The sequence below is a fragment of the Kocuria rhizophila genome (assembly GCF_003667225.1).
In the GTDB taxonomy this organism is placed as follows: domain Bacteria; phylum Actinomycetota; class Actinomycetes; order Actinomycetales; family Micrococcaceae; genus Kocuria; species Kocuria rhizophila.
Genome location: NZ_RCOM01000004.1, coordinates 1 through 57,247, shown reverse-complemented (window position 1 = coordinate 57,247; position 57,247 = coordinate 1). Strand labels below are relative to the sequence as shown.

General features: G+C 71.6%; 50 protein-coding genes and 1 tRNA gene (1 of these 51 cut by a window edge). 32 read left to right on the top strand and 19 right to left on the bottom strand.

The genetic code is table 11. The features are described from left to right. From D9R02_RS01615 to tsaD, 6 genes are all read left to right on the top strand, one after another. Positions 1–1,944, top strand: partial view of a bifunctional alanine racemase/tRNA (adenosine(37)-N6)-threonylcarbamoyltransferase complex ATPase subunit type 1 TsaE gene (locus tag D9R02_RS01615; protein ID WP_019309611.1) — the 3' portion only. Its footprint begins 9 nt before the window's first position; only the last 1,944 of its 1,953 coding nucleotides appear in the window; its start codon lies beyond the left edge, outside the window; it ends in the stop codon at positions 1,942–1,944. A 252-nt stretch (positions 1,945–2,196) separates the two neighbouring features. Further along, positions 2,197–2,913 carry a purine-nucleoside phosphorylase gene (deoD, locus tag D9R02_RS01610; protein WP_019309610.1) on the top strand — a complete coding sequence of 239 codons (717 nt, stop codon included), beginning with the start codon at positions 2,197–2,199 and terminating at the stop codon, positions 2,911–2,913. Between the two features lie 5 nt (positions 2,914–2,918). Beyond that, positions 2,919–4,427 (top strand): MFS transporter, encoded by a 1,509-nt coding sequence (locus D9R02_RS01605; RefSeq protein ID WP_121241252.1) that lies wholly within the window; start codon positions 2,919–2,921, stop codon positions 4,425–4,427. Positions 4,428–4,519: 92 nt separating this feature from the next. Continuing rightward, positions 4,520–5,203, top strand: a complete 684-nt coding sequence (tsaB, locus tag D9R02_RS01600; protein WP_029603151.1) for a tRNA (adenosine(37)-N6)-threonylcarbamoyltransferase complex dimerization subunit type 1 TsaB — start codon at positions 4,520–4,522, stop codon at positions 5,201–5,203. Continuing rightward, entirely contained in the window at positions 5,200–5,871 is a 672-nt protein-coding gene (gene rimI / locus D9R02_RS01595) for a ribosomal protein S18-alanine N-acetyltransferase (protein ID WP_019309607.1), read from the top strand. The genes tsaB and rimI overlap by 4 nt, the downstream gene beginning before the upstream one ends. Further along, positions 5,858–6,940: a tRNA (adenosine(37)-N6)-threonylcarbamoyltransferase complex transferase subunit TsaD gene (tsaD, locus tag D9R02_RS01590; RefSeq protein WP_059280923.1), complete on the top strand. Its 1,083-nt coding sequence runs from the start codon at positions 5,858–5,860 to the stop codon at positions 6,938–6,940. Before rimI ends, tsaD begins: the two co-directional genes overlap by 14 nt. 52 nt (positions 6,941–6,992) lie before the next feature. Here tsaD and D9R02_RS01585 read toward each other — a convergent pair whose 3' ends face one another. Both D9R02_RS01585 and D9R02_RS01580 read right to left on the bottom strand, forming a co-directional pair. After that, a complete protein-coding gene (locus tag D9R02_RS01585; RefSeq protein WP_121566200.1) occupies positions 6,993–8,138 on the bottom strand; it encodes a glutamate--cysteine ligase in 1,146 nt (381 codons plus the stop codon). A gap of 84 nt (positions 8,139–8,222) precedes the next feature. Next, positions 8,223–9,503, bottom strand: a complete 1,281-nt coding sequence (locus tag D9R02_RS01580) for a class I SAM-dependent methyltransferase (protein WP_070636800.1) — start codon at positions 9,501–9,503, stop codon at positions 8,223–8,225. Between the two features lie 314 nt (positions 9,504–9,817). Between D9R02_RS01580 and groES the strand changes: the two genes are divergently transcribed. The 10 genes from groES (at position 9,818) to D9R02_RS01530 (ending at position 24,321) form a co-directional block, all read left to right on the top strand. Beyond that, positions 9,818–10,114, top strand: a complete 297-nt coding sequence (gene groES, locus D9R02_RS01575; protein WP_012397747.1) for a co-chaperone GroES — start codon at positions 9,818–9,820, stop codon at positions 10,112–10,114. Positions 10,115–10,220: 106 nt separating this feature from the next. Next, positions 10,221–11,807 carry a chaperonin GroEL gene (gene groL / locus D9R02_RS01570; protein ID WP_019309603.1) on the top strand — a complete coding sequence of 529 codons (1,587 nt, stop codon included), beginning with the start codon at positions 10,221–10,223 and terminating at the stop codon, positions 11,805–11,807. Positions 11,808–12,101: 294 nt separating this feature from the next. Beyond that, on the top strand, positions 12,102–14,099 hold the full coding sequence (locus D9R02_RS01565) for an acyltransferase family protein (protein ID WP_019309602.1): 1,998 nt from the start codon (positions 12,102–12,104) through the stop codon (positions 14,097–14,099). Positions 14,100–14,254: 155 nt separating this feature from the next. Next, complete coding sequence (guaB, locus tag D9R02_RS01560) at positions 14,255–15,751, top strand: IMP dehydrogenase (protein ID WP_035885106.1); 1,497 nt, start codon at positions 14,255–14,257, stop codon at positions 15,749–15,751. A gap of 48 nt (positions 15,752–15,799) precedes the next feature. Further along, a complete protein-coding gene (locus tag D9R02_RS01555) occupies positions 15,800–16,921 on the top strand; it encodes a GuaB3 family IMP dehydrogenase-related protein (RefSeq protein WP_121241182.1) in 1,122 nt (373 codons plus the stop codon). A 52-nt stretch (positions 16,922–16,973) separates the two neighbouring features. Then, entirely contained in the window at positions 16,974–17,954 is a 981-nt protein-coding gene (locus tag D9R02_RS01550; RefSeq protein ID WP_019309599.1) for an SURF1 family protein, read from the top strand. Continuing rightward, on the top strand, positions 17,947–18,540 hold the full coding sequence (locus D9R02_RS01545) for a DUF3817 domain-containing protein (protein WP_019309598.1): 594 nt from the start codon (positions 17,947–17,949) through the stop codon (positions 18,538–18,540). The genes D9R02_RS01550 and D9R02_RS01545 overlap by 8 nt, the downstream gene beginning before the upstream one ends. A 42-nt stretch (positions 18,541–18,582) precedes the next feature. Then, on the top strand, positions 18,583–20,181 hold the full coding sequence (guaA, locus tag D9R02_RS01540) for a glutamine-hydrolyzing GMP synthase (protein ID WP_029603150.1): 1,599 nt from the start codon (positions 18,583–18,585) through the stop codon (positions 20,179–20,181). A 95-nt stretch (positions 20,182–20,276) separates the two neighbouring features. Further along, positions 20,277–24,119, top strand: a complete 3,843-nt coding sequence (locus D9R02_RS01535; RefSeq protein ID WP_019309596.1) for an ATP-binding protein — start codon at positions 20,277–20,279, stop codon at positions 24,117–24,119. A 37-nt stretch (positions 24,120–24,156) separates the two neighbouring features. Then, positions 24,157–24,321: a hypothetical protein gene (locus tag D9R02_RS01530; RefSeq protein WP_237708713.1), complete on the top strand. Its 165-nt coding sequence runs from the start codon at positions 24,157–24,159 to the stop codon at positions 24,319–24,321. Between the two features lie 90 nt (positions 24,322–24,411). On the opposite strand, the gene cpaB is transcribed toward D9R02_RS01530, so the two are convergent. The 3 genes from cpaB to D9R02_RS01515 form a co-directional block, all read right to left on the bottom strand. Beyond that, a complete protein-coding gene (gene cpaB, locus D9R02_RS01525) occupies positions 24,412–25,086 on the bottom strand; it encodes a Flp pilus assembly protein CpaB (RefSeq protein ID WP_019309594.1) in 675 nt (224 codons plus the stop codon). A 141-nt stretch (positions 25,087–25,227) separates the two neighbouring features. Further along, complete coding sequence (locus D9R02_RS01520) at positions 25,228–25,614, bottom strand: FmdB family zinc ribbon protein (protein WP_019309593.1); 387 nt, start codon at positions 25,612–25,614, stop codon at positions 25,228–25,230. A gap of 105 nt (positions 25,615–25,719) precedes the next feature. Continuing rightward, positions 25,720–26,337 carry a 5-formyltetrahydrofolate cyclo-ligase gene (locus D9R02_RS01515; RefSeq protein WP_019309592.1) on the bottom strand — a complete coding sequence of 206 codons (618 nt, stop codon included), beginning with the start codon at positions 26,335–26,337 and terminating at the stop codon, positions 25,720–25,722. Positions 26,338–26,447: 110 nt separating this feature from the next. On the opposite strand from D9R02_RS01515, the gene galU reads away from it, so the two are divergent. The 4 genes from galU (at position 26,448) to D9R02_RS01495 (ending at position 31,173) form a co-directional block, all read left to right on the top strand. Then, entirely contained in the window at positions 26,448–27,356 is a 909-nt protein-coding gene (gene galU, locus D9R02_RS01510; RefSeq protein ID WP_019309591.1) for a UTP--glucose-1-phosphate uridylyltransferase GalU, read from the top strand. A 13-nt stretch (positions 27,357–27,369) separates the two neighbouring features. After that, entirely contained in the window at positions 27,370–28,014 is a 645-nt protein-coding gene (locus tag D9R02_RS01505; protein ID WP_019309590.1) for a GNAT family N-acetyltransferase, read from the top strand. A gap of 276 nt (positions 28,015–28,290) precedes the next feature. Beyond that, positions 28,291–29,163 (top strand): hypothetical protein, encoded by an 873-nt coding sequence (locus tag D9R02_RS01500; RefSeq protein WP_259463885.1) that lies wholly within the window; start codon positions 28,291–28,293, stop codon positions 29,161–29,163. 84 nt (positions 29,164–29,247) lie between these two features. After that, positions 29,248–31,173: a CYTH and CHAD domain-containing protein gene (locus D9R02_RS01495; protein WP_019309588.1), complete on the top strand. Its 1,926-nt coding sequence runs from the start codon at positions 29,248–29,250 to the stop codon at positions 31,171–31,173. 111 nt (positions 31,174–31,284) lie between these two features. Here the strand turns inward: D9R02_RS01495 and D9R02_RS01490 are convergent, their stop codons facing one another. Further along, entirely contained in the window at positions 31,285–33,102 is a 1,818-nt protein-coding gene (locus D9R02_RS01490; protein WP_121566199.1) for an MDR family MFS transporter, read from the bottom strand. Beyond that, positions 33,099–33,719 carry a TetR/AcrR family transcriptional regulator gene (locus tag D9R02_RS01485; protein ID WP_019309586.1) on the bottom strand — a complete coding sequence of 207 codons (621 nt, stop codon included), beginning with the start codon at positions 33,717–33,719 and terminating at the stop codon, positions 33,099–33,101. The genes D9R02_RS01490 and D9R02_RS01485 overlap by 4 nt, the downstream gene beginning before the upstream one ends. Before the next feature lie 267 nt (positions 33,720–33,986). Here D9R02_RS01485 and D9R02_RS01480 point away from each other — a divergent pair, with 267 nt between their 5' ends. The 6 genes from D9R02_RS01480 to D9R02_RS01455 all read left to right on the top strand — a co-directional run bounded on the left by D9R02_RS01480 (position 33,987) and on the right by D9R02_RS01455 (position 40,355). Then, positions 33,987–34,898: a glycosyltransferase family protein gene (locus tag D9R02_RS01480; RefSeq protein WP_237708711.1), complete on the top strand. Its 912-nt coding sequence runs from the start codon at positions 33,987–33,989 to the stop codon at positions 34,896–34,898. Beyond that, on the top strand, positions 34,895–36,133 hold the full coding sequence (locus D9R02_RS01475) for a glycosyltransferase family 2 protein (protein WP_121241180.1): 1,239 nt from the start codon (positions 34,895–34,897) through the stop codon (positions 36,131–36,133). Before D9R02_RS01480 ends, D9R02_RS01475 begins: the two co-directional genes overlap by 4 nt. Further along, on the top strand, positions 36,126–37,076 hold the full coding sequence (locus D9R02_RS01470; RefSeq protein WP_019309583.1) for a WcbI family polysaccharide biosynthesis putative acetyltransferase: 951 nt from the start codon (positions 36,126–36,128) through the stop codon (positions 37,074–37,076). The genes D9R02_RS01475 and D9R02_RS01470 overlap by 8 nt, the downstream gene beginning before the upstream one ends. Then, positions 37,073–37,786 carry a DUF3253 domain-containing protein gene (locus tag D9R02_RS01465; RefSeq protein ID WP_180956155.1) on the top strand — a complete coding sequence of 238 codons (714 nt, stop codon included), beginning with the start codon at positions 37,073–37,075 and terminating at the stop codon, positions 37,784–37,786. Before D9R02_RS01470 ends, D9R02_RS01465 begins: the two co-directional genes overlap by 4 nt. Positions 37,787–37,816: 30 nt before the next feature. Next, entirely contained in the window at positions 37,817–39,001 is a 1,185-nt protein-coding gene (locus D9R02_RS01460; protein ID WP_019309581.1) for a M20 metallopeptidase family protein, read from the top strand. A gap of 169 nt (positions 39,002–39,170) precedes the next feature. Next, positions 39,171–40,355, top strand: a complete 1,185-nt coding sequence (locus tag D9R02_RS01455; protein WP_121566198.1) for a M20 metallopeptidase family protein — start codon at positions 39,171–39,173, stop codon at positions 40,353–40,355. Positions 40,356–40,389: 34 nt separating this feature from the next. Here D9R02_RS01455 and D9R02_RS01450 read toward each other — a convergent pair whose 3' ends face one another. From D9R02_RS01450 to D9R02_RS01435, 4 genes are all read right to left on the bottom strand, one after another. Continuing rightward, positions 40,390–41,319, bottom strand: coding sequence for a cation diffusion facilitator family transporter (locus D9R02_RS01450; RefSeq protein ID WP_019309579.1), 930 nt, complete (start codon positions 41,317–41,319; stop codon positions 40,390–40,392). Then, entirely contained in the window at positions 41,319–41,798 is a 480-nt protein-coding gene (locus D9R02_RS01445) for an ArsR/SmtB family transcription factor (protein ID WP_019309578.1), read from the bottom strand. Before D9R02_RS01445 ends, D9R02_RS01450 begins: the two co-directional genes overlap by 1 nt. Positions 41,799–41,994: 196 nt before the next feature. After that, entirely contained in the window at positions 41,995–42,636 is a 642-nt protein-coding gene (locus tag D9R02_RS01440) for a pyroglutamyl-peptidase I (protein WP_019309577.1), read from the bottom strand. Between the two features lie 170 nt (positions 42,637–42,806). Continuing rightward, positions 42,807–42,879: transfer RNA gene (locus D9R02_RS01435), tRNA-Ala, on the bottom strand. Between the two features lie 109 nt (positions 42,880–42,988). On the opposite strand from D9R02_RS01435, the gene D9R02_RS01430 reads away from it, so the two are divergent. Next, positions 42,989–44,005: a LysR substrate-binding domain-containing protein gene (locus D9R02_RS01430; RefSeq protein ID WP_121566197.1), complete on the top strand. Its 1,017-nt coding sequence runs from the start codon at positions 42,989–42,991 to the stop codon at positions 44,003–44,005. A 108-nt stretch (positions 44,006–44,113) separates the two neighbouring features. On the opposite strand, the gene D9R02_RS01425 is transcribed toward D9R02_RS01430, so the two are convergent. Both D9R02_RS01425 and corA read right to left on the bottom strand, forming a co-directional pair. Further along, positions 44,114–45,190 carry a mechanosensitive ion channel family protein gene (locus tag D9R02_RS01425; RefSeq protein WP_121566196.1) on the bottom strand — a complete coding sequence of 359 codons (1,077 nt, stop codon included), beginning with the start codon at positions 45,188–45,190 and terminating at the stop codon, positions 44,114–44,116. Between the two features lie 128 nt (positions 45,191–45,318). Next, the gene (gene corA / locus D9R02_RS01420; RefSeq protein ID WP_047978169.1) at positions 45,319–46,350 is read right to left on the bottom strand and encodes a magnesium/cobalt transporter CorA; all 1,032 of its coding nucleotides are present in this window, start codon (positions 46,348–46,350) and stop codon (positions 45,319–45,321) included. 37 nt (positions 46,351–46,387) lie between these two features. Here corA and D9R02_RS01415 point away from each other — a divergent pair, with 37 nt between their 5' ends. From D9R02_RS01415 to D9R02_RS01405, 3 genes are all read left to right on the top strand, one after another. Beyond that, positions 46,388–46,906, top strand: coding sequence for an NUDIX hydrolase (locus D9R02_RS01415; RefSeq protein WP_121566195.1), 519 nt, complete (start codon positions 46,388–46,390; stop codon positions 46,904–46,906). Beyond that, positions 46,903–47,955, top strand: coding sequence for a glycine betaine ABC transporter substrate-binding protein (locus D9R02_RS01410; protein ID WP_121566194.1), 1,053 nt, complete (start codon positions 46,903–46,905; stop codon positions 47,953–47,955). Before D9R02_RS01415 ends, D9R02_RS01410 begins: the two co-directional genes overlap by 4 nt. A 109-nt stretch (positions 47,956–48,064) precedes the next feature. Beyond that, entirely contained in the window at positions 48,065–49,282 is a 1,218-nt protein-coding gene (locus tag D9R02_RS01405) for a pyridoxal phosphate-dependent aminotransferase (protein ID WP_019309571.1), read from the top strand. 13 nt (positions 49,283–49,295) lie between these two features. Here the strand turns inward: D9R02_RS01405 and D9R02_RS01400 are convergent, their stop codons facing one another. Both D9R02_RS01400 and xseA read right to left on the bottom strand, forming a co-directional pair. Then, positions 49,296–49,586: an exodeoxyribonuclease VII small subunit gene (locus D9R02_RS01400; RefSeq protein WP_019309570.1), complete on the bottom strand. Its 291-nt coding sequence runs from the start codon at positions 49,584–49,586 to the stop codon at positions 49,296–49,298. Positions 49,587–49,688: 102 nt separating this feature from the next. Next, on the bottom strand, positions 49,689–51,008 hold the full coding sequence (gene xseA, locus D9R02_RS01395; protein ID WP_019309569.1) for an exodeoxyribonuclease VII large subunit: 1,320 nt from the start codon (positions 51,006–51,008) through the stop codon (positions 49,689–49,691). A gap of 58 nt (positions 51,009–51,066) precedes the next feature. Between xseA and D9R02_RS01390 the strand changes: the two genes are divergently transcribed. Next, the gene (locus tag D9R02_RS01390) at positions 51,067–51,993 is read left to right on the top strand and encodes a hypothetical protein (protein ID WP_059280946.1); all 927 of its coding nucleotides are present in this window, start codon (positions 51,067–51,069) and stop codon (positions 51,991–51,993) included. After that, a complete protein-coding gene (locus tag D9R02_RS01385; RefSeq protein WP_019309567.1) occupies positions 51,977–53,056 on the top strand; it encodes a 4-hydroxy-3-methylbut-2-enyl diphosphate reductase in 1,080 nt (359 codons plus the stop codon). The genes D9R02_RS01390 and D9R02_RS01385 overlap by 17 nt, the downstream gene beginning before the upstream one ends. Before the next feature lie 189 nt (positions 53,057–53,245). Here D9R02_RS01385 and D9R02_RS01380 read toward each other — a convergent pair whose 3' ends face one another. The 4 genes from D9R02_RS01380 to D9R02_RS01365 form a co-directional block, all read right to left on the bottom strand. Further along, positions 53,246–54,448: a DNA recombination protein RmuC gene (locus D9R02_RS01380; RefSeq protein ID WP_235586588.1), complete on the bottom strand. Its 1,203-nt coding sequence runs from the start codon at positions 54,446–54,448 to the stop codon at positions 53,246–53,248. 70 nt (positions 54,449–54,518) lie between these two features. Continuing rightward, complete coding sequence (locus D9R02_RS01375; RefSeq protein ID WP_059280949.1) at positions 54,519–55,130, bottom strand: response regulator transcription factor; 612 nt, start codon at positions 55,128–55,130, stop codon at positions 54,519–54,521. Beyond that, a complete protein-coding gene (locus D9R02_RS01370; RefSeq protein ID WP_059280950.1) occupies positions 55,127–56,467 on the bottom strand; it encodes a sensor histidine kinase in 1,341 nt (446 codons plus the stop codon). Before D9R02_RS01370 ends, D9R02_RS01375 begins: the two co-directional genes overlap by 4 nt. Next, the coding region (locus tag D9R02_RS01365) for an ABC transporter permease (RefSeq protein ID WP_310793797.1) at positions 56,464–57,247 on the bottom strand (784 nt) is incomplete at its 5' end. The genes D9R02_RS01370 and D9R02_RS01365, both read right to left, overlap by 4 nt.

Below are 57,247 nucleotides of genomic sequence, written 5' to 3'. Positions count from 1 at the left end.
GAGCAGAACCGGCCGGCAGACGGACCCAGCGAGCGCAGCGCGGTGGTGGACCTCGCCGCGGTGGAGCACAACGTGGGGCGGCTGCTCGAGCTCGCCCGGGGCCGCACCCTGATCGCCGTGGTCAAGGCGGACGCGTACGGCCACGGTGCACCCCGGGTGGCGCGGGCGGCGCTCGCGGCCGGGGCCCACATGCTCGGCACGGCCCACGTGGCGGAAGCACTGGCCCTGCGCGCGGAGGGCATCACGGCTCCCGTGCTGGCGTGGCTGCACACTGCGGCCACGGACTTCCCTGCCGCGGTGCGCCAGGACGTGCGCCTGGGTCTCAGCGGCGGGGAGCTGGACCTCGTGCTGGACGCTGCCCGGGCGGTCGGCAGGCCCGCCGTGGTCCACCTCAAGTTCGACTCCGGGCTGGGGCGCAACGGGGCCACCCCCGCGCAGTGGCCTGAGCTGCTGGAACGGGTGCGCCAGGCCGAGGGCCAGGGCCTGCTCACGGTGGAGGGCATCTTCACGCACCTCGCCGTCGCGGACGAGCCAGCACGCCCGGAGACGGCCCAGCAGCTGGCCGCGTTCCAGGACGCGGTGCGTGCCGCCCGCGACGCGGGTCTGAACCCCACGATGGTCCATGCCGCCAACACCCCGGGGCTGCTGTCCGCGGCGGACCTCCCGGACCCGGACGCCATGCTGCTCGACGCCGTGCGCGTGGGGCTGGGGCTGTACGGCCTGAGCCCGTTCGCGGAGCGCACCCCGCAGGAGTTCGGGCTGGTGCCCGCGATGACCCTGCGGACCCGGGTGGCCAACGTCAAGGACGTGCCGGCCGGTGCCGGGGTGTCCTACGGGCTCACCTACCGCACCGAGGGCCCCACCCGGCTCGCGCTGGTTCCTCTGGGCTACGCCGACGGCGTCCCCCGGGTGGCCACGGGAGCTCCCGTGCGGATCGGGGACCGGGTCTACCCGGTGGTGGGCCGGATCGCGATGGACCAGTGCGTCGTGGACCTGTCCCTGGGGCGGCCAGTGGGCACCGGCTCGCAGGAGCAGTCCGTGCGGATCGGGGACGAGGCCGTCCTCTTCGGCGCCGGGGAGGACCCCTCCGTGGTGGAGTGGGCCGACGCCGCCGGGACCATCAACTACGAGATCGTCACCCGGATCTCTCCGCGCGTCCCCCGCGAGTACGTGGGGGTGGAACCGGGCTCCACGCACGGCCAGAACCGGAACGCCCAGCGCAGTGGGCACCCCGGTGCGGACACCGGCGAGGAGCCCGCCGCGGATTCCCTGAAGGCACCCGGCGCGGACCGCGACCGTGGGCCGGGAACCGGACCGGGCGGCGTCGTGCCCGGGCAGGACGCGCAGGACGGCTCCGGGGAGAGTGACGCGGCGGGGGAGAACTGGAGCCTCACCCGGGAGCTCGGGACGGCGGAGGAGACCCGCGAGCTGGCGCGTGCCCTGGCACCGCACCTGCGGGCGGGTGACCTGGTGCTGCTCAACGGCGAGCTGGGCGCGGGCAAAACGACCTTCACCCAGGGGCTCGGCGAGGGGCTGGGCGTGCGCGAGGGGATCATCTCGCCCACGTTCGTGCTCGCGCGCCGCCACCCCAACCTGGCGGACGGCCCCCGCCCGGGAGGACCGGACCTCGTGCACGTGGACGCGTACCGGCTGACCACGGCGGAGGACATCGAGAGCATCGACCTGGAGGACACGCTGGACACGTGCGTGACCGTGGTGGAGTGGGGCACCGGCAAGGTGGAGCACCTGAGCGGCTCGCGGCTCGTGGTCGACATCGAGCGGGCCCGCGGGGCCGAGGCGGTTCCCGAGCAGCAGGGCACGGACCTGGCCGGGGTGCTCGCGGACCTGGGCGCCCAGTGGCAGGACGAGGACACGGCCGACGAGACGCGCCGGGTGACGCTGCGGGGAATCGGCCCGCGCTGGGCACAGTGCCCGCGGATGTGACGGGGCCGCCACGTCCGGAGGATGGGTGGCGTGAGAACCGGTTCCCGTGACCGCCCCGGGGCACCGGTCCGAGGGGGCAGGATGCGTCGCGGATCACGCCCGGTCAGACCGGGGCGGGGCCCCTCTGCGTGACACAATGAGGGCGGACACCTGCACGTCCACCGCAGACGGTGAGACCCCAGGGGGACCCCGACGGCGTCGTCGTTCCATGGGCACTCGGCCGCCTGCGCGCACCGACCCGAGGAGAACCGCATGCCGCGGACATCGACACCCCACATCAAACCCGATGGCGCACCCATCGCCGAGACCATCCTGCTGCCCGGTGACCCGCTGCGCGCCCAGTACATCGCGGAGACGTTCCTCGAGGACGCCGTGCAGTTCAACTCCGTGCGCAACATGCTCGGCTACACCGGCACCTTCAACGGCCGTGAGCTGTCCGTCATGGGCACCGGGATGGGGATCCCGTCCATGGCGCTCTACAGCTGGGAGCTGATCCACGAGTTCGGCTGCCGCAAGCTCGTGCGCATCGGCTCCTGCGGTGGACTGACCCCCGAGCTGGGCCTCAACGACATCGTGCTCGCCCAGGCCGCCTCCACGGACTCCAACTACCTGGCGCAGTTCGACCTGCCCGGCACGTGGGCCCCCACCGGTTCCTTCCGGCTGCTGGACCACGTGTACCGCGGCGCCGCCGAGCGTGGGATCACCGCCCACGCCGGCAACGTGGTGTCATCGGACACCTTCTACCACGCGCAGGACGACACCACGCAGCGCTGGGCCCGGATGGGCGTGCTCGCCGTGGAGATGGAGACCGTGGGGCTCTACGCCAACGCCGCGGCCGCCGGGGTGGAGGCCCTGGCCATGTTCACGGTCTCCGACAACCTCGTGACCCACGAGGAGATGAGCCCCGAGGACCGCCAGACGGGGTTCGCGCAGATGATCGAGCTGGCCGCAACCGTGACGGAGCTGTGAACCGCATGAACCCCGAGAACCAGAACCCCGTCCCGGCCTCCGAGGCGGGGCCCCAGAGCGCGGCGTCCACGCCCGCGGCCGCCGTGCCCGCCACGGCCACCGGTGCCGCCGGGGCCCGCACCACGAGCGGTGTGAACCCCCGCCGTGCCGTGCCCGTGCTGCTGTTCCTCTTCATCTTCTGCCTGGTGATCGACCAGGGCTTCAAGTTCACGTCCCAGCCCATGGCCGAGGCGCTGAACCTCAGCGAGTCCACCGTGAGCCTGCAGGCCACGCTCACGGGCGTGCTGATCGGTATCGGCGCCGTGGTGTACTCCGCGCTCGCGGACTCCGTGGCCATCCGCAAGCTGCTGTATCTGAGCATCGGGCTGATCGTGGTGGGCTCCGTGATCGGCTTCGTGGGCTCCGCGTCCTTCCCCGTGGTGCTCGTGGGCCGCGTGATCCAGACGGCCGGCCTGGCCGCGGCGGAGACCCTCTACGTGGTGTACGTGACCAAGCACTTCGAGGGCGTGGAGCTCAAGAAGTACCTGGGCTTCTCCAACATGTCCTTCCAGCTGGCGTCACTGATCGGCACCCTGATCTCCGGCTTCCTGGCCACCTACGTGTCCTGGACCTGGATGTTCCTGATCCCGCTGATCATCCTGCTGTCCCTGCCGTTCATCAAGACCCGCGTGCCGGACGAGGTTCAGCAGACCAGTTCCGGGGTGGACGTCTACGGGCTGTTCCTCGTGGGTGTGATCGCCACCGGGCTGATCATGTTCATGCAGCAGTTCGTGTGGTGGTGGTGGATCCCTGTGGTCGTGGCCACTGTGCTGTTCATGATCCACGTGCGCACCAACCCCAAGGCCCTGGTGGACGCGTCCTTCTTCACCAACCGCCCCTACATCAGCGCGCTGGTGGTCGTGTTCATCATCTACTCGGTGAACCTGGCGTTCGTCTTCCTGTTCCCGTTCGCGATCCACGGTGTGCACGACATGGCCATGGACAAGGTCTCCCTGCTCACCATCCCCGGCTACATCCTGGGTGCCTCCACGGCGGCCATGTCCGGTCGGCTCAGCAAGCGGCTGGACTCCAAGCAGGCCGTGACGCTGGCGCTGTGCCTGCTGGCGCTGTCCCTGGCGGTCGCGGGTGTGTTCATCAACGTCTCCGTGGTGGCCATGGTGATCGCGATGGCCATGTTCTCGGTGGGCTTCGGGCTCCTGTACGCGCCGCTGATGTCCAGCGCGCTGCTGCTCATGCCGGCCTCCAAGTCCGGCGTGGCCGTGGGCTTCTACAACCTGGTGATCAACGTGGCCTCCCCGATCGGCGTGGCGTACACGGCCACGCTGATGTCCGGCAAGCCCACCTGGTTCAGCGGCCTCAGCGTGGGCACCACGCCCGAGGGTGACTACTTCTCCACGATCCTGTGGCTGCTCGTGGGCATCACCCTGCTGGGCCTGGTGGCCTACCGCGTGCTGTTCGGGCTGATCGAGCGCAGCAACGCCAAGGCGGCCCAGCAGCTGACCAAGCAGGCGTAGCCTCCCGCGCCGCGGCTCGCAGCCCCTCCGTGCCCTTCCCCTCGGGGATCCGGCACGGAGGGGCTGCTGCGTTGCGGGCTTAGACTGTGCGGGTGCTTGTGCTGAGTCTGGACTCCTCCTCGATCGCCTCCGTGGCGCTGTCCCGTGACGGTGAGGTGCTGCGGGAGTTCGCCACCTCGGACACGCGTTCCCACGCGGAGGCGCTGGCTCCGGCGGTGCGTGATCTGATGTCCGCGCAGGGGGTCACGGGTGCGGAGCTGGACGCGCTGCTCGTGGGCACGGGCCCCGGCCCGTTCACGGGTCTGCGCGCGGGTCTTGCCACCGCGCGGTCGCTCGGCTTCGCGTGGGACCTCCCCGTGCACGGTCTGTGCTCCCTGGACGCTGTGGCCCACCGCGTGGCCCCGACCGTCCGCTCCGCCGGGCACCCGGAGTTCCTCGTGGCCATCGACGCCCGCCGCAAGGAGCTCTACTGGCGCCACTACCGCGTGGACGACGACGCCGGCACCTTAGCCACGCCCGTGTCCGCCCCGCAGGTGGGCGCCCCGGAGGAGCTCCCGGACCTGCCGTGCGCGGGACCCGGCGCGGGCCTGTACCCCGACCGGCTCGCGCACCCCCTGCGCGGCACCGAGGAACTGCACCCCACGGCCGCGGAGCTCGCCCGCGCGGGCTGGGCGCTGACCAGCCGCGGCACACCCCTCAGCACGGACACCTCCCCGCTGTACCTGCGCGACTCCGACGCCAAGGTGCCCGCATCGCTCAAGCGGGTGACCTCGTGAACGGCGCCGAGAACCCCGCTGAGCATCCCGGCGAGCACCTCGCCGCCGGACCCGCCGCCGGACCCGGTGGGAACCACTTCTCCGCAGGCCCGCAGGGGAGGGGCGCAGAAACGACCGCGCACCCGCGGGAGGCGCACGGCGCGGCGAGCGCGGCGGCGTCGTCCCTCCCCGCGGGGCACGCCCTGCGGCCCATGCAGCCCGGGGACCTGGACGCCGTGCACGCCCTGGAGACCGTGCTGTTCCCCGAGGACGCGTGGCCCCGGCCCATGTTCGACGAGGAGCTGGCGCACCCCACCCGGCAGTACTGGGTGGTCACCCGGGACGAGGAGATCGTGGCGTACGCGGGGATGATGTGCATCCCGCCGGTGGGGGACGTCCAGACGATCGCCGTGGCCGCGGCCCACGAGGGCAAGGGTCTGGGAAGCACCCTGCTGCGCGTGCTGCACGAGGCGGCCGTGCGCGCCGGGGCCACCGAGATGATGCTTGAGGTGCGCGCGGACAACCCACGCGCCCAGGCCCTGTACCGGCGCTTCGGCTACGAGCACATCCACACCCGGGCCCACTACTACGGTCCGGGACACGACGCACTCATCATGCGCTGCGAACTGGTCCCACCCGGGCCGCAGGAGCGCAGCGCGGACGGAAGGACCATCCATGAGCACCGCTGAGCCCCTCGTGCTGGGCATCGAGTCCTCGTGCGACGAGACCGGCGTGGGCATCGTGCGCGGCACCGAGCTGCTGACCAACACGGTGTCCTCCTCCATGGAGCAGCACGTGCGCTTCGGCGGGGTGATCCCCGAGATCGCCTCCCGCGCGCACCTCGAGGCGTTCGTGCCCACGGTGCGCGAGGCGCTCGCCGCGGCGGACGTGACGCTCGCGGACGTGGACGCGATCGCCGTGACCTCCGGGCCCGGACTCGCGGGCGCGCTCATGGTGGGCGTCGCGGCGGCCAAGGCGCTCGCGGTGGCCACGGGCACGCCCCTGTACGCGATCAACCACCTCGTGGCCCACGTGGGCGTGGGCCTGCTGGACGGGGACGGCAGCCTGCCCGAGGACCTGGGCGCGCTGCTCGTCTCCGGCGGGCACACCGAGATCCTCGCGGTGGGGGAGATCACAGAGGGCGTCCGCCTGCTCGGTGCCACGATCGACGACGCCGCCGGCGAGGCCTACGACAAGGTGGCCCGCCTGCTCGGACTCGCCTACCCCGGTGGGCCGGCCATCGACCGGGCCGCGAAGGGCGGCAACCCCGAGGCCTTCCGGTTCCCGCGCGGGCTGACCGCGGGCAAGTACATGGGCTCGGCGGAGCATCCCGGCCGGCACCGCTACGACATGTCCTTCTCGGGGCTCAAGACCGCCGTGGCCCGCGTGGTGGAGGCGTTCGAGGCCGCCGGTCAGCCCGTGCCCGTGGCGGACGTGGCCGCGAGCTTCCAGGAGTCGGTGGTGGACGTGATCTCCCGCAAGACCGTGCTGGCCTGCACCGAGCACGGGATCACCACGCTGCTCATGGGCGGGGGAGTGGCCGCGAACTCCCGGCTGCGGGAGGTTGTCACGGCGCGCTGCGCGCAGCGCGGGATCCGCGTGGTGGTCCCGCCGCTGTCCCTGTGCACGGACAACGGGGCCATGGTGGCGGCCCTCGGTGCCCGCCTCGTCACGCGGGGCGTGGCACCCACGGGCATCGAGTTCACCGCGGATCCAGGACTGCCCGTGACCACGGTGTCGGTGCCCGCTCCGGCCTGAGTCCGCGCCTCCCGGACTGCGCCGGTGCGACCTGCCCGGACCAGCCCCGGGGTCAGCGGATCTCGCGGTTCTGCGCCACGATGTCTCGCACCACGGCCCGCAGGTCCCCGCCGTTCTCCTGGGCTATCCGGCGCTGGCGCAGGTAGCCGGCTTCACCGCTCATCATGGTCTCCACGTAGGCCAGCTCCTGGGCGCACCCGAGCTCCGCGGCGAGCGGCTCCAGGCGGTTCAGCACGTCGGTGAGGTCCTCGGTGAGCGGTGTCTGGTGGTTCTGCGCGTCCTTGATGACTACGGCGTCCAGACCGTAGCGGGCGGCACGCCACTTGTTCTCCTGGTGGTGCCACGGGGGCATCACGGGGATGCTGCCGCCCTGGTCGAGCGTGCGGGAGAAGGACTCCACGAGGCACTGGGTCAGGGCCGTCAGCGCACCCACCTCACGCAGGTTGGAGGGACCGTCGCACACGCGCATCTCCACCGTGCCGAAGCGTGGGACGGGGCGGATGTCCCAGCGGTTCTCGGAGGTCTCCTCGATCACGTCCGTGGCGATCAGGTCCGCCACGTAGGCCTCGTACTCGTCCCACGAGTCGAAGTGGAAGGGCAGCCCGGCCGTGGAGAGCTGCTGGAACAGCTGCGCGCGCTGCGAGGCGTAGCCGGTGTCGTGGCCGCACCAGTACGGCGAGTTGGCGGACAGCGCCAGCAGGTGCGGGTAGTAGTTCATGAGCCCGTCCAGCACGGGCAGCGCCTTGTCCCGGTGGTCGACCCCCACGTGCACGTGCAGCCCGAAGATCACCATCTGACGGCCCCAGTACTGCGCGCGGTCCAGCACCTTGTAGTAGCGCTCCGCGTCCACCACCGGCTGGTCCGCCCAGTCCGAGAACGGGTGGGTTCCCGCCGCGAAGATCTCGAGCCCGCGCGGGTCCGTGACCTCCCGGATCCGGTCCTGGGTCTGCGAGAGGTGCTCGAGGGCCTCGGGGACGTTCTGGCACACGCCCGTGACCATCTCCACGGTGTTCTGCAGGAACTCGCCCGTGACCTGGGGGTGGTCCCCCTCCTCGCCGAGCTCCGGGTACTCGGACACCACGGCCTCGAGGACCTCCTGCGCCCGCTGCGCGAGCTCTCCGGAGTCCCGGTCCACCAGGGCGACCTCCCACTCGACACCCAGGGTGGAGTTGTCGGAGATCTCGAAGTCAATGTGCACGGCGTGGTCCTCTCATGGGTTCGCCGGGAGCGGCTGCTGCGTCCTGGAGCGTGGCCGCGGCTCGCGGTCCGAACGCAGGGGCTCTCAGTGTAGGGGGTTAACGGCCAGCACCACACGACGTTCCCCGCCGGGCTCGGCCACGCGTGTCATCACCAGGGTGGCGCGCTGCGTGCCGCGCGGCGCGAGCTGCTTCCGCAGCTGCTCAGGGGTCACGTCCGTGCCGCGCTTCTTCACGTCCAGGGTGCCCACGTCGTGCTCCCGCACCCACCGGCGCAGCACCTTGACCGTGTGCGGCAGCACCTCGCGCACCTCGTACGCGCGGGCCAGCGGGGTCTCCACCAGGGTCTCCGAGGAGAGGTACGCGATGTCCGGGTGCACCAGGTGCGCCTCGAGGCGCCGCGCGAGGTCGGTGACGAGCCCCGCGCGGATCACGGCGCCGTCGGGCTCGTAGAGGTAGCGGCCCACGGGGCCCAGCAGGGGGCCCTCGGGGGCCGGGGAGTCCCAGGAGCCGGAGGTCAGTTCCGCCGCCGACGACGCCGCGGAGCCGGGTTCCGCGCCCCCGCCCAGCACGAGCGCGGAGCGCACCACGTCCGGGCGGCGCACCGCCCCGAACCACAGGACGGCCTCCACCACGTCCCCGCGGTCGGAGATCCACTGGGCCTCCGCGCCCTCGGGCACGTGCTCGTGGGGGATCCCGGGTCCGATCTTCGCGCCCACGGCGAGTCCGGCCTCCGCGAGCGACGTGACGAAGGACAGCGGAGGGGAGAATGCCTCGGGGTCGAAGATCCTGCGGGTGCGGCCACCGCCCGTGACGCGGCGAGCCGGATCCAGCCACACCCCGTGGACGGGGCCGTTCTCCAGCGCGGAGAGATCCAGTTCCTGCGCGTCCGAGCACAGCACGCGGGCCCGCGGCCAGCCCGTGAGGTTCACGGTGGCCGCCGCCGCAGTGAGGGGATCCCGCTCGACCGCGGTGACCGTACGGTCCAGGGCCGCGAGCGCCAGCGAGTCTGCGCCGATGCCGCAGCCGAGGTCCACCACGTGCTCCGCGCCCGCCTGGGCGAAGCGCTGGGCGTGCAGGGCGGCCACGGACCACCGGGTGGCCTGCTCCACGCCGTCGCGCGTGAAGACCAGCTGCCGCGCGAAGTCCCCGAACTTCGTCCGGGCCTTCTCCCTCAGTCGGGACTGGGTGAGGGCCGCGGCCACGAGCTCGGGGTCGTGGCCCTGGTCGCGCAGGGACTTGTTCAGCGCGAGCGAGGCCGAGGCGTCGTACGGGGGGAGGGCGTCGAGCAGGTGGCGGCCCTCGGGAGTGAGGAGGCGGGCCAGGCCGCGGGCCTCGGCGTCGTCCGGAGCGGTGGGTGCAGTCACCCGACCATCACATCACGCCCCGGAGGCGGAGCGGGTGCCGCGGCTGTGACGCCCGGCAGGAGGGCTCCCGAGCGGCGTCGGCCGGGCCTGTTCAGCCCACAGGGGAGTGGCGCGGGCGCGTCTTGACCGGGCGCGGCCCGCGTCCCTACAGTGCTATTAGCACTCTCCCATGGAGGGTGCTAAAGGCCAGGCGCTCAATCGGCACCGCGACGACGGTTGGCACGCCAACTGGCCTGTGGCGCTCGCCGTCATGGGACCCCATGGCACGCGGCGGACGCACACCGTCTCACACGCCTAGAAGAAAGGGAGAGATCGTGTCGGTCTCCATCAAGCCCCTCGAGGATCGCATCGTGGTTCAGCCGCTGGCCGCTGAACAGACCACCGCCTCCGGTCTGGTCATCCCGGACACCGCCAAGGAGAAGCCCCAGGAGGGCACCGTCCTGGCCGTGGGCCCGGGTCGCGTGGATGACAAGGGCAACCGCATCCCCGTGGACGTCAACGAGGGTGACCTGGTCATCTTCTCCAAGTACGGCGGGACCGAGGTCAAGTACAACGGCGAGGAGTACCTGGTGCTCCCGGCGCGCGACGTGCTGGCCGTCATCGAGAAGTAACTTCTCCACACCCTTTCGTACGCGGTGCCCGCCCGCCCGGGAACGGGCCGCGGGCACCGCGTGCGTCGTCTCCGCAGTCTTCCCGGTTCCCTAAGGAGCAACTCACATGCCCAAGCAGTTGGTGTTCGACGACACCGCTCGCAAAGCGCTCGAAGCCGGCGTGAACCGCCTGGCCGACACCGTCAAGGTCACCCTCGGCCCCCGCGGCCGCAACGTGGTCCTGGACAAGAAGTGGGGCGCACCCACCATCACCAACGACGGCGTGACCATCGCCCGTGAGGTGGAGCTCGAGGACCCGTACGAGAACCTCGGCGCCCAGCTGGCCAAGGAAGTGGCCACCAAGACCAACGATGTCGCCGGCGACGGCACCACCACCGCCACCGTGCTCGCGCAGGCGATCGTGAAGGAGGGCCTGCGCAACGTTGCCGCGGGCGCCGCCCCCAGCGACATCAAGCGCGGGGTCGAGGCCGCCGTGGCCACCGTGTCCCAGCGTCTGCTGGACAACGCCCGCCCCGTGGAGGGCAAGGACGTGGCCCACGTGGCCGCGATCTCCGCCCAGTCCGAGGAGATCGGCGAGCTGATCGCCCGCGCCTTCGAGACCGTGGGCACGGACGGTGTGATCACCATCGAGGACGGCTCCTCCACCGAGGTGGAGCTGGACGTCACCGAGGGCATGCAGTTCGACAAGGGTTACCTGTCCCCGTCCTTCATCACCGACCAGGAGCGCCAGGAGGCCGTCCTGGACGACACCTACGTGCTGCTGTTCCAGGGCAAGATCTCCTCGATCCAGGACCTCATGCCGGTGCTGGAGAAGGTGCTGCAGGCCAAGAAGCCGCTGACCATCATCGCGGAGGACGTCGAGGGCGAGGCCCTGTCCACCCTGGTGGTCAACAAGCTGCGCGGCACGCTGGACGTCGTGGCCCTCAAGGCGCCCGGGTTCGGAGACCGCCGCAAGGCGATCATGCAGGACCTCGCGGTGCTCACGGACGCCACCGTGATCACCCCGGAGCTCGGCATTTCCCTGGAGGGCGTGGAGCTCTCCCAGCTGGGCCGCGCCCGCCGCATCACGGTGACCAAGAACCAGACCACCCTGGTGGACGGCGCGGGCTCCTCCGACGCCGTGGCCGAGCGCGTGGCGGAGATCCGCTCCGAGATCGCGCGCACGGACTCCGAGTGGGACCGCGAGAAGCTCCAGGAGCGCCTCGCGCGTCTCGCCGGCGGCATCTCCGTGATCAAGGTCGGCGCCGCCACCGAGGTGGAGCAGAAGGAGCGCAAGCACCGCATCGAGGACGCCGTGTCCTCCACGCGTGCCGCGCTCGAGGAGGGCATCGTGGCCGGCGGCGGCTCCGCCCTGGTCCACGCCTCGAAGTCCCTGGACGGCACGGACCTCGGCCTGGACGGCGACGCCGCCACGGCCGTGAACATCGTGCGCCGCGCCCTCACGCAGCCCCTGCGCTGGATCGCGGAGAACGCGGGCCAGGACGGCAACGTGGTGGCCTCCCGCGTGGCCGAGATGGAGCCCGGCAACGGGTACAACGCGCTGACCGGCGAGTACGAGAACCTGCTCTCGGCGGGCATCATCGACCCCGTGAAGGTCACCCGTTCCGCTCTGCAGAACGCGGCCTCCATCGCGGCCCTCGTGCTCACCACCGAGACCCTGGTGGCTGAGAAGAAGGACCAGGACGAGGACTGATCACCCCTCGTCGCTCCAGTGAGCGCCCCGCCCTCTGCGGCACGCGCCACGGGGTGAGCGGTTGATCGGCACGGCGGCCCCCTCCTGCGGGAGGGGGCCGCCGTCGTGCTGTGCGCAGACCAGCACGCGGCCCACTGGGGGTCTGCGCGAGCGGAGCCGTGGTTGGACCTGCCTGCGCCCCCGGCCTAACCTGATGCGATGCACTTCCCCACGGTCCCGTCTCCCGACTCCGCGAAGACCCCTCCCTGGGGTGCGGGGAGCGGCGGAGCCGGGGGATCGAGACCCTCCGACCGGGTGTCCCGGTACTCGGGGTTCCGCCCCGAGGTGCAGGGTCTGCGCGCTGTGGCCGTGCTGCTCGTGGTGGTCTACCACGTGTTCATGGGCCGGGTCTCCGGTGGTGTGGACATCTTCCTGTTCATCTCCGCCTTCTTCATGACCTCGTCCTTCGTGCGCAAGATCGAGGGCGGGCGTCCGCTCGCACTGGGGCGGTACTGGCTGCACACGTTCAAACGTCTGCTGCCCCTGGCCACGCTGGTGGTCCTGGGCACCTTCGTGCTGCTGTGGCTGTTCTACCCGGCGCAGGACGCAGCCGCTTTCCGCTCCCAGGGTGTGGCGTCGATCCTGTACGTGGAGAACTGGTCGCTGGCGTTCAACGCCGTGGACTACTACGCGGCGGACCACTCCAGCGCGTCCCCGTTCCAGCACTTCTGGTCGCTGTCGGTGCAGGGTCAGGTGTTCCTGGTCTGGCCGTTGATCTTCGCACTCGCGTGGCTGGTCAAGCGGCGCACGGGGCGCAGCAGCGTGCCCGTGCTCGCGGTGTGCTTCGGGGCGGTCTTCGCGGTCTCGCTGGCGTTCTCGGTGATCACCACGCACACCCAGCAGGCGTTCGCGTACTTCGACACCCGCGCCCGGCTGTGGGAGTTCGCGCTGGGGTCCCTGGTGGCTCTGGCCATTCCGTACCTGCGGCCGAGCCGTGGGCTGCGGGTGCTTCTGGGATGGGCTGGTTTCGTGAGCATGGTGTCCGTGGGCATCCTCGTGGACGTGCAGGGCGCGTTCCCGGGGTGGATCGCACTGTGGCCCCTGGTCTCTGCCGCGGCGATCATCGTGGCCGGGCAGTCGGGTTCGCGGTGGGGTTTCGACCGTTTCCTCTCGTGGGGTCCGGTGGTGCGGATGGGTGACTCGGCCTACGCCCTCTACCTGGTGCACTGGCCCCTGCTGATCACCTACCTGGTGGTCCGTGACCGCCCCGTGGCGGGGCCGCGCTCCGGCGTGGTGATCGTGGTGGTCTCGGTGCTCCTGGCGCTGCTGCTGACCCGTCTGGTGGAGACGCCCCTGAAGAACTGGGCGTGGCCGGAGGCGAAGAACTGGCGGCTGGGGCTGGTGATCGCGGTGTGCATGAGCCTGGTGCTGGCCGTGGCGGGTTCCTGGGCAGCCGTGGAGGAACGACGGGAGACGAAGCTCGAGGCGCAGGCGGAGCTCAACAACCCCGGCGCCCGGGTGCTGGAGCCCGGCTTCGAGTTCGAGGGGGACCCCGACGCTCCGGCGCTGCCCACCTCCATGACGGACCAGTGGGTGGGGCTGCCCGAGCGGTGCAGCGGCGAGTTCACCTCCCAGAACCCGGTGGCGCAGGACTTCTGCCGCCAGACCGAGCCGGTGGAGAATCCCACCAAGGTGGTCGCCGTGGTGGGCAACTCCCACATGGAGCAGTACATGGGCGCCGTGATCCCGGTGGCCGAGGAGGAGAACTGGCAGCTGGTCTCCGTGCTGCAGCCCGGGTGCGGACTCGGCGTGGAGGGCCAGACACCGGAGTGTCGGAAGGGCAACGAGGCGGTCCTGGAATACCTCGACCAGCTGCAGCCCGATGCCGTTCTGACCACCTCCACGCGGGCCGAACTCATGGACGGGGCAGCCGAGCACACCGTGGCCGGACTGGAGCCGATCGTCCGGGACCTCACTGCGGACGGCACCACGGTGGTGGGGTTCCGGGACAACCCCCGCCTGGGCTACGACCCCACCCGGTGCGTCGCGGAGAAGGGACGCGAGGACCCGTCCTGCACCACGGAGAAGGACGAGGTGCTCACCGCGGAGAACCCCGCGCGGTCCCTGGAGTCCATCCCGGGCTACACGGGCATCGACCCCACCCCCCTGATCTGCCCGCAGGACGTGTGCGCTCCCGTGATCGGCAACGTGAACGTGTGGCTGGACTTCCACCACCTCACGTGGGACTACGCGCGCAGCATGGCGCCCCTGCTGCGGGAGGACCTCGTGGCGGCCGTGGAGTCCGAGGGCTGAGGCGAGCTCGCGGGGCGCGGCAGCGGCGTCGTCGGACGCACCCGTGACGACGAGGGCCGTGGGGCGAGGGGAGCGCGCGGCCCGGCCCGTAGACTGGGGGCGACATTCTCGCGTGGAAGGGACTACCCGTGTCTGACAACGTGCCCACGGCACTCATGGACGATCCGTTCGGCTTCACCGGACTGACCTACGACGACGTCCTGTTGCTCCCCGGCAACACGGACGTGATCCCCTCGGAGGCCTCCACCAGCACGCGCCTCTCGCGCCGGATCACGCTGGAGGCGCCCGTGCTCTCCGCCGCCATGGACACCGTGACCGAGTCCGCCATGGCCATCTCCATGGCCCGTCAGGGCGGCATGGGTGTGATCCACCGCAACCTGTCCATCCAGGACCAGGCGGACCACGTGGACCGTGTGAAGCGCAGCGAGTCCGGGATGATCACCAACCCCGTGACGGTGTCCCCGGACGCCACGCTCGCCGAGCTGGACCGGCTGTGCGGCTACTTCAAGGTCTCCGGGCTGCCCGTGGTGGACGAGGACCAGCGGCTGCTGGGCATCATCACCAACCGCGACACGCGCTACCTGCCGGAGAGCGACTTCGACACCCGCCTGGTGCGCGACGTGATGACCCCCATGCCGCTCGTCACGGGCAAGGTGGGCATGGGCAAGGACGAGGCCCACGCGCTGCTCGCCCAGCACAAGATCGAGAAGCTGCCCCTGGTGGACGAGCAGGACCGGCTCACCGGGCTCATCACCGTCAAGGACTTCACCAAGGCGGAGCAGTACCCCCTGGCCACCAAGGACGACGAGGGGCGGCTGCGCGTGGGCGCCGCCGTGGGCTTCTTCGGCGATGGCTGGGAGCGCGCGATGACCCTGGTGGAGGCCGGGGTGGACGCGCTGTTCATCGACACCGCCAACGGCCACTCCCAGGGCGTGCTGGAGATGATCGCCCGGCTCAAGAAGGAGTCCGCGGCGGCGCACGTGGACGTGATCGGCGGCCAGGCGGCCACGCGCGCCGGTGCGCAGGCGATCGTGGACGCCGGCGCCGACGCCGTGAAGGTGGGGGTGGGTCCGGGCTCCATCTGCACCACCCGCATCATTGCGGGCGTGGGCGTCCCGCAGATCACCGCGATCAACGAGGCCGCCCAGGTCACGATTCCCGCTGGTGTGCCGCTCATTGCGGACGGTGGCCTGCAGTTCTCCGGCGACATCGGCAAGGCGCTCGTGGCCGGCGCGGACTCCGTGATGCTCGGCTCGCTGCTCGCGGGCTGCGACGAGTCCCCGGGGGAGCTCGTGTTCGTGCAGGGCAAGCAGTTCAAGGCCTACCGGGGCATGGGCTCGCTGGGCGCCATGCAGTCCCGCGGCAAGAACACCTCCTACTCCAAGGACCGCTACTTCCAGGCGGACGTCTCCGACGACGAGAAGCTGATCCCCGAGGGCATCGAGGGTCAGGTGCCCTACCGCGGGCCGCTGTCCTCCGTGCTGCACCAGCTGGACGGCGGGCTGCGCCAGACCATGTTCTACGTGGGTGCGCACAGCGTGGACGAGCTCAAGCACAAGGGCCGCTTCGTGCGGATCACCCCGGCCGGGCTCAAGGAGTCCCACCCGCACGACATCACCATGACGGTGGAAGCCCCCAACTACAAGCGCTGACCCGCACCGCACATCCCCCGTGCGCCCTGCGCGGTGAAAGGACCCCACGTGAGCTACGACATCGAAATCGGGCGATCCAAACGCGCCCGCCGCACGTTCAGCCTGGACGAGATCGCCCTGGTGCCCTCCCGGCGCACGCGCGACCCGCGGGACGTGAGCACGGCGTGGCAGATCGACGCCTACCGGTTCGACATCCCCGTGGTGGGTGCACCCATGGACTCGGTGATGTCCCCGGCCACCGCGATCGACCTGGGCCGCGCCGGTGGGCTGGGCGTGCTGGACCTCGAGGGCCTCTGGACGCGCTACGAGGACCCGCAGCCGGTCCTAGACGAGATCGCCGACCTCAGCTCGGAGAACCTTCCGCAGGCCACGCGCCGCATGCAGGAGCTCTACTCCGCGCCCGTCCAGCCCGGGCTGATCACCGCCCGGCTGGCGGAGATCCGTGAGGCCGGGGTGATCGTCTCCGGTTCGCTGTCCCCGCAGCGTGTGGTGGAGCACTACCGCACGGTGCTCGAGGCGGGCGTGGACCTCTTCGTGATCCGCGGCACCACGGTCTCCGCGGAGCACGTGTCCAAGACGCAGGATCCGCTGGACCTCAAGCAGTTCATCTACGACCTCGACGTCCCCGTGATCGTGGGCGGTGCCGCGGGCTACACCCCGGCACTGCACCTCATGCGCACGGGCGCGGCCGGCGTGCTCGTGGGCTTCGGCGGGGGAGCGTCCCTGCGCACCGAGTCCATCCTGGGCATCCACGCCGCCATGGCCTCGGCCATCTCCGACGTCGCCGCGGCCCGCCGCGACTACCTCGACGAGTCCGGCGGCCGCTACGTCCACGTGATCGCCGACGGCGGTCTGGGCACCTCGGGCGACATCGTCAAGGCCATCGCCATGGGCGCCGACGCCGTGATGCTCGGCACGCTGCTGGCCCGTGCGGAGGAGGCCCCCGGGCAGGGCTGGCTGTGGGGTGCGGAGGCGCACAACCCGCACTCGCCCCGCGGCGTGCGCACCCACGTGGGCACGGTGGGTCCCCTGGACGAGCTGCTCAACGGGCCCTCGCGCCACGTGGACGGCTCCTCCAACGTGATGGGCGCGCTGCGCCGGGCCATGGCCACCACCGGATACTCGGACCTCAAGGAGTTCCAGCGGGCCGAGGTGGTCATCCGCAACTGAGCGGCCGCCGGGGGTTTGGAGAACGCCCAGGGCGGGCCAGTAGTGTTGGGTCGTGCTCAAAACCGCGCTGCGCCCCCGTTCACTGGCCTTCCTGGCCGTGGCGCTGCTCGTGGCGTGCCTGTTCGTGGGGCTGAGCGCGTGGCAGCTGAACGCGTCCCGCAGCGCAACCACGGTGGCGGACCCTGCCAAGGACCGTGTCTCCGCGCTCGAGACCGTCACCACCCCCGGTGAGCCGACCTCGGCCCAGCAGGCGGACCACGTGGTCTCCGTGACGGGGCGCTACGCCACCGACTCCACGGTCCTGGTGCCCGGACGTCTGCACGACGGCGACTCGGGGTACTGGGTGGTCTCGCAGCTGGTGATCCCCGGTTCGCAGGACCGCTGGGACGCCGCGGACGAGGACCTCTCCATCGCCGTGGCCCGCGGGTGGGTGGCCTCCCCGGACGAGGTGCCCGCCGCGCCGTCGGGCGAGGTCCGGGTGATCGGCAGGCTCATGCCCACGGAGTCGCCCCTGCCGAGCGAGGCCCTGCCCGCCGACCAGGTGAGCACCGTGGCCTCGGCGCAGCTGAGCAACCTGTGGGACGCTCCGGTGTATGCCGGGTACGTGGCCTCGTTCTCGGAGAACCCGGCCGCGCAGCCCGCGCCCGTGACGCCGGAAGGGACCCTGGCGGCGTCGGCGGCTCCCATGGGGGAGGGGCTCGCAGAGCTGCAGATCGACCAGCAGCCCACGGACACGTCCGTCCACGCGCTGAACCTCTTCTACGCCGTGGAGTGGGTGGTGTTCGCGGGCTTCGCGGTCTTCCTGTGGTGGCGTTTCGTGCGGGACGACTACCTGCGCCGTCAGAACCCCGAGCAGTACTTCTACTTCGACGGCGACTACTTCTGGGACGAGTCCGAGCAGTCCTACTACTACTGGGACGCCCAGGACCAGCGCTACTACTACTTCGACGACCAGCCCGCGGTGGCCGGGGCGGACCGCTCCGCCGGGCCCCGCGCCACCCCGCGATCCGACAACGGAGCCTCTGATGACTGACCCCACGCCGCACTCCGATCCGCAGCCCCGCCCGGTCCGCCGCACCGACGGCGTGCGGGTGAGCGCCCCCGAGGACGCGAGCCCCGAGCGGGCCACCGTGCCCGACAGCGTGCGGGCCAAGGCCGCGGCGCTCAAGCCCCGGCGCCGCTTCGGCGGCACCGAGGCGCAGATCCGGGGCGCGCTGACGTTCTACAAGGTGTGCGCGTGGATCTCCGGCACGTTCCTGCTGCTGCTCGTGGCCGAGATGGTCACCCGCTACGGGCTGGGGTACGACCTCATTGCCGGCGGCACCGACAAGGTGACGGGCGAGACCGTCGCGCTGGGCTGGCAGAACCTGGAGCTGGAGAACCTGGCCGGCGGCGTGAACATCTCCACGTGGATCCTGATCGTCCACGGCTGGTTCTACGTGATCTACCTGCTCTCGTGCCTGCGCGTGTGGTCCCTCATGCGCTGGCCGTTCGCCCAGCTCATCGTCATGGCCCTGGGCGGCGTGGTGCCGTTCCTCTCCTTCATCGTGGAGCGCAAGATCCACCGCTCCACCGAGGCCGAGCTCGCGGCCAACCCCAAGGCCGCCAAGCGCTACTGAGCCCCGCCGGGGGAGGCCCGTGCGTGTTCTAGACTTGTGGGCGTGACTGAAACCCCTGACACCCTGAGCGAACTGGAGCAGCGCCCGGTCCTCGTGGTCGATTACGGTGCGCAGTACGCGCAGCTGATCGCCCGCCGGGTCCGCGAGGCGAACGTGTACTCCGAGATCGTCCCGCACACCTGGTCCACCGAGCAGATCCTCGCGCGCAACCCTGCCGCGCTGATCCTCTCCGGCGGTCCCGCCTCCGTGTACGCGCCCGGTGCGCCGCAGCGCGACGCCGAGCTCTTCGAGGCCGGGGTGCCCGTGCTGGGCATCTGCTACGGGTTCCAGGTCATGGCCAACGCCCTGGGCGGCACCGTGGAGCGCACCGGTGTGCGCGAGTACGGCGCCACCACCGCCACGTGCCCGGACACCGCCGTGGGCACCCTGCTGGACGGCACCCCGGACGTGCAGACCGTGTGGATGAGCCACGGGGACTCCGTCACGGCCGCCCCCGAGGGGTTCACCACGCTCGCCACCACCGAGGGTGCCCCCGTGGCCGCCTTCGAGAACCGCGAGCGCCGCCTCTACGGCGTGCAGTGGCACCCCGAGGTCAAGCACTCCGCGTTCGGCCAGAAGGTGCTGGAGAACTTCCTCTTCAACGGCGCGCAGCTGACCCCCACGTGGTCCACCGGCAACATCATCGAGGAGCAGGTGGCCGCGATCCGTGCCCAGGTGGGCGACGGCAAGGCGCTGTGCGGGCTCTCCGGCGGCGTGGATTCCGCGGTGGCCGCAGCCCTCGTGCAGCGCGCCATCGGCGACCGCCTCACGTGCGTCCTGGTGGACCACGGGCTGATGCGTCAGGACGAGGTGGCGCAGGTGGAGAAGGACTACGTGGCCGCCACGGGCGTCAAGCTCCACATCGCCCGTGAGCAGGACCGTTTCCTGGACGCGCTCAAGGGCGTCACGGACCCCGAGACCAAGCGCAAGGCCATCGGCCGGGAGTTCATCCGCGCGTTCGAGGCCGCCGAGGAGAAGGTGCTGCGCGAGGAGGCCCAGGACGGCCAGCCCGTGCGGTTCCTGGTCCAGGGCACCCTCTACCCGGACGTCGTCGAGTCCGGCGGTGGCGAGGGCGCGGCCAACATCAAGAGCCACCACAACGTGGGCGGGCTCCCCGAGGATCTGCAGTTCGAGCTCGTGGAGCCGCTGCGGGCCCTGTTCAAGGACGAGGTGCGCGCGGTGGGCCGCGAGCTCGGGCTTCCCGAGAACATCGTGGGCCGTCAGCCCTTCCCGGGTCCGGGTCTGGGCATCCGCATCATCGGCGAGGTCACGGAGGAGCGCCTGGACGTCCTGCGCCGCGCGGACGCGATCGCCCGTGAGGAGCTCACCCGGGCGGGCCTGGACGACGAGGTCTGGCAGATGCCCGTGGTCCTGCTCGCGGACGTGCGCTCCGTGGGTGTGCAGGGTGACGGCCGCACGTACGGCCACCCGATCGTGCTGCGCCCGGTCAGCTCCGAGGACGCCATGACCGCTGACTGGTCCCGGCTGCCCTCCGAGCTGCTGGCGCGGGTGTCCAACCGCATCACCAACGAGGTCGAGGAGATCAACCGCGTGGTCCTGGACGTGACGTCCAAGCCGCCGGGAACCATCGAGTGGGAGTGATCCCCGCCCTCTGAGAGCCATCGTCAGTCCCGGTGCGCCGGTCGGCCCCACGTCCCCGTGGCGCGCGGACCGGCGCACTCGTGAGTAGGAGCACCATGCCGACACCCCAGGACAGCCCGCGACCCACCCCCCAGGACACGGACGCCATGCAGGGGCCCCGGGAGCACCCCCGCGTGTCCCTGCGCGCGTGGACCCAGCAGATGGACGCGTACACGGGGCCGGACACTCTCCTGGACTTCAACCAGGTGGACAACGTGTGCATCGACCTCACGGAGGCCAACTCCTCGGGGCAGGCGCAGCTGCTGATGCAGCGGCCCACGCGGCTGTCCACGATGATCCACCAGAACACCCCCGCGTACGACCGCGCGGTGCGCTCCGCCCGTGCGCTGCGCACCAAGATCCACGAGCTGTCCGTGGGCCACGGGCTGGACGCGGCGTACCTCGCGGCGGGCACCGCGTCCTGGCTCGCGGACCCCGTGGCGGACGGGCTGCGGCGTTTCATCGCCCCCGTCCTGCTGGCGCCGGTGACCGTGAAGCTGCGCCCGGACCACAAGGACTTCGAGCTGCACATCGTGGGACCGGCGCACCTGAACCCCGCGCTCGTGCGCAGACTCCGGGAGGACCACGGTGTGGAGCTGGCCACCGCGGAGATGTCCCGCCTGGCGTACGGCACGCGCAAGCTGGACCCCGCCCCCGTGCTCGAGACCCTGCGGCAGCTCGCTGTGGAGGTCCCCGGGATGCACGTGGAGCACCAGCTGGTGGTCTCCACGTTCGCGGACCTGCACGAGCGTCCGGCGGACGAGCACGTGGTGGCCCGCACCCGCCTGGTGGAGGACCTGGCGCGCCTGAAGAACTCCGAGGTGGGCAAGCTGCCCGTGGTGCACGCCCTCACCAACGACGCCCCCGCGCTGGACCAGCGGGATCCCGCGGACGAGCTGCTGCTCACGGACCTGGACGCAAACCAGCAGGAGGTTGTGGACCTCGCGGAGCAGGGCAAGAGCTTCGTGGTGGGCACCCCCGTGGGGACCGCCGCGGTGGACACCGTGGTCTCCACCGTGGGCGCCCTGGTGCACCGCGGGCGCAGCGTGCTGGTGCTGGGCGAGTCCCGCACCACGCTGGCCGCCTTCAACCGCGCCTGGAACCGCACGGGACTGGACTCGCTCGTGCTCCCGCTGGGCTCCCACCTGAGCCCGGACGACGTCGCCGAGCGGCTCGTGCGCGCGGTGGCCCGCAACGAGCGCACCCAGGAACCGCACACCGAGCCGATCCGGGAGGCGCTGCAGCGCACTCGGGAGCAGCTGCGCGTGCACGAGGAGTCGCTGCACACCCGCCGGCCACGCTGGCAGGCGTCCCCCTACGAGGCCATGCAGGCCCTCGCGGAGCTGACCGCTCGGGATCCCGGGCCCCAGACCACGGTGCGCTTCCGGCGCTCCGTGCTCGACGCCGTGTCCCACCGCGGCGAGGTGCGGCGCCAGCTGCAGCGCGCCGCCGCCCTGGGGGCCTTCGACCCGGCCACGCTCGCGGGCCCGTGGCACGGTGCCCGCCTGGTCAACGACGACGAGGCCCGCCAGGCCCACGACCTCGCGAAGTCCCTCCTGCTGGAGCTGACCACGCTGTCCACCGCCATGCGCCACGTCCTGGGCGTGTCCGGGCTGCGGGTGGGCTCCACGATCGCGGAGTGGGAGCAGCAGCTCGAGCTGGTGATCGACGTGGGCAACTCGCTGCGCCACCTCACCCCGGACATCTACGACCGCCCCGTCACGGACCTGATTGCCGCCACGGCCTCCGCGTCCTGGCGCCGCGACCACGAGATCGAGCTCAGCGGGCTGCAGCGCTCCCGGCTGCGCAAGGCGGCCAAGGAGTACATCCGCCCGGGCGTGCACCTGTCCGACCTGCACGCCGCGCTGGTGAAGGTGCAGTCCGAGCGGGACCGCTGGCGGCAGTGGGCCACCACTCTGGAGCAGCCGGCCGTGTCCGACCGCGCGGAGGAGACCCTGCGCACCCACCGCCGCTTCCGGGAGGACCTCGAGGGCCTGGCCATCGCCCTGGAGGGCTCGGTCACCGCGGCCCGGCTGGAGACCGCCACCGTGGACGAGCTCCAGGTGATCCTGGACGAACTGATCAACGACGAGGCCCACCTGAGCACCCTTCCCGAGCGGACCGTGCTGCTCGAGGACCTGCGGGCCCGTGGTCTGGGGGAGTTCCTCGCGGACCTCGAGTCCCGGGGCGTGCCCGCGGAGCAGGTGGACGACGAGCTCGAGCTGGCGTGGTGGCAGTCCGTCCTCGAAGCCATGATCAGCGGAGACGACTTCGTGGCCATGCCGGACGGTTCCCAGCTGCGCAGGACGGAGTCCGCCTTCCGGCGTGCCGACTCCGCGCACATCGCCGCGGCCCCGGCTCGGCTGGAGCACGAGCTGGCCACACGGTGGGCCCGGGATGCCGAGCGGTTCCCGCGGGAGGCACGCACCCTGCGCGACATGCTGCGCAGCGGACGGGTCCGCACCGAGGAGCTGGACCGGGTCCAGCGCCTCACGCCCTCCCTGGTGCCCGTGTGGACGGCCAGTCCGCTCGTGCTCACGGCGACCCTCGGTGACGAGCAGGCCGTGGACGCCGTCGTGATCCTGGACGCCGAGTCCACGCCGCTGGCCGCAACGCTCCCGGCGGTGGTCAAGGCGGAGCAGGTGATCGCCTTCGGCGACCCCCACGCGGGCGGTCCGCAGCCGTTCACGGTGGCTCCCCGCGTGAGCGCGCGGGACACCCCGCAGCCCGTGACCGAGGTGGACTCCGCGTTCGAGACGCTGTCCCGCGTGGTGGACTCCCGCTCACTGACCTCGGTGCGCCGTCCCATGGACCCCCGCCTGTTCTCCTACCTCAACGAGGCCTTCTACGACGGCGCGCTGACCCGTGTGCCCTACGCCTCGGAGCTCATGGGCGCCACCACCGGGCTCTCCGCGGAGTACGTGGTGGACGGGGTGGGTGTGCTCACGGCCGGGAGCGAGGGCGTCCAGGCCCCGGCGGCAGAGGTCCAGCGCACCGTGGACCTGGTCTTCGCCCACGCGGTGCGCCACCCGGAGCGCTCGCTGGCCGTGGTGACCGCGAGCGCGATGCACGCCGCCCGCGTGGCGCAGGCGGTGCAGCGCAGGCTGCGTGAGTCCGGGGAGTCTGCGGAGTTCTTCGCGCCGGGCCACGAGTCCTTCCGGGTGGTGGAGCTGCACCGGGCGGCCGGCATCGAACGGGACACCGTGATCTTCTCGCTGGGCTTCGGGCGGACCACCTCCGGGCGCAGCACGCCTCAGCTGGGCTCGCTCTCCGAGCGGGACGGCCGCCAGGCGTTCGTGCGGGGGATGACCCGCTCGCGTCGCCACACCCACATCGTGACGTCCATCCACCCCAAGGACACCGAGCTGCGGCGGTTGCAGCACGGTGCCAAGGACATGTACCACATGCTCGAGGTGCTGTTCGGGGAGGAGACCACGTCCGAGCGCGCCCCGGCACCCGTGGACGACCCCGGAGCCGCGACCGATGCGCTCGTGGCAGACCTCGCGCGGCGGCTGCGTGCCGCCGGAGCCACCGTGCACACCGGCTACGCGCACGCCGTGGACATGGCGGCGCACGCGGATGCCGAGTCGCTCTCCGCCGGCGCGGTCCTGCACCGCGGGGACGACGACGCTCCCGTCCGGATCCCCGTGGCCCTGCAGTCGGACGGCTCCGACCGCAGCCGTGCCCTGAGCGTGCGCGAACGTTCCCGGCTGATCCCGCAGCACCTGGAGCGCGCGGGGTGGAACTACGTGAGCCTGTGGTCCGTGGAGGTCTTCACCGATCCGCAGACGGTGGCCGGACTCGTGCAGCGCTACCTGGGACTCTCGGGTGGCGAGGCCGGGGCGGCTGCCGCCCCGGCGCCGGGCGCTGCGCAGGGGAGCGCGGACCGTGTCGGATGAGTCCTCGGGTGGCCGGCGGCGCGGGTCGCACCGGCGCGTGACCGGAGGGACCGCCCCCGACCAGGAGCGCGCCCTGGGCGGCCCCGTGTGGGGCGAGGCCACGCCGTCGCTCGGCTCGGACGCCCCGGACCCCCGGGAGGCCGGGACCTCGGACGGGCACGAGCAGTGGCTGCGCGAGCAGCGGCCCCCTCACTGGGGCTGACCGTCCGGACCGGCCGCGCCACGGGGTCCGTCCCGCCGCACTGCGTGGGACGCTCCCGGTTCGAGCGGGGCGCCGTCACCGTTCAGCGGGTCACGGTGCCACGAGGACGAGTGACACCCGGCCGGACCCCTCGAGCGCGGCAAGACTCGCTGCCGTCTCTCGTGGAGCGGCCAGCACCACCAGGCCGGAGTCCGTGTCCGTCCCGGCCGGGGCCAGCATGGATGTGTCACCTCCGGACGTGGACGCCGCGGCCCACAGCACCGTGACAGAGCGGGCGACCGGGCGGCCGCGCGCGGCCGAGGCGTCGTCCGCATGGTGCACGACGTCCACGGCGTCCCCGGGACGGATGTGACGCAGCACCGCGGGATCGCTCACCCGCACGGTGGCGGCGGTCGTCCCCGGGGGCTGGCCGGTCAGCACACCGGGCCCCAGCACGCTGGTGGAGGTCACCGGCTGACCGGGTGAGAGCGCCACGGTGGTGGTCTGCCCGCCCGCCTCGGGAATGCCGGTGAAGGCAGCTGCCGGCGCGATGTCCACGGGGAATTCGGTCACGGTGAGGTCTTCGGCGGTCAGGGCGGTGCCCGCGGGAACGTCGTGGGCGGCTGTCACCACGGGGGTGGTCCGGTCACCGGGCGGGGCGAGCCGGAGGACCACGATCGTGAGGGCCAGCGCGCAGAGCGCGGCGGCCACGAGCCGGTGGCGCCGGCGCACCGCAGTGCGCAGCCTCAGACCCAGGGGATAGTGCGGACGGGGCGGTGAGCTCATACCCGGACGCTAGGGTGGCATGGAGCATCTCCGGGCCTGCGCTCCACGAGCGGTGCACTGCGCCACGGTCTGCCGCACCCGGTCCGGGACTGTGCAGGGCGCTCGCCGCGGGCGGAGCGTGGGATCAGCGGGCGGGGAGCGTCACCGGGAGCTCGCGGAACCGCCCGACGTCGTGGTCGCGGAGCCCGCTCCGGTGGTGGGCGCGGCCGAAGGGGTCGAGGCGCCGCTTCCCGAGGAACCGGAGCCGCTGCCGGTGGCCGCGGTGTCCCCGGAGGTTCCAGAACCACCGGAGGCTCCCGACCCGCCGGCGGATCCCGAGCCGGAGGCCGTGCCGGCATCTCCGGAGGCCCCGGAGCGGGAATCGGTGCGGTAGAAGCCGGAGCCCTTGAACACCACGCCCACGGAGTTGAACTTCTTGCGCAGCACGCCCCCGCACTCGGGGCACACGGTCAGGGCGTCGTCGGAGAAGGACTGGCGGATGTCGAAAGCATGGCCGCAGTCTTTGCAGGCGTAGGCGTAAACGGGCACGGATGATTCCTTCGAGAGCGGGAGGGACGGTCGTTCACCGACGTCACATCCTACTCGCGGGCTCCCGCTCGACCGCGCCAGCTCGGGCCGCCCACACGGGTGCGCTCAGGCGGACCCGCCCAGCGCCACGACGCCGTGCTCGGTGAGCACCTCGGCCAGGACCGCGTCGTGGGGCTCCGACGGGACCTCTCCGGCGGGGAGCACCTCGTCCGCGAAGCAGCACGCCACGGTCCGGGGCCGGTGTCCGGCGGTCCCGAGGGCCTCGAGGAACCGGTCGTAGTAGCCGCCACCGAAGCCCAGTCGCACGCCGCTGCGGTCCACGGCCACCACGGGAACCACCAGGACGCGGACGGCCGCGAACACTTCCAGGCCGTGCCGCGGGCCGGCGGGTTCGCGCAGACCGGGCAGGGCGCCGTCCACCCGCGCGGCCCCGGGACGCCACTGCACCCAGGCCAGCGTCCGCCGCGGGGCCACGACCGGCAGCCACACGCGCCGCCCCCGCCGATGGGCGTCCTCGAGCGCCGGCAGCAGCGGCGGTTCGTCGGGCAGCGGCAGGAAGCCGGCGACGTCGCCCGCTCCGGTCTCTGCGAGAAGCCGGGTGAGGTGCGTCCCCAGGCCCGCCTGCGCCTCGCGCCGCACCCCGGCACCGCGGTGACGACGCCGCTCGAGCACGTGCGCGCGCAGGGTTGCCTTGGCGGCGCGGTCCCCTGAGGGCTGTTCCATGGGCACGCTCCTGGGTGACTGTCCGCTCTTGGGAGTACACGGAGTGCATTACCGGCCGGATTCCAGGGTTGGAGCCGGGGCGCGGATGCCTCGTCGTTTACCCTAAGTCCATGAGCCCTCACGAAACCAAGCGCGTACACAAGGCCGTCATCCCCGCCGCGGGACTGGGCACCCGCTTCCTGCCCGCCACCAAGGCGATGCCCAAGGAGATGCTGCCGGTCGTGGACCGCCCGGCCATCCAGTACGTGGTCCAGGAGGCCGTGGACGCCGGCCTGGACGACGTCCTCATGATCACGGGCCGCTCCAAGCGGGCCCTGGAGGACCACTTCGACCGCGTTCCCGCCCTCGAAGCCCAGCTGAAGGAGTCGGGCAAGGACGCCCTGCTCTCCGAGGTGGAGCACGCGTCGGACCTCGGGGAGATCCACTACCTGCGCCAGCAGGACCCCCAGGGCCTCGGCCACGCCGTGCTGCGCGCCAAGATTCACGTGGGGGAGGACCCCTTCGCGGTGCTGCTCGGAGACGACCTGATCGACGAGAAGGAGGACCTGCTCTCCCGGATGATCGAGGTGCAGGAGCGCACGGGCGGCTCCGTGGTGGCCCTCATGGAGGTGCCGCGCGAGAGCATCAGCGCCTACGGCTGCGCCGACGTCACCGCCGTGGAGGGCGAGGACTACGTGAAGGTCAACGGCCTGGTGGAGAAGCCGGCCCCGGAGGACGCCCCCTCCAACCTGGCGATCATCGGCCGTTACGTGCTGCACCCGGAGATCTTCGAGATCCTCGAGAGCACCGCACCGGGCCGCGGCGGCGAGATCCAGCTGACGGACGCCATGCAGACTGTTGCGGACCGCGGTGGGGACGCCCACGGCATGTACGGCGTGGTGTTCAAGGGACGCCGTTTCGACACCGGCGACAAGCTCTCCTACCTCAAGGCCAACATCGAGCTAGCGTGCGAGCGCGACGACCTCGGCCCGGGTCTGCGGTCCTGGATCGCGGACTACGCCAAGACCCTCGAGGTCTGAGGACCCGCACCGGGTGAGCACGGCAGCCGAGTGGCCCGTCACCGTCCAGTGGGCGCAGCTGATGCTGCGCCCACTGGTCATGAGTGACCGCGGTGAGTGGGACCGGGTGCGCTACCGCAACCGGGAGTGGCTCGAGCCGTGGGAGGCGAGCAACCCCGAGGCGGCGGGGACGGCGCCGTCGTACCGCAGCTTCGTGCGGCAGATGCGGCAGCAGGCGCGGGCCGGGCAGTCTCTGCCGTGGCTGATCACGGAGCTGGACCCGGTGAGCAGGCGGCAGGAGCTCGTGGGGCAGCTGACCGTCTCGGGCATCACCCTGGGCTCGTTCCGCTCGGCCAGCCTGGGGTACTGGGTGGACGGCGCGCAGGCGGGCCGGGGGATCGCTCCGATGGCCGTGGCCATGGCCACCGACTACTGCTTCCAGCACCTGAGGCTGCACCGCATGGAGATCAACATCCGTCCCGAGAACGCCAAGTCCCTGCGGGTCGTGGAGAAACTGGGCTTCCGGGACGAGGGCCTGCGGGAGCGTTTCCTGCACATTGCCGGTCGGTGGGCGGACCACCGCAGCTTCGCGCTCACGGCCGAGGAGGTTCCCGAAGGCCTCGTGCGCCGGTTCACCGGCGAGGACGAGGGCATCACCGTGCGGCGCGGGCTGCGCTGACCCACCGCTCGGCGCGCGGGTGCGCGCCGAGCGGCCGGACCCAGGGCTGTGCCCATCGCGCGACCGGCCCCGGGCGTCCGCCGGTCGGGCCTGAAACCGGACGACGTACGGCTGACGGGCACCCGAACTCCGCCCCAGGACCATCGAATGACATTGATGTGAGCAACACGCTCATTCCACGCCGGGAATCTTTCTCACCTGTCCTACCCTGAAATGGTGGGTTTGTCTTGGGTGAGCAGTTCAGCGGTCCTGGCCGCTATCATCGTGCTGTGTGTGATGTGGTTCGCACCGCACGTGGCCAGGCGCACCAGCGTTCCGGTCCGCGCCCAGGTGGAGGCCCCGGACCTGCTGCTCCACCCGTCGGACCGCCCCCGCGAGCACGTCCGCAGCACGCCCAGTAGAGTGGGGGCCACGGCCTCAGTACAGCTTCATGAACGGGAGACGACAGCCATGGACACCTCGGCACATGCGCCGTCCGCCATCACCGTCCGCCGCGGATCCGTGGCGGGTCTCCGGATCAAGTGGGACCGCACCATCGTGTTCCTGACCGGCGCCGCGCTCGTCCTGGCCGCCGTACTCACCGGAATCGCCGCGCCCTTCACGGCCGTCACGTGGGCCGTGCCCGTGGTGCTGCTCCTGCTGGGGGCCGGCTGCGTGGCGGGTCTGCGCTACCTGGCCGTCACCGACCGCGCCGGCGTGTCGGCCCAGGCCGCCACGCGTCAGACGGCCCCCGCCCAGCACGCCATCTTCGACAACGAGGACCAGGCCCGTCAGGACCGCGAGGAGCAGGAGCTGCAGGCGGACGCCGCCCTGGATCTGCCGGCCGAGGGGCAGCTGCCCGAGACGGTGGAGCCCGAGCGCCCCGCGGTCGAGAAGACTTACAGCGTGGCGGAGCTGCGCGCGGAGGCCCTCAAGGTGGCCCGCAGCTCGGCCGCCGCGGGATCCACCGCGGCCACATGGGAGCCGGTCCCGGTGCCCAAGCCGCTCTACACCCAGGCGCCCGTGGTGCAGCGCCGCGCACCGGAACCGCTGCGGGTGCCGCAGCGCCCGGCGGCCACCACCACGTCCCTCAAGGACGCGGTCCGCGCTGGGGAGCAGGAGAGCGCCGCGCTGAACCTGGACGACGTCCTGAAGCGACGCCGGGCCTGACGCCTCCAGCACCTACCGATTTGACGACAGCAGCGCGCCGCGGATCCCGAACAGGGCCGCGGCGCGTTCTACACAGGGAGCACCATGGTCACGCATCAGGTTGAGATCGAGCGCAAGTACGACGTCGCGGGGAACAAGAAGCCCAAGCTCAAGCTGCACAAGCTGGAGCACTTCACCGTGGGCGATCCCGTGGAGCACGACATGAGCGCCACGTACTACGACACCGCCGATCTGCTGCTCGCGCGCTCCGCGGTGGCCGTGCGGCGTCGTACCGGCGGCAGCGACGACGGCTGGCACGTGAAGTACGAGGCCGGTGCGGTGCGCGGCGAGCTGCACTACGAGCCCCTCAAGACCGCCCCCGACCGGCTTCCGGCGGCACTGCGAAAGGTGCTGCTGGGTCTCACCCTGGGCGAGGACCTCCAGCCCGTGGCCACCGTGGACACGCGGCGCACGCTGTACCCGGTGCTCGCGGAGGACGGGCAGTACGCCGAGCTGTGCCTGGACGCCGTCTCTGCGCGGGACGAGCGCGCTGGGGTCACCCGGGAGTGGACCGAGTGCGAGGTCGAGCTCACGCGCGACGACCTCACCGAGAAGCAGGCCAAGGCCGTGTTCGAGGCCGTGGAGACCGTCCTGTTCGCCGCGGGGGCGGAGCCGTCCTCCTCGGTGGCCAAGATCGCCCGGGCCCTCGGCCAGGACGGCGGGGACGTGGTGCGCGTGGTCTCGCCGGAGCACGCCGCCGTCACGTCCGACGACGCCGCTGACGCCGCCTCCGCGGGGTTCGCGCCGGGTGCGGGAGAGTCTGAGGGAGAGCAGCCGTCCGGGAAGGGCTCGTCGAACGACGAGGGCTCCTCCAAGGACACGAGCTCGTCTAAGAACAAGGGCTCGGGGAAGAAGAAGGACAAGGGCTCCGCCAAGGGCAAGTCGTCCAAGAACGGCAAGGACACGAAGAACGGCAAGAGCTCCGCGGGGAGTGGGGGCGGGCATGCGAAGGGCAACGACGCGGCGTCGTCGTCCGACACCGGGGACCGGGGGGAACGCACGGGGGCCGACGTCCTCGCGGAGATGATCTCCCACCTGACCTCGCAGCTGCAGCGCTGGGACTTCGCGGTGCGCATCGAGGCCGAGGACTCGGTGCACCAGATGCGCGTGCGCTCGCGGGCGCTGCGCAGCGTGCTCCAGGCGTCCCGGGGCTTCGTGGCCGAGGACGTGGTGGCGGACATGGAGCAGCGGCTCAAGGACCTGGCGCGTGTGCTCGGCGACGCCCGGGACCAGGAGGTGGCCCTGGAGCGGCTGGACGTGCTGCTCGACGGCCAGCCGGCGGGTGTGCTGAGCGGTGCCGCCAAGGAGGAGCTGCGCGAGGCGGCCAGTCACCTGGGCACCGGCACCGGGCGGGCGGTCCGGCGGGAGCTGGACAGTCAGGACTACCTCCAGCTGGTCCGGGACCTGCACGCGCTCGGTCGCGGAGAGGGTTTCACGGAGGAGGCCGCGGCGCTGTCCGACAGGAAGTTCGCCAAGGCGGTGCTCGGCGCGGCACTGAACCGGGTGGTCGTCACGGCCAGCACCACCACACCCGAACCGGGGGCCGAGGTTTCGCTGAGCGACATGGCCATGGACGTGGGGGAGCGGATCGCCCTGCCCGGCAAGGACGCTCTGCAGACCGCGGCGGCGTTCGAGGTGCTGCACGAGACCCGCAAGGCCGCGAAGTCCGCGCGCTACGTCTCCGAGGCGCTGGGACGGGCGCACGCCAAGGCGGGGAAGAAGCGGATCCGCGCCGCCGCAGTGGCCAAGGACTACCAGGACGACCTCGGGGTGATCACGGACGCCGCGGTCATGGAGGAGTGGCTCGCGCGCGCCGCCCGCTCGTTCCAGCGCACCGGCAAGGACCGCTACGCGGTGGGCGTGCTCCACGGGATGGAGCTCACCGAGCTGCGCAACGGGATGCTGGAGGCCGCCGAGATCCTGGAGGACCTCGTGGAGGACCTGAGGGACGAGCTGCCCTCGCAGGACTGACCCGCACGGGTGCCCCGGTCCGTGAACCGGGGCCACGGGAGACGGGAGCGCCCCGTCGACGAGTGGTCGTCGACGGGGCGCTCCTTCGAAGGGGCCGCTCCGTGGATGGGCTCAGGCGCGATGTCGCGGTGCCCGGCGGCCTGACCTGCGGGTCCGCTGGGCAGGTCCCTCACCCGAGGAAGCGGCGGTGGCGCTGGTCTCGGCACCACCGATCGCGGGCCGGGCCGCAACGGGCTCGGGCTCACGCTCGGTGGCATCGTGATCCGCGGGGTCCGCGGACGTGTGCGCGTCCGCCACGCTGTCCGAGGCGTCGGTGGACGTGGTGGTCCCGGTGGCCCCGGACTCCGTGGCGGTGGCCTGCACGGTGGAGATCTCGCCGGTCCCGGTGTGGTCCACACGGGTGGCCAGGGGCTTCTCCTCCACGAACAGCAGCAGCAGGAACGCCACCACGGCCAGCGGGATCATGGCCAGGAAGATGGGCAGCAGCGCATCGTTGTAGGACTGGACCACAGGGTCCTGGATCATCTGCGGCAGCTCGTGCACGGTCTCCGGCGTGAAGGAGTTGGCGTCCACGGAGCCGGAGGCCTGGGGAGGCAGCGGGGGCAGGTTCTCCGCCAGCAGGTCCTTCAGGCGGGAGATGAACAGCGAACCCACCACGGCGGAGCCCACGGTGGCACCCACCTGGCGGAAGAAGTTGCTGGAGGCGGTGGCCGTGCCCACGATCCGGTTGGGCACGGAGTTCTGCACGATCAGCACCAGGATCTGCATGCTCAGCCCGATGCCCGCGCCGAACACCGCGAGGAACACGCACATCCGAACGGTGGAGTCCGAGACCTTCAGGGTGGACAGCAGCCACAGGCCGATGCCCATGATCAGCATGCCCACCAGGGGGAACAGCTTGTACCGGCCCGTGCGCGAGACGATCTGCCCGGACACGATGGACGCAACCAGCAGGGAGGCCATCATGGGGGTCATGAGCAGACCGGCCTGGGTGGCGTCCACGCCCTTGACCATCTGGATGTAGGTGGGCATGTAGCCAATCGCGCCGAACATGGCCACGCCCACCGCGAGCCCGGACACGGTGGTCAGGGTGAAGTTGCGGTCCTTGAACAGGGACAGCGGGATCACGGGGCTGCTGGCCCGGGTCTCGGCGACCACGAAGGCGATGGCCCCGGCGAGGGTGGTGGCGCACAGCAGCAGGATCTGCGGTGAGTTCCAGTCGTACTGGGTTCCGCCCCACGTGCACACCAGGATCAGGCACGTGGTGGCACCGGCCAGCAGGATCATGCCCAGGTAGTCGATGCGCTCGCGCTCCTCGCGGGGCCGCCGCGGCAGCTTGAGGAACACGGCCACGGCGATGATGGCCAGGATGCCGAGCGGGATGTTGAAGGAGAACGCCCAGCGCCAGCCGGGACCCTCCGTGATCCAGCCGCCCAGCAGCGGTCCGGCCACCGAGGACACGGCGAACACGGCGCCCATCACGCCCATGTACTTGCCGCGCTCACGGGCGGGCACCACGTCCGCGATGGAGGTCTGGGCGAGGATCATCAGACCGCCGCCGCCCAGGCCCTGCACCACGCGGGCGGTGATGAGCCAGCTCATGCTCTCGGCCGCCGCGCCCAGGGCGGAGCCCGCGATGAACAGCACGATGGCCGCGATCAGCACGGGCTTGCGGCCGAAGAGGTCGGAGATGCGGCCGTAGACCGGCATCATCACCGTGGAGGCCAGGATGAAGCCGGTGATGACCCAGCTCATGTGGTCCACGCCGCCCAGGTCCCCCACGATGGTGGGCAGGGCGGTGGAGAGGATGGTCTGGCCGAGGGACGCGAGCAGCATGACGACCATGAGGCTCGCGAACAGCAGTCCGAGGTGGGGTGGTTTCTCGTCCACGGGAGGGCTGGACGCAGCCCGGGTGGCGGTGGCGGTCATGAGATCTCCTTGAGAGCGGTGCGGAAGACGCCGATGGCGTGGTCGAGCGCGCGCTGGACGGCGGCGTCGTCGGACACGGCAGCCAGGTGGGTGTCGGTGCGGAATGCGAACTTGATGACCGAGCCGGCCAGCAGCACGAAGGCGTGCGTGGTCTCCTCGGAACGGGGCGTGGGGCCGCGCCCGGAGTGCTCCGCGACTGTGGAGACCACGAGGGACTCCGCGGTGGTCACGTGCATCCCGATGCGGCGCTTGAGCTCGGGGTGGTGGTCCACCAGGGCGCGGCGCTGGGCCATGAGCTCGGGTGGGCCCGTGGCGTCCCGCAGCACGTCCATGAACAGCCGCACGGTGCGTGCGAACTCGTCGCCGGTGCTGCGGTCCATGTAGCGCGCGTGCGCGGCCTCGGAGATCTGCGGCGGGGTGATGCCCAGCACCGCGTCCTCCTTGCTCGCGTAGTAGTTGAAGAACGTGCGCCGGGACACGCCCGCGCGTTCGGCGATCGCGTCCACGGTGGTGTCCGAGAAACGGCCCTCGGCGGAGAGCTCGAGGGCGGCCTGGTGGATCTCGGCGAGTGTGCGGGTGCGGTTGCGTTCACGCAGGGACGGCTGGGGTGTGGTCACGGGTACACATTATGCACTCGTGCAAACTTGCACAAGTGCAGAATTTGCCCGGTGGGTATGATTCCGCTCACCGCGCACGGCGACGGCCCTCCACGTGGGTGCGCGCCGGCGGTAACACCCCGAGGCGCTCGCTACAGTGGGCGTGTGACAGCACCCTTACTGGCCTGCGTGGGCCCCGCCCAGCACGGCGTGCGGATGCACGCGGAGAACCTCGCGGCCCACACTCCGCGCGCCCGCTCTGTTGAGGGGCCCATAGACCGTCTCCGCATGGAACTTCTCGCCGGGCGGTCCCCGGTGCACCTGCACTTCACGGACCGCATCTTCGGGTCCACGCCCGCCAGTGCCGCGGACGCGGTGGCTGAGATCGCACGCGTCCGCCCGGTCACCGTGACGCTCCACGACCTCCCGCAGCCCGCCAACGGCCACGCGTTCGAGGCCCGCCGCGCGTGCTACGCACGGGTGTCCGACGCCGCCCGCACCGTCATCGTGAGCAGCGACTCCGAGCGGGCCCAGCTGGCGCGGTACGTCCCGATCACGGGCAGTGCTCCCGTGCTCGTGGCGCCCCTGCCGGTCGATCCGCCGGAGCGCGGGGCGTGGGACGCCGCTCGACGGCACGCCGCTGCGGGCGAGCACCCCACCGAGGGGGAGCGGCCCACCGTGGGGATGCTGGGCTTCCTCTACCCCGGAAAGGGGCACGACCGTGTGCTGGATGCCCTGGCGGACGTGCCGTTCCCCGTGGACGTGCTCGCGCTCGGCCGCGCGTCCGACGGTCACGAGGACCTCGTGGAACAGCTGGACCGTGCCGCCCGCCGCGCCGGTCACACCTTCCGTGCCACGGGCTTCCTGGACGACGCCGCCCTGACGCGCGCCGCGCAGCAGGTCACCGTCCCGGTGGTCGCCCCCGCCCACGTCTCGGCCTCCGGTTCCGTGGGGCGCTGGATCAGTGCCGGGCGCCGCCCGCTGGTCATGCCCCATCCGTTCTTCGAGGAGCTCGCCGCGCGGGCGCCGTGGGCGCTCACCCTCACCGACGATCTGCCCGGTGCACTGCGCCGCGCCCTCAAGGACCCGGTGGGCACGTGGATCGCGCCGGACGAGTGGCGCACCACCGACCTGCCGTCCAGTGCGGTGGCCGCGGCCGTGCAGTGGGAGCAGATCACCGGCGGCGGGGAGCTGTCATGACGGTCGAGCACGCCGCCCCGCCCCGCGTGAGCGTGGTGATCCCCTACTTCGAGAACCAACGCGGTCTGGACCGGCTGCTCGCCGCCCTCGCCCGCCAGGACATGACCGCCCGGGAGTTCGAGGTGGTCATCGCCGACGACGGCTCCGCCACCCCGCCCGTCCTTCCCGCCACGCCGTTCACGTGCTCGGTGGTGCGCCAGGAAAACCTGGGCTTCCGAGCCGGTGCCGCGCGCAACCTGGGGGCGCGGGCGTCGTCGGGAACAGTGCTCGTGTTCCTGGACGGGGACATGATCCCCGAGCCGGGTTTCCTCACCGCGCTGCTCGCGGGCCGCGACGCCGCGGACGACGGCCACGGGGCGCTCGCCGTGGGAGCGCGTCACCACGCGGAGCTGTCGGAGCTGGACGTCCCGGACGTGCTGCGCTGGGTGGCGGGGGAGGACGTGCCCGGGGCGCGGCGTCTGGAGGATCCCGCGTGGCTCGCGGAGGGCTACGCGCGCACCGCGAATCTGCGCGAGGCGGGCGTGGAGGACTTCCGGCTGGTCATCAGTGCGCTGCTGGCCGTGGACCGGGAGCTCTTCGAGCGCTGCGGCGGTTTCGACGAGTCCCTCGTGGGCTACGGCGGCGAGGACTGGGACCTCGCCCACCGGTGCCGCCAGCTCGGGGCGAACCTCGCCCACGTGCCCGGGGCCGGGGCGTGGCACGACGGCCCGGACCTCGGTGGGCGGGCGGACACTCGCGCTGTGAAGGACGCGGAGACCCTCGCGCTTGCGCAGCGCATTCCCCTGCCGAGCACGCGCGGGATCGGCGTGGTCTTCGAGCAGCCCTGGGCGGTGGTGCGCGTGCACGGCCACCGCGAGGACGCCGAGGCGTATCTCACCGCGTGCCACCTGCTGCGGGACACGGACGCCGGGCTGTGGTTCGTGGACCGCCAGGACGTTCCGGCCGCGCTGGCCGCGGACCCGCGCGTGCGCACGGGAGAGCCGCCGGCCGGGGTGCTGGAGCGCGCCGTGGTGCTCGCGGACGCCCACGCTGCGCTGACGCTGGACGAGCCCCTGCGCGTGTGGTGCGAGCGCGGAGAGAGCGAGGTGCCGGGAGTGCTCACGGTGCGCTCGGTGCGCGCCGTCCACCGCGCGGAGTCTTCTCCGCGGCGCATGCCCCGTGACCACGCCGGCTGCGCGGTGCACCCCGCAGACACTGCCCGACGACTCGAGGACAGGGTGGGCCACCATGGCTGAGCTGGGATTCGACCCGCAGGACGAGGGCCGCCGCGCCCACTACGGGGACTTCTACGGGCTGAGCGAGCTCCCGGACAAGCCCCTGTTCGCCGTGCACGGCAACTGCCAGGCGGAGTCCCTGCGCGTGCTGCTGCACGGCGCGCTCGCCGGTGACTGGCACGGGGTGCGGATGCCCCCGGTGCACGAGCTGCTGGAGCAGGACCTGCCGCACCTGCACGCCCTGCTGCCCCGGCTGTGCCTGCTGGTCACGCAGCCGATCGCGGAGGGCTACCGGGGGCTGCCGCTGGGCACCGACGACGTCCTGGCGCGGCTGTCCCCGGACGCCCGGGTGGTGCGGGTGCCCGTGATGCGATGGACCGCGCTCATGCCCACGCTCGCGATCGTGCGCGCTCCCGGGGTCGGAGATCCGCCGATCGCGCCGTACCACGACCTCCGGGTGCTCAGCGCAGCCGCCCGTGGAGAGCGGCGCGTGGACCTCACCCCGCCGTCCGCCGACGCCGCCCGGGCCGCCCGTGAGGAGTCCCTCGCCCAGCTCCGGCTGCGTCAGGACGCCCACCGCACGCTCGACGCCGCCTCCCTGCTGGACGCCGCTGGACCCAACGCGGTGCACGTGATCAACCACCCGGGCAACGGGGTGCTGCGGGCGGTGGCCTCGGCGGTGCTGGACGATGCGGGGCTGTCCGCGCCGGTCCCGGATCCGGGCCGGGTGCTGCTGGGCGGCATCCGGGCACCCATCCTGACGAGCACCCTCGAGGCCCTCGGGTACGACCCCACCGAGCTCGAGGGTGGGCCGCACGAGGACTGGGTCATCCACGGGGAGCACGTTCCCGCGCAGGACATCGCCGCCGAGCACCTGCGCTGGTACGCACAGCACCCGTCCGTGGTGGCCGCGGGGCTGCGGCGCCACGAGCACCTGATTCAACGACTGGGATTGAGCGCATGAGCACGGACAAGGCACGCGGGAATGGGCCTGCGGAACCGGGCGAGGACAGCGCGAACGGGCCTGCGGAACCGGGCGAGGACCGCTCGAACGGGTCGGCGGGACCCGGCAAGGATCGCGGGAACGGGTCCGTGGAACCGGGCCAGGGCCGCAGGAACGGGCCCGCGGGACAGGGCGAGAACGGGCAGGAAGGCGGCGCAGCGGCGTCGTCGGGCCCGGAACGCACCCCGGACGGGCACCACATCGTGGTCAAGGGCCGGAAGTGGCGGGCCACGGACACCGGGATCCCCGAGACGTTCCGGAAGGAGTTGGTCGCCGAGCTGATGAGCGCGCGCCGCGCCGTGAAGTCCAGGGACGAGCACGCGCGGGACCGCGTGCAGGACGCGAAGGTGGCGCTGGGCGAGCGCGGGGAGCCGTGGTGGGAGGAGCCCACCGAGGACGGGCTGCGCGCACGGGAGGCCGCGACCATCCGGGCGTTGCTGCGGCACCGGGCGGGGAAGACCATCTGCCCGTCGGACGTGGCCCGCACCCTGGGCGGGGAGCACTGGCGGGACCTCATGCCGCAGATTCGGGACGTGGCGGGGGAGATGGCCGGTGTGGGAGAAGTCACAGTCACCCAAAAAGGTGAGACAGTGGACCCTTGTACAGCCCGCGGTCCCATCCGGCTGGCACCGGGACCGGACCTCGCGGGGATGCCCGCGGACGGGGAGTGACCCCGCCCGCCGAGACCGAGGAGTCCGCACGTGAGCTTCCTGGACGACGCCCACCGGATGCACGACGAGCTGGTGGCGCTGCGCCGCACACTGCACACCAACCCCGAACTGGGCACCGACCTGCCGTGGACGCAGCAGCAGGTCCTCGCCGCGCTGGACGGGTGCGGGTTGGAGCTCACGAAGGGCGAGTCGCTCACGTCGGTGACCGCGGTGCTGCGCGGTGCGAGGCCCGGGCCCACGGTGCTGCTGCGCGGTGACATGGACGGGCTGCCCGTGGTGGAGCAGACCGGGCTGGAGTACGCCTCGACCAACGGGGCGATGCACGCGTGCGGTCACGACCTCCACACCGCTGCCCTCGTGGGTGCGGCCAGGCTGCTGAGCGCGCGCCGGGACGAGCTCGCCGGGAACATCGTGTTCATGTTCCAGCCGGGGGAGGAGGGTCCGGGCGGCGCCAGGCCCATGATCGAGGAGGGCGTGCTGGACATCGCCGGGGAGCGCGTGGTGGCGGCCTACGGCATCCACGTGAACCCCGGGCCGCTGGGGCAGTTCAGCTACCGGCCCGGGACCGCGATGGCCGGGGCCAACAACCTCACCGTGACCTTCCACGGACGCGGCGGGCACGGCTCGCAGCCCCACACCGCGCTGGACCCCGTGACGGCCGTGTGCGAGTTCGGCACCGCGCTGCAGACCATGGTCACCCGCCGGTTCGGCGTGTTCGACCCCGTGGTGGCCACCATGACCCGGCTCTCCGCCGGCGAGGTGAACAACGTGATCCCCGAGAGCGCCTGGATCTCCGGGGACGTGCGCACCCTGTCCCCGGAGACGTCCGCACGGTTCCCGCGGCTCGTGACGGAGCTCGCGGACGGGATCGCCGCGGCCCACGGGCTCACCGCGCAGGTGGACTGGTCCCCGCTGTACCCGCCCACGGTCAACGACGCCGCCGAGGCCGCCTTCGTGAGCGACACGCTCGCCCGCGTGTTCGGCCCGGAGCGCGTGTCCCGGAACCCGGACCCCCGCATGGGCTCGGAGGACTTCTCGTTCGTGCTGCGCGAGGTCCCCGGGTGCTACTTCTTCCTGCACTGCACCCCGCCCGAGGTGGATCCCGCGGACGCCGGCTGGAACCACTCGCCCACGGTGCTCTTCGACGACTCCGTCCTGGGGGACCAGGCCGCCGCGCTTGCCGAGGTGGCGTGGGAGCGAGTGGCGCGGGGCTGAGCCGCCCACCGATGTCCCGGCCGGCCTCGTGCGGGGCCGCTTCCTGGGCCCTGTGAGCCGGGACCTGTGCGCCATCGACTGGGCCGCCACGTTCCCCTTGGGGGTCGCCGTGTGGTCTGGCGGCCCACCGACCACCACCCACCCGTTCCCGTTGTGAAGGAGTTCCACCATGTCGTTCCTCGACCATGCCACGTCCCTGCAGCCGGAGCTCGTTGCCCTGCGCCGCTCCCTGCACGCCCACCCGGAGGTGGGCAACGACCTCCCGTGGACCCAGCAGCGGATCGTGGACGCGCTGGACGGGCTGGACCTGGAGATCACCCTGGGGCGCTCGGTGTCCTCGGTGGTCGCGGTGCTGCGTGGCGCCAGGCCCGGGCCCACGGTGCTGCTGCGCGGCGACATGGACGGGCTGCCGGTGGCCGAGCAGACCGGGCTGGAGTACGCCTCGACCACCGGGGCGATGCACGCGTGCGGTCACGACCTGCACATGGCCGGGCTGGTGGGAGCGGCGCACCTGCTGAGCGCGCGGAGGGACGAGCTCGCCGGGAGCGTGGTGTTCATGTTCCAGCCGGGGGAGGAGGGCCCGGGCGGTGCCAAGCCCATGATCGAGGAGGGGCTGCTGGAGGTCACGGGCGAGAAGCCGGTGGCCGCGTACGGGATCCACGTGTTCCCCGGGGAGCGCGGGCTGTTCACGTACCGCCCCGGCACCGCGATGGCGGGCGCCAACTACCTCCACGTCACGTTCCACGGCGAGGGAGGACACGGGTCCCAGCCGCACACCGCCAAGGACCCCGTTCCCGCGCTGCTCGAGTTCGGCACGGCCCTGCAGACCATGGTCACGCGGCGGTTCAGCGTGTTCGACCCCGTGGTCGCCTCCATCACGCAGCTCTCCGCGGGCGAGGCGATCAACGTGATCCCGGGCCGCGCGAGCCTGGGCGCGAGCGTTCGCACGCTGTCCGCGGCCAGTGACGAGGCCTTCCCCGCCGCCGTGCGCGAGCTGGCCCACGGCATCGCCGCCGCCCACGGTGTGCGCGCCGAGGTGGAGTGGACCGTGCTGTACCCGCTCACCCTCAACGACGACGCGGAGACGGCGTTCGTGGCGAACACCCTGGCCGAGCTGGTGGGGGAGGAGCACGTGCGCCAGGATGCGGACCCGCTCATGGGTTCCGAGGACTTCTCGTTCGTGCTCGACCAGGTCCCGGGCTGCTTCTTCTTCCTGGAGTGCAGCCCTCCGGACCTGGACCAGGAGAATCCCGGGTGGAACCACTCGCCCACGGTGCTGTTCGACGACGCCGTGCTGGGCACCCAGGCCGCGGCGCTCGCCGAGCTCGCGTGGCGGCGCCTGCAGCGGGACTGATCGGCCGGTCACTCCGGGGGCAGTGGGACCCGGCTCAGGCGTGCAGGACCTCGTGGGACTCGGAGTCGCGGATCTCCACGGTCTCGATCTGGAACGTGGAGTGGTGGACCGAGACGTCGAAGTGCTCGGCCACGCACGTCTTGACGTCCTTGAGCAGGTCGGCGGCGTGGCCGTCCCGGAAGCACTCGTCCTCCACCACCACGTGGGCGCTGATGGTGGGCAGGCCCGTGGCGACCGTGGAGGCGTGGACGTCGTGCACGTCCACCACGTGGTGCAGCCCCATGATGTGCTCGCGGAACAGGTCCAGGTCGAGACCCCGGGGCGTGAACTCCATGAGCACCGCCGCGGTCTCGCGCATGATGGTGACCGCCCGCGGCAGGATCAGCGCGGCGATGAACAGGGCGGCCACGGTGTCCGCCTGCTGGAAGCCGGTGGTGGCGATGACCACGGCGGCCACGATGACGCCGAGGGACCCCAGGGCGTCGTTGGCCACCTCCAGGAACGCGGCGCGCATGTTGAAGTTGGCGCCGCGCCCGGAGGCGAGCACCAGGATGGCGACCACGTTGCACGCCAGGCCGATCGCACCGAACACGAGCAGCTCGGTGGGTGGCACAACCCGGGGCTCCAGCAGCCGCCGGATGCCCTCGACCACGGCGAAGATCCCCACGCCCAGCAGGAGGGTGGCCTGCGCGAGGGCGGCGATGACCTCCACACGTCGGAACCCCCACGTGTGCTTGGAACTCGCAGGGCGGCGCATCAGGTGGGCCGCCACCAGGGCGACCAGCAGACCGAGGGCGTCCGTGAGGGCGTGCACGGTGTCCGTGAGCAGGGCGAGGCTGCCCGTGAGCACGGAGCCCACCGCCTGGGCGAGGACCATTCCGGCGGTCAGCCCGAACGCGATCCACAGCCGGCCGCGGTGGTCGCCCGCGCCAGCGCCGTGGTCGTGCGCGTGGCCGGCGCCCATCAGAGGGACTCCTGCCGCGGCGTCGTCGGCGCAGCTGCGGCCCCGGTGAGCGGGGCGCCCGTGGCCGAGTTCCCGGAAAGGACCCCGGAGGGGTGGCCGTCCGGGAAGGGCTCCTGGTTGGCGGGAGGGTGGTGCAGGTGCGTGCACAGCACCGCGCGGGTGCCCGTTGCACCCAGCAGCTGCTCGGCCGCCGCGATGAGTCCCGCCAGCTCGTGGGGGTGCGTGAGGGAGTACCACGTGGCGCGGCCCTCGGGGCGGGAACGGATGAGCCCGCACTGCGCCAGAAAGCTCAGGTGCTTGCTCACCGTGGACTGCGCAAGCCCCATGTGGGCCACGAGATCCCGCACGCGGTGCTCGCCGGAGGCCAGATGCTGCAGGACCGCCAGGCGGATGGGCTCGCTCAGGGCCTGGAAGAGGTGCGCGTACGCGTGGGTGGCCTGCTCATCGAGTGCAGGGAGGTCGGTAGGACAGATCGCCATGCAACGATGATATCGCTGACAAGGCGGATGTGTCTGCCTAGAGGAGACCTCTGCGGCGGACGAGACGAGCTCACCGGACGCGAGGAACCTGCCGCCGGAGGGTGGCCCGGTCCCGGTGCAGTCCACCGCGTCAGTGCCGCGAGCGGAGTGCTCCGGCCCGAGCTGCACAGTGAACGGTGGCCGCTCACTGAGGCGCTCAAGAGTGATGAGGTCGTAGCTGCCGCGCGGCGGCGCCCACCGCCGCGGCCAGGGCGTGGGTGATGTCGTTGAAGTTCAGCGCGGACTCCGCGCGGGCATTCTCCGGGTCGGTCTCGGCGCCGATGCTCGCGGTTCCCTGTGACCTGACCGCGGGCACGTGGATGAACGTGGCGGGCAGGTCTGTTCGGTGCAGGGCGGTCCAGAAGACGGCGTTGCACAGGAATGCACCAGCGTCCTCGGACACCTCCGCGGGAACTCCCGCGTCCTGAATGGCCCGGGTCAGAGCCGCAGGATCGAGGCGGGACTCGAGGCGTGCGGGCCCGGGGGCCAGGGGAGCGGCATCCCGCACCACACCGTCGTTGTCCGGGATGCGCCCGTGCCCCAGGTTCCTGGCCCAGCGCTCCGGAGTGACGACCGCGCGGCCACCCGCTTCTCCCACGGCGATGATCGCGTCCGGCTGGTGGGTCTCGACAGCCCGCAGCAGCGCCGGACCGGCGCCGGACCACGTCACCGGGAGGATCGCCGTGGCGAGGTTCACGCCGTCCGGACCAGGGATCTCGCCGAGCCGCTGGACCGCGGTGCCGCTCGCGTTCTCCGTTTCACCGCCGAAGGGCTCGAAGCCTGTCACGAGGATCTTCATGGGCCCACCGTATCGCCGCTCGGCGCACCGGCCGATGCTCGCGGAATGCGCGGTGTCCCTGGGGCAGGAGCCACCGGAGGCAGCAAGAAGGCCCCGGAACGGTGCGTTCCAGGGCCTTCTCGGCGTTCCCTCGATCCTTCGTGCGAAAGCACGTGACCGTGGACGTGGTGTGGAGCCTAGGGGAATCGAACCCCTGACCTTTTCATTGCGAACGAAACGCTCTACCAACTGAGCTAAGGCCCCGAACAACAGGAGTCACTGTAGTCCTCCCGGACGGATTTCGCACATTCGCCGGGCGCCGGGTGCCCCGGGGCGGTGATCGCCGCGGCTGCACTGGCCCTAGGGTGGGTCCATGACCGCAGCGGACCCCACGCCTTCCTCGCCCCAGCTCTCCTCCGCAGATCCCGCAGACGGCCCCGATGACGTTCGCGGCACCGCTGCGCCCGCCCCGGGCCACGACGACGCCGCGCCTGCCCCGGGCCACGACGACGCCGCTCCCGCATCGGCCCACGACGACGCTCCTGCTCACGAGGACGCCCTGCACCCTGGGGACCCCGAGGCCGCCGGGCCGTTCCTCACCGTCGGCTACGTCCCCGGGGTCATGCCGGGGAAGTGGCTCGGCCGGTGGCGCCAGCGCCGCATGCGGCCGGTCCTCCGGGACGAGCTGCTGACGGCCGCCGGGTGGCGGCAGGCCCTGGACTCCGGGGAGGTCACCGCGTGCTTCGTCCGCCTCGACTGGTCGCCCGAGGACCCCGACCCGGACCACCTCCGCACCACTCACCACGCGGTGCACCTCTACGACGAGCTCCAGGTGGCCGTGCTGAGCACCGACGACGTCCTGGGGGTCCTGGACAGCCTCACCACGGCACAGCTCGCGGAGGAGTCCACGCCCCAGGCGCACGCGGACATCGACGACGCCGCCATGGCCGTGGAACTCGCGGCCGCCGGTGTGGGTCCCGTGGTGCTGCCGATGTCCGTGGCACGGCTGCACGCCCGCAAGGACGTCACCCACCGCGAACTCACGGACGCCCCGACCGTCCCCGTCTTCCTCGTGTGGCCCCGGGGTCTGGACGAGGACATGGAGGGCGCGGTGCAGCGCTTCGTGGGCATCGTGCGTGGGCGCAAGGAGTCCAGCGGGCGGGACGACGGCGCGGCGCCCGGCCAGGCGGCGTCGTCCGGGGTAGAGGGGCGGCCGTCACGGGCGATGAAGCCTGCGGCCTCAGAGAAGTCGCAGGAGAAGCAGCCGGCAACGCGCAGCGTCAAGCCCCAGTCCGGTGGGTGGGCCAAGGCCGGGGCGAGCACGAAGCCGGGGCTGCGCCGCAAGCCCGGGTGCAAGGTCAAGAACAGCCGGTCCAAGAAGCGGCGCTGAGCCGGGGCCTGCCTCCCGGGACGAGTCGAGCCGGACGGGAAGGGCTCCGAGCGGCGTCGGGCGAGGGTCTGTTGCGGAAAGAGTGGCAGCGGAGGCCGAGCCTGTGGCTCAGCCGTCCCCGCGGCGTTCCGAGGATGTGGTGCCCTCGCCGGTCTCGTCCCGGCTGGGGGTGCGGCCGTCCGGTGTGTGGCTGTCCGCGGCCGAGCCGTGGGGGCGCAGCGGAGTGGTGCGCACCTGGCCCGTGGTGGGCACACGCGGCATCGGGAAGGACGTGGTGGGGGCGTCAGCGAAGGTCTCAGGCTCGGAGCCGGTGCGCACCGTGACCTGGTTGGTCAGGGGGATGCGCAGCCCGTCCCGGTCCAGCATCTTCTTGATCCGCACGCGCATCACCCGGGCCACGTCCCACTGCTCGAGCGGGGCGGTCTTGACAGCGAGGCGGATGGTGATGCTCTCCCCGGAGATGTTCTCCACGCCCCACACCTCGGGGTCGTCCACGATGCTGGGGCCCACGTCCGGGTCGTCGCGCACCAGCAGGGCCTCGTGCTCGATCATGTCCGCCACCAGGTCGATGTTCGTGTCGTAGGGCACGGGGATGTCCAGCACGCAGCGGGCCCAGCCCTGGGACTGGTTGCCCACCCGCAGGATTTCGCCGTTGCGCACGTGCCACAGGGTGCCCTTGACGTCCCGCACCTGGGTCACGCGCAACCCCACGTTCTCCACGGTGCCGATCGCCTCCCCGAGGTCCACGGAGTCACCGATGCCCAGCTGGTCCTCGGCCACCATAAAGATGCCGGACAGATAGTCCTTCACCAGGGACTGCGCGCCGAAGGACAGGGCCACACCGGCGATGCCCGCCGAGGCGATCACCGGGGCGATGTTGAAGCCCAGTTCCGAGATGATCATGAGGATCGCGATGGCCCACACGATGATGGTGGCCACCGAAGCCAGCACCGCACCGATGGTGCGGGCCCGCAGCGCCTGCCGCTCCGAGGCCACCCCGGCGTCCTGCACCCAGCGGGACTGGCCGTGGTCGAGGCGCTTGACGATCCGGGATTGCGTGCCGCGCGCGATGCCGCGGGTGACCTTGCGGATCAGCAGGCGCACCACGGCGGAGACCACCACAGCCCCGATCAGCACCAGGAGCACGCGGAAGGGTTTGTCGAGCCAGAATTCGAGGTTGTGCATCGGCTTCAGCGTATCCGCAGCCCGTGGGTGTGCGCTTGGCGCGGCCGGGGCGGGAGCTGGGGGAGCGGCGTCGTCGGTCGGCAGGCGGGTCCCGCGGACCCGACGCAGACCCGGGGCGGCTCAGACGCTCAGAGCCAGTCCTTGACCTTGAACACCACGTACAGCGCCACGCCCACGAGCACCATGAGCACGAGCGCCATGGGGTAGCCGAAAGCCCACTCCAGTTCCGGCATGGCCTGGAAGTTCATGCCGTAGATGGAGCCCACGATGGACGGCGCGAACAGGATGGCCGCCCAGGAGGAGATCTTCTTCATCTGCTCGTTCTGCACCATCGCGGCCTCGTTCTGCCGTGCCGTGGTGAGCGTGGAGTCCAGGCTCATGGCGTCGGTCAGCGAGGAGCGCATGGACTCGAGCTTGCCGGTCACCGCGATCACGTGGTCCAGGACGTCCCGCAGCCGGTGCTGCAGCTCCTCGTGGGTGCCGTACTTGGTGAAGCCCGCGAAGTACCGCTGCATCACGGTGCTCAGGGGTGCCACCCCGCGGTGGAAGTCGTTGATCTCCCGGGCGAGCTCGTAGATCCGCTGGGACACGTTCGGCTCCCCGGCGAACAGGGCGTCCTCGATCTCGTCGATGTCGTTCTCCAGCCCGGAGAGCACCGGGAAGTAGTCGTCCACGATCTGGTCCAGCAGCGCGTAGAGCACCCCGTCCGGGCCGAAGCACAGCAGCTCCGGGTCAGCCTCCACGCGCTTGCGCACCCGGCTCACGCCACGGGACTCGGAGTGACGGATGGTGATCACGAAGTTGGGGCCGGTGAAGATGTGGATCTCGCCGATCTCCACGGTCTCGGTCTCGTCCTGGTACACGGCCGGACGGATCACGGTGAACAGCGTGTCCCCGTAGCGCTCCATCTTGGGCCGCTGGTGGGCCTGCACGGTGTCCTCCACGGCGAGCTCGTGCAGCTGGAAGTGCTCGGCGAGCGAGCGGATCTCCTCCGCCTCGGGGCGGTACAGCCCGATCCACGCCAGCACGGTGTCCTCGCCGCTGCCCGACTCGTCCGGCTGGTCCATGACCCGCCGCAGCAGGCTGTACGTCTCCTCCAGGGAGCGCGGGGACTCGACCTTGCGGCCGTTGCGATAGATGGCGTTCTCCACGATGCTCACCCGCCCATTATGGGGGTCCGCCACTAGACTGGCCGCCATGAGCCAGCCGTTCGATTCCCGCGTGGGCGCCTACGCCCTGATCACCCGCGACGAGCACCTCCTGCTCACGCACTGGAACCCCCGCCACCCCGATTTCGAGGGTGCGTGGACGCTTCCCGGCGGCGGCATGGAACCGGGGGAGCAGCCCGAGGAGACCATGGTGCGGGAGGTCTTCGAGGAGACCGGGTTCCACGTGGCCTCGGACGGGCTCGTGGGCGTGCACAGCTACTGGATGAGCGCGGAGCAGCGCCTGGACCCCACCACGCGCGGCAACCACGCGTGCCGTGTGCTCTACACCGCGCACATCACCGGCGGTGAGCTCGCGGTGGAGCAGGACGGCTCCTCGGACGACGCCGCCTGGGTCCCGTTCTCGCAGCTCGGCTCGATCAAGCGGCTGGACCTCGTGGACCAGGGGCTTCGCCTCGCGGGGCTCAGCGATGTGGTGGACGCTGCGGCCACACCGCCGGAGAACGTGGCCGAGCAGGACGTCTCCACCGAGCCCGGCGGGGACCGGTGACCCACCCCGGGCGGCTCCGGGCCGTGGCCGTGCTCGCCACGGGTGCCCTGTTGCTGAGCGGCTGCTCCGCGGGGGACGGGCAGAACGGGGCCGACGGCGGGGAACCCAGCGCGGCGGCGTCGTCCACCGGGTCCGAGACCGCGAAGATCGCCGCGGGCGTGGACACCCAGACGCGCGTGCTCGCGCACCTGTACCAGCAGCGGCTCAGCGCGGACGGTGTGCCCGCCACCGTGGTGGACGTGGGATCCACCCGCGAGGAGATCTTCGACGCGCTGCAGGACGGGCGGGCCACCATGGTCCCGGACTTCACGGGCGACCTCTACGTCTACGCGCGGCAGCACGAAGTGCCGGCCTCGCAGGCGACCGGCGCGAGCCCCACACCGGCGCCCAGCGCATCCGCGGACACCGACGCCCCGCGCGGGCTCCTGGACTCCCTCGGGCAGCTGCTGGGGATCACGGGGGAGACCGGGCCGTCCGGGGACGACGTCTACCGGGCCCTGCCGGACGTGATGCCCAGCGGTCTGGAGGTGCTGGACTCCTCCGGCGCCCAGCGCACGGACCAGGTGGTGGTCACCGCCGCCACGGACGCGCAGTACGACCTCAAGAGCCTGGACGGCTCGGGCAAGCAGTGCGGCAAGCTCGCCGTGGGGATGCCCACCGACTATGCGGACAGCGCCCAGGGGGAGCCCGGCCTGAAGGCGTACTACGACTGCGACCCCAAGGCCGCGCCCGAGTACAAGACCACCGACGAGCTCGTGAACGCGCTGCTCACCGATCAGGTGCAGGCCGCCGTGCTGCGGTCCTCGGAACCGGTGATTCAGGACGACGGGCTCGTGGCCCTGGAGGACCCCAACCGGCTCTTCCGCCCGGAGCACGCCGTGGTGGTGGGATCGGAGAAGCTCAGCGACCAGGCGGTGTCCAGCGTCAACGCCGTGACCGCGGAACTTACCACCGAGGACCTCACCACCATCACCCGGCTCACCGGCGGTGAGGATCCGGCCATGAGCCCCGAGAAGGCGGCCACCTACCTCCGGGAGCAGCCCCGCTGACTCCGGAGGCGATCCGCGGGGCACCATGCCCGCTGTGGACCGATCCGGGGACCCGGAACGGGTGCGTCGCACCGCTGAACCGCCGGGGACCCGCGAGTAGTCTGGCCCCATGGCAAAGGTGAAGCAGTCCGACAAACTGAAGAACGTCCTCTACGACATCCGCGGCCCCGTGCTGGAGCAGGCGGAGAAGATGGAGGCGGCGGGTCAGCGCATCCTGCGCCTGAACATCGGCAACCCCGCACCCTTCGGCTTCGAGGCACCGGACGCCATCCTGGTGGACATGATCAAGAACCTGCCCAACGCGCAGGGCTACTCGGACTCCCGGGGCATCTACTCAGCCCGCACCGCGGTGGTGCAGTACTACCAGACGCGCGGGATCATGAACCTGGACACCGACGACGTCTACCTGGGCAACGGCGTCTCCGAGCTGATCACCATGGCCCTGCAGGCGCTGTGCAACCCTGGTGACGAGCTGCTCATCCCCTCCCCGGACTACCCGCTGTGGACCGCGTCCGTGGCGCTGTCCGGCGGTACCCCCGTGCACTACGAGTGCGACGAGGAGAACGGGTGGAACCCTGACCTCGAGGACATGGCCTCCAAGATCACGGAGCGCACCAAGGGCATCGTGGTCATCAACCCCAACAACCCCACGGGGGCGGTGTACTCCAAGGAGACCCTGCAGAAGATCGTGGACCTGGCCAAGGAGCACGACCTCATCCTGTTCTCGGACGAGATCTACGAGAAGATCACGTACGACGACGCCGAGATGATCAACACCGCGAGCCTCACCGGTGAGGACGTGCTGTGCCTGACCTTCTCCGGGCTCTCCAAGGCGTACCGCGTGGCGGGCTACCGCTCCGGGTGGCTCGCGATCACCGGGCCCAACTGGCGCGCGGAGTCCTACCTGGAGGGCATCAAGCTGCTCGCCAACATGCGCATGTGCGCCAACGTCCCCGCGCAGCACGCCATCCAGACCGCCCTGGGCGGATACCAGTCGATCAACGACCTCATCCTCCCCGGCGGCCGGCTCAAGGCCCAGCGGGACATCGCCCACCGCAAGCTCAACGAGATCGACGGCGTCACGTGCGAGCAGGCCCGCGGTGCGCTGTACCTGTTCCCCAAGCTGGACGTGGAGAAGTTCGGGATCGTGGACGACGAGCGCTTCGCCCTGGACCTGCTCAAGGAGCAGAAGATCCTGCTCAGCCACGGCACCGCGTTCAACTGGGGCAAGCCGGACCACTTCCGACTGGTCACCCTGCCCGCGGTGGACATGCTGGACACTGCCCTGGACCGCCTGGGCGAGTTCCTCTCGACCTACCAGCAGTAGGCCGTTCCTACTCCTACTCGGCGTCCGACGCCGCCTGGTCCCGGCTCTCCCGTCGGGCGCGGGCGGCGTCGAGCCGTTCCCGGGCGCCGTCGAGCCACTGCTCGCAACGGGTGGCCAGGGCCTCGCCGCGCTCCCACAGCCGCAGGGACTCCTCGAGGGAGGCGCCGCCCGTCTCGAGCTGGGAGACGATCTGCACGAGCTGCTCGCGGGCCTGCTCGTAGCCGAGCTGGTCCACGTCGGAGAGGTCCGGCGCGCCCTGCTGGGGGCTCTGCTGGGAGTCGGTGCTCTGGTTCTGCTGTGCCACGGTGTTCCTTCCGGTGGTGGTGCCTGGTGATGCGTGGTGTGCGGGTGCTGTGCGCCCCGGGTCGGATGCCCTGTCCGGTCGCTGGTGGGACGGGCGAACGCCTCAGCGCTCGCCCGGCTGACGGGTACTGGCGGCGGTGACGTCCACGCCCAGCTCTCCGGCGGCCAGCCGCACGGTGAGGGACTGGCCCGTCTCCGCGCGGGCGGCGTCCGTGAGCACGGAGCCGTCCGCGGTCTGCACCACGGCGTAGCCGCGGTCCAGGGTCTGCTGCGGGGACAGGGCACGGACCCGGGCGCGCAGCTGGACCACGGAGTCCTGGGCCCGCAGGGCCAGGGAGTTCGCGGCAGACCAGGCGCGGGAGCGCAGCCGGTCCACGTCCTCCTCGCGCACCAGGATCATGCCCTCCGGCTGTGCGAGCACGGGACGTGAGCGCACGGTGTCCAGGCCGTGCTGCTCGCGGTCGAGCATCGAACCCACGGCGCGGTCCAGTGCGGCGCGGGCCTGGCCGAGGCGCAGCCGTTCGTCCTGGACGTCCGGCACGATGCGCTTGCCCGCGTCCGTGGGGGTCGAGGCCCGAACGTCGGCCACGTGGTCCAGCAGGGGCTGGTCGTTCTCGTGGCCGATCGCACTGACCACCGGCGTCCGGGCCGCGAAGACCGCCCGCAGCAGGGATTCGTCACTGAACGAGAGCAGGTCCTCGAAGGCACCGCCACCGCGGGCGATCACGATGACGTCCACCTCGTCCAGGGCGTCGAGCTCCTGGAGGGCCCCGATGACGGCGCGTGCCGAGCCCGAGCCCTGGACGGGGACCTCGCGGATCTCGAAATGCACACCCGGCCACCGGTTGGTGGCGTTGCGCACCACGTCCTTCTCCGCGTCCGAGTTGCGCCCGGTGATCAGCCCCACGCGGTGGGGGAGCACCGGCAGGGGCTTCTTGTGGGTCTGGTCGAACAGTCCCTCGTCCGCGAGGGACCGGCGCAGCCTCTCCAGGCGCTCCAGGAGGTCGCCGAGGCCCACGGGGCGGATGTCCCGGCCCAGCATGGAGAGCCGCCCGGTCTTGACGTAGAAGTCAGCCTTGAGGCTCACGACCACGCGCGAGCCCCGTTCCAGGGGACGCTCCAGCCGGGCCATCTCGTTCTTGAACAGGGTCACGTTCACCGAGACCTCCTCCTGGAGGTCCCGCAGGGTCACGTAGCAGACCCGGGCGCGCTCGTTGACCTCGATCACCTGGCCCTCGACCCACGCGTCCGGGGCCTTCTGGACCCAGCCGTGCAGGGAGTGGGAGAGCTTGCTCAGCGGCCAGGGGTTCTCGGGGGTGGTGTCCCGTGCCAGCCGGGGGAGCTCGGCCGGAGCACCCGCCGGCGCGGCGGAGCGCTCGGCGTCCGGGGGGAACGCGGCGCTGGGAGACGACGAGGTGTCCATGGGACATAAGTATCACCCGTTGGGGACACGCACAGCCGCTGCTCCCTAGAGTGGAGCGGTGAGCTCCTCGCCGTTCCCCCACCCCTCCGATGCCCTCCGCAGCGTGGCCGCCGCTGCGCTGGCCCTGCTGGCCGGCGCAGGCTTCGCCCTGTGGCTGGGGGTGTCCTGGCTGCAGGACCACCTGCTCTCGCCCTCCGGGTTCCAGGACACCGCCGCGTCCGTGATCACGGAGACGAGCTTCCAGGACGAGCTGGTCCGCACCCTGCTGGACCGGGCTACTTTCAGCGCCCTGGAGGACAAAGCCACCGGCATCGACGCCGTGGACCGGACGATCGAGTCCATCCGCGAGACGGTGGTGGACTCCGCCCAGTCCTGGCTGACCGCGCCCGAGCAGGAGGGCGCGTGGCTCGCGGTGCTCAACGACACCCACGACGCGAACATCCCCCTGACCCCCTCCGCCGGGCACGCGCCGGACGAGCTCGTGGTGGACGTCAGCGCGCTCGGGGAGGCCGTGAACCGCCAGGTGGAGGACGCCGTGGGCTTCTCCCCGGGCATCGACGAGCAGAACTTCACGGTGACCGTCCCGGGCGTGCACACGGGAGCGGTGGTGGACGCCCTCGTTCAGCTGGCCCAGTGGCGCTACGTCCTGCCGTGGCTCGCGGGCGCGGCCGGGATCGCCGCCGTGGTGGTGTCCCCGCGCCGCTGGCTCGCGCTCGCGGGAGTGGGAGTCGCGGGGGTGGTGTGCACGGGGATCGTGCTCGCCCTGGCGCTCGCGGGCGGACGTGCGGTGGTGGGCGCCGCCACCGTGGACCCGGTGGCGCACCTGGTGACCGAGCAGATCGTCTCGCTGCTGCAGGAGTCCTTCACGCAACGCGGCGTCACCGGCATGATCTGGGCGGGGGTCGTGGCGCTGGCGGGTGTGATCGGCGCCGTGGTGCGTGTCCGTACGGTCACTTACGATAGTGGGCATGTCCACCGTGGTTGACCTCTCTATGCCCACCGTCCCCCGGGTGCGTCGCACTCCCCAGGAGATTGCCGACGCCGCTCCGGTCACCGGGCGCAAGGTGCTCCTGGCAGCGCCGCGCGGCTACTGCGCGGGCGTGGACCGAGCCGTGATCGCCGTGGAGAAGGCCCTGGAGCACTACGGTGCCCCGGTGTACGTGCGCAAGGAGATCGTGCACAACAAGCACGTGGTGCAGACGCTGGAGGAACGCGGAGCCGTGTTCGTGGAGGAGACCGACGAGGTCCCGGAGGGATCGCTCGTGGTGTTCTCCGCCCACGGGGTGTCCCCGGCCGTGGTGCAGTCCGCGCAGGACCGCAACCTCAACACCATCGACGCCACCTGCCCCCTGGTCACCAAGGTGCACCGCGAGGCCGTGCGCTTCGCCAAGAACGACTACGAGATCCTGCTGATCGGCCACGTGGGCCACGAAGAGGTCGAGGGCACGTTCGGGGAGGCCCCCGAGCACATCCAGATCGTGAACTCCCCGGAGGACGTGGACACCCTGGAGGTGCACGACCCCGACAAGGTCGTGTGGCTCTCCCAGACCACCCTGAGCGTGGACGAGACCATGGAGACGGTGAACCGGCTGCGCGCCAAGTTCCCCAACATGATCGACCCGCCCAGCGACGACATCTGCTACGCCACCTCCAACCGCCAGGCTGCGATCAAGGAGATCGCCCCGCAGGCGGACCTGGTGCTGGTCGTCGGTTCGGCGAACTCCTCCAACTCGGTGCGCCTCAAGGAAGTGGCCCTGGAGTACGGGGCCCGGCGCGCAGAGCGTGTGGACTTCGCCAACCAGGTGGACGAGTCCTGGTTCGAGGGCGTGGCCACCGTGGGGCTGACCTCCGGAGCCTCCGTCCCCGAGGTGCTCGTGCAGCAGGTCCTGGACCTGCTCGCGGAGTACGGCTACGGGGAGGTCGAAGAAGTGGTGACCGCCCAGGAGGACATTCTGTTCTCACTGCCCAAGGAGCTGCGCGCCAAGCTCGCGAAGGACGGGGACACCACCCGCGGCCTGGGTGGCCGCGGCACCAAGCCCTCGCGCTGAGACCTGACGCCAAGACCTCGTGCTGAGCGCTGGATCCAGGCCCTCGCGCTGAGCCTGCGCTCCGGGTCTTCTGGCTGAGCCCTGGCACCGCCTCGTCCCCCCGAGCCCTGGCGTCAGGACCTTGCCCTGGGCCGCCGTGCCAGGCCCTTGCCCTGGGCCGCCGTGCCAGGCCCTTGCCCTGGGCAGCGGTCAGTCGTTCACGAACTCCGTGGCCGTGACTGGTCGCGGCACGGACTCCACGGTTCTCGTCTCCAGCGCCTCGGAGTCGGTGGCCGTGGGGTCCAGCTCGGCAATCCTCCGCGCCGAGGGCAGGACCCGGGACTCGAGGGAACCCACCAGCTTGTTGTAGCCGTCCACCGAGCGCCGCAGTGAACCGCCCATGTCGGAGAGGTGCTTGCCCACGGCGCCCATGCGGTCGTAGAGCTCCCGGGACAGCCGGTACAGCTCTCGTGCGTTGTCCGTGAGGGTGGCCTGACGCCAGCTGAACGCCACGGCCTTGAGCGAGGCGAGCAGGGACACCGGGGACACCAGGGCCACGTTCGCACGCGCCGCGTGATCCAGCAGGGAGGCATCCGCATCCAGCGCGGCGGCCAGGGCGGACTCGACCGGCACGAAGCACATCACCAGTTCGGGGGAGTTCTCCTCCGCGGACCAGTACTTCTTGGTGCCCAGGGTGTTCACGTGGGCCCTCAGGGCCTTGGCGTGCGCGGTGAGCAGCTGGGCGCGGCGCTGCTCGTTCTCGGGGGAGCCGTCCGCGGGGACGGCCTGGGCGTCCAGGTAGGAGGACATGGGGGCCTTTGCATCCACCACCACGGTCTGCGCCCCGGGCAGGTTGATCACCATGTCCGGGCGCTGGGTGCCGGACTCCGTGGAGCGCACCGTCTGCTCCGTGAAGTCCACGTGGCGGGTCATGCCGGCGGCCTCCACCACGCGGCGCAGCTGCATCTCACCCCAGGCACCGCGCGCCGTGGTGGAGCGCAGGGAGCCCTCCAGGGAGGTGGTGGCGTGCAACAGCTGCTGGTCCGTGGTGCGGGCCGCCTCCAGGGCCTGGGCCACGGCCCCGAACTGCTGCGCACGGTCCCGCTCCAGCTGGTTCACGTGCCGGCCCACGGAGGAGAGCTGGTCGTTCAGCGGTGCCAGCGCGCGCATGACGTCCTGGTCCTGCACGGCCCGCGCTTCGAGGGACTCCACACGCTGCTCGAGCTGCTCGGCGGCCGCCCGGGCGGAGGCGGCGTCCTGCAGGGCGGCGAGCCGCTGCCCCTGTGCCTCCTCCAGCTCGGTCTCCAGCGCCGTCGACTTCTGGTGGGCCAGCACGTACCCCAGCACCATGCCCACCACGAGGGCGAACAGCGCCCACAACCACCACACCTGAGCCATCACCGAAGCATCCATGCGCTCACCATGACAATTCCGTCCGACACGCATAAGCGTCCCGGTGGAGCTCATCAACGGGTCCGGAAGGCTACAGCCACCCGTTGCGCGCGGCGACGGCCGCCGCCTCGGTCCGGTTGGCGGTTCCGGTCTTGCCAATCGCGGAGGACAGGTGGTTGCGCACCGTGCCCGCGGAGAGGTGCAGGGCCCGCCCGATCTGTCCCGCCGAGGCCCCGTGGGACGCCTCGCGCAGCACGTCCTGCTCCCGCGGGGTCAGGGGATTGGGCCCCGCCAGCAGGGACTTTTCGGCCAGGGCCGGGTCAACCACCCGCAGCCCGGCGTGCACCTTCCGGATGGCCTCCGCGAGCTCCGCAGCGGGGGTGTCTTTGACCACGAAACCGGACGCCCCGGCGTCGAACGCCCGCCGCAGGTAGCCGGGGCGGTCGAACGTGGTGACCATCAGGCAGCGCGTCCCGTGCCCCGCGGCGACGATCCGCTCGGTGGCCTCCAGGCCGGTGAGCCCGGGCATCTCGATGTCCAGCAGGGCCACGTCCACGGGGAGGTCCCCGGCAAGAGCGACCGCCTCGGCGCCGTCCGCTGCCTGGGCCACCACGGTGATGTCCGGTTCCAGGTCCAGCAGGGCGGCCAGTCCGGCGCGCACGAGGGCCTGGTCGTCCGCGATCAGCACTCGGATCTCGGTCATGCCCGCCTCACCTCCACGGTCGTGCCGCCCCGGGGATCCCGCGCGACGGTCACGTCACATCCCGCCGCACGAGCCCGTTCCTTCATGCCGCGGATGCCGTTGCCCTCTCGCAGGCCCGGTTCGGCGGCACCGGTCCCGGAGCGCGTTTCGGTTCCGGAGCACGACGCCGCCGCCTCACCGCGGTCCTCGGCACGCACCGGCCGCTGCGTGTCCGGGCCGACGTGCCCCACCCCGTTCCGGTCGGGCGCATCCGCCGCGGCGTCGTTGGTGCGGGGACGGCTGGTCGAGGGCGCCGCGCCGTCTGGACGAGCGCCGGGCCCGGTCCGCGCGGAGTGGTGAGGGGAGGCACCCGCGGCCCGTGCGCCGTCGTCCGCGATGCGCAGCGACGAACTGGTGACCGTGACGCGGCAGTGCGCGGCGCCCGAATGGCGGACCACGTTGGTCACGGCCTCCCGCAGGATCCATGCGAACGCGGAGCGGGTGGCGGCGTCCAGGGACGGGACCGAGGACGGCAGGTGCGGGGTGATCCCGGCGGCGCGCAGGGCCGCGCGTGCCTGGACGAGTTCGACGCCCAGGTCCAGGTCCCTCAGTTTGCCGACCGTGGAGCGCACATCCGCGAGGGCTTCGCGGGACAGCGCCAGGACGTCGTCGAGCTCGGCGACGGCGCGCTGCGGATCCGTCTCCACGAGCCGCTGGGCGAGCTGGGTCTTGACGGTGATGACCGTGAGGGAGTGGCCCAGGATGTCGTGGACGTCCCGGCCCACGGCTTCGCGCTGCCGGGAGACCTCGAGCTCGCGGGCCAGGCGTTCGTGGGTCTCGGAGCGCTCCACGGCGAAGCGGGAGAACATGATGATCAGCCCGGACGGGACCAGGCCGAACAGCGGCCAGAACCACTGCTGCCGGGGGAGCAGCATGAGCAACGGAAGCAGGGCGGCCACCTCGATCAGGAGCGAGGCCAGGATGCCCTGGCGCAGGGGCAGCCGGAACGCGCACACGGCCACGAAGAACGGCGCCATGTAGGTCATGCCCCACGGGGAGGCCGGCAGCAGCAGGGCGAGCGGCACCAGCAGGACCACGCACCACAGCACGGCGTTGCCCAGCACGCTCAGGCGCGGAACCAGGATGTGCCGGATCCAGGAGAGCGTGTAGAGCCCGGCGAAGAGCACCAGTCCGAGCAGTCCCAGGACCGTGGCCCAGGCCGACTCGTCGCTCTGCAGCAGTGCCGCGGCGGGAATGACGAGGAACACGAGCCAGACGGTGGCGAACAGCAGGTCGGACCAGTCGTGCTCGGGCTCCTCGGTGCGTGGGCGCGGGGCGGTCCGAGTGGGGGTGCTCATCGGCGGCCCGTGGAGGACCGGGCGGCCAGCAGCGCGATGATCCCGAACACGGCGGCCCAGGCCACGGCGTTGACCACGAGCCACAGCAGGCTGTCGGTCTGCGGGGCACCGCCCATGGTGGCCACCTCACCTTCGGTCACGGGATAGCGGGCGATCCCCACGATTCCATACATGGGGGTGAACCGGGCGACGGCCAGCATCCCGCCGGAGAGCGGCATGAACACGTTGCCGAAGAACGCGAACACCACCAGGGCGCCGGAGGCGGCCCCCACGGCGGTGTCCGAGCGGAAGATCAGGCCCGCGGCAAGCCCGTAGAACGCGAAGACCACGGAGACCACCACGCACAGCACGGCGGCCAGCGCCCAGCGCCAGAGATCGTCCATCGAGGCGTTGGTGAACGCCCCCACCAGGAACACGATGACCACGGGCAGCACCGCGATCAGCAGGGCCACCGCCACCTTGGTGGCCGCGTAGCCGCCCGTGCCCATGGGGGTCAGCGCGAGCTGCCGGCCCCAGCCCTGCAGCCGCTCCACGGCGGCGCCGGCGGAGATGGCGGTGGTGGCCGTGACGGCCCCGTACACGGCCATCGACACCATCACGTACGCGGAGACGTTGCCCCCGGGCAGGCGGGCGTCGGACCAGCCCTGCACCGCGCCGAACAGGATGAACAGCACGGCGGGCAGCAGGGCCACGAACACCAGGTTGGGGATCGCGCGGACGTTCCGCAGGACGTCGTGGGCGGTGTAGGTCAGGGACATGACGGTCTCCTCGGGGTCGGGG

Excerpts from the sequence above, each read along its gene's own strand:
- D9R02_RS01440 (WP_019309577.1), bottom strand. The coding sequence starts at position 42,636 with ATGAAGATCCTCGTGACAGGCTTCGAGCCCTTCGGCGGTGAAACGGAG.
- D9R02_RS01375 (WP_059280949.1), bottom strand. The coding sequence starts at position 55,130 with ATGACCGAGATCCGAGTGCTGATCGCGGACGACCAGGCCCTCGTGCGC.
- D9R02_RS01515 (WP_019309592.1), bottom strand. The coding sequence starts at position 26,337 with ATGGAACAGCCCTCAGGGGACCGCGCCGCCAAGGCAACCCTGCGCGCG.
- D9R02_RS01380 (WP_235586588.1), bottom strand. The coding sequence starts at position 54,448 with ATGGATGCTTCGGTGATGGCTCAGGTGTGGTGGTTGTGGGCGCTGTTC.
- D9R02_RS01545 (WP_019309598.1), top strand. The coding sequence starts at position 17,947 with ATGACTGACCCCACGCCGCACTCCGATCCGCAGCCCCGCCCGGTCCGC.
- D9R02_RS01425 (WP_121566196.1), bottom strand. The coding sequence starts at position 45,190 with ATGCACAACCTCGAATTCTGGCTCGACAAACCCTTCCGCGTGCTCCTG.
- guaB (WP_035885106.1), top strand. The coding sequence starts at position 14,255 with ATGGACGATCCGTTCGGCTTCACCGGACTGACCTACGACGACGTCCTG.
- D9R02_RS01480 (WP_237708711.1), top strand. The coding sequence starts at position 33,987 with ATGGAACTTCTCGCCGGGCGGTCCCCGGTGCACCTGCACTTCACGGAC.
- xseA (WP_019309569.1), bottom strand. The coding sequence starts at position 51,008 with ATGGACACCTCGTCGTCTCCCAGCGCCGCGTTCCCCCCGGACGCCGAG.
- deoD (WP_019309610.1), top strand. The coding sequence starts at position 2,197 with ATGCCGCGGACATCGACACCCCACATCAAACCCGATGGCGCACCCATC.
- D9R02_RS01370 (WP_059280950.1), bottom strand. The coding sequence starts at position 56,467 with ATGAGCACCCCCACTCGGACCGCCCCGCGCCCACGCACCGAGGAGCCC.
- D9R02_RS01455 (WP_121566198.1), top strand. The coding sequence starts at position 39,171 with ATGTCGTTCCTCGACCATGCCACGTCCCTGCAGCCGGAGCTCGTTGCC.
- D9R02_RS01535 (WP_019309596.1), top strand. The coding sequence starts at position 20,277 with ATGCCGACACCCCAGGACAGCCCGCGACCCACCCCCCAGGACACGGAC.
- D9R02_RS01500 (WP_259463885.1), top strand. The coding sequence starts at position 28,291 with ATGTGGTTCGCACCGCACGTGGCCAGGCGCACCAGCGTTCCGGTCCGC.
- D9R02_RS01470 (WP_019309583.1), top strand. The coding sequence starts at position 36,126 with ATGGCTGAGCTGGGATTCGACCCGCAGGACGAGGGCCGCCGCGCCCAC.
- D9R02_RS01445 (WP_019309578.1), bottom strand. The coding sequence starts at position 41,798 with ATGGCGATCTGTCCTACCGACCTCCCTGCACTCGATGAGCAGGCCACC.
- tsaD (WP_059280923.1), top strand. The coding sequence starts at position 5,858 with ATGAGCACCGCTGAGCCCCTCGTGCTGGGCATCGAGTCCTCGTGCGAC.
- D9R02_RS01495 (WP_019309588.1), top strand. The coding sequence starts at position 29,248 with ATGGTCACGCATCAGGTTGAGATCGAGCGCAAGTACGACGTCGCGGGG.
- D9R02_RS01430 (WP_121566197.1), top strand. The coding sequence starts at position 42,989 with ATGACCGCAGCGGACCCCACGCCTTCCTCGCCCCAGCTCTCCTCCGCA.
- groL (WP_019309603.1), top strand. The coding sequence starts at position 10,221 with ATGCCCAAGCAGTTGGTGTTCGACGACACCGCTCGCAAAGCGCTCGAA.
- D9R02_RS01450 (WP_019309579.1), bottom strand. The coding sequence starts at position 41,319 with ATGGGCGCCGGCCACGCGCACGACCACGGCGCTGGCGCGGGCGACCAC.
- D9R02_RS01465 (WP_180956155.1), top strand. The coding sequence starts at position 37,073 with ATGAGCACGGACAAGGCACGCGGGAATGGGCCTGCGGAACCGGGCGAG.
- galU (WP_019309591.1), top strand. The coding sequence starts at position 26,448 with ATGAGCCCTCACGAAACCAAGCGCGTACACAAGGCCGTCATCCCCGCC.
- D9R02_RS01405 (WP_019309571.1), top strand. The coding sequence starts at position 48,065 with ATGGCAAAGGTGAAGCAGTCCGACAAACTGAAGAACGTCCTCTACGAC.
- D9R02_RS01475 (WP_121241180.1), top strand. The coding sequence starts at position 34,895 with ATGACGGTCGAGCACGCCGCCCCGCCCCGCGTGAGCGTGGTGATCCCC.
- D9R02_RS01605 (WP_121241252.1), top strand. The coding sequence starts at position 2,919 with ATGAACCCCGAGAACCAGAACCCCGTCCCGGCCTCCGAGGCGGGGCCC.
- D9R02_RS01385 (WP_019309567.1), top strand. The coding sequence starts at position 51,977 with ATGTCCACCGTGGTTGACCTCTCTATGCCCACCGTCCCCCGGGTGCGT.
- D9R02_RS01415 (WP_121566195.1), top strand. The coding sequence starts at position 46,388 with ATGAGCCAGCCGTTCGATTCCCGCGTGGGCGCCTACGCCCTGATCACC.
- D9R02_RS01490 (WP_121566199.1), bottom strand. The coding sequence starts at position 33,102 with ATGACCGCCACCGCCACCCGGGCTGCGTCCAGCCCTCCCGTGGACGAG.
- cpaB (WP_019309594.1), bottom strand. The coding sequence starts at position 25,086 with ATGAGCTCACCGCCCCGTCCGCACTATCCCCTGGGTCTGAGGCTGCGC.